Origin of the sequence: Exiguobacterium sp. SH31 (assembly GCF_001816105.1) — a bacterium.
Taxonomy (GTDB): Bacteria; Bacillota; Bacilli; order Exiguobacteriales; family Exiguobacteriaceae; genus Exiguobacterium; species Exiguobacterium aurantiacum_A.
Map to the genome: position 1 here is coordinate 1 of NZ_LYTG01000037.1, position 42,080 is coordinate 42,080.

The window sequence follows — 42,080 nt, forward strand, 5'->3', positions numbered from 1 at the left end:
GTGTCATGAGGTAGAGCGCCATCGTCACATTCACATACGCTGGATCCAGGCCACGTTCCTGAATATAGTGTGAGCGATAGCGCAGCATGCTCGGCTTGGCGTACGTGATGCGCCGCCCGGTCAGAATCGTCAATTGGTTGGCGATGTCGACATAATCGAGCGCCTCGGGTCCGGTGAGCGTATAGGCCGTATTGCGATGTGACTCCGGGTCGGCCAAGACGTACGCGATCGCCTTGCCGATATCCTCGGCGTCGATGAAGCTGACTTGACTGTTACCGGCCGGGATGAAGATCTCGTCGTCTTGACGGATCTCCTCGGCGTGGACGCCGGTCACGTTCTGCATGAAGAAACCCGGCCGGATATGAACGGATGGAACACCTGACTGCTCGATATACTTCTCGATCTTATAGTGGGGCGGGAACGGATTCGTCTCGACGCCCATGAGTGAAAGAAAAGCGACGAGCCGAATCGAACGTTCGGCCATCGCCTCAATGAACGGAACGAACACGTCCGCATCCCCGATCTGTGGCGGACGCATCAAAAAGACGCGATCGACCCCGTCGAGCGCCGCTTCGTACGTGTCCGGGTTTTCAAAATCGAGTTCGACGTGTCGTGCCGCCGTCGGGAAGCGCCGCTGTAGCTCGTCTAACTTACTCCCGGCAACGACGACTGCTTCTCCCCGTTCTTCTAAATACTTCACGACGTATTGTCCGACGTTCCCGGTCGCACCAGTCACTAAAATCGCTTGCTTCATAATAATCCCTCCTCTTTCCATTGTCTTATACGTTCACTTATCTGTGTTTGAACAATTTGTGCCAGTCGTCCCGATTTCTTCTCATTTTTAGGTAGGTCCATGGACTATATAGGGAAATACTGCACAATGTCGTATAATAGAGACAGATCAATCGACATCGTAGAGAGGAGGCCGACGCATGGACCGAAACCGATTTTATCGTTCATCCGCAAGGCACGGCCGAACACGTCCAAAACGAGCCATCCCGAACTATTCAGCACGACGCCTGCCGCACTCCCCCATCGCTTCACTCATTGAGGAAGTGCAGGATGCCGTCTGTTATATCGATTTTACCCGCAATCGCCTGTATACGAACCAACCGCTCCGTGCTTTCTGTCCGTCGCTGACGACACGGCGCTTCAACGATTTCGAGACCTTGAGCCGCTTCTTCCATGACGTGTTCGAACGGAACGGGGCCGACCCGGTCGCCGTGACGTCTTTTTGGGAAGAATTGCTCGACAATCGCTTCGGCTGCTGTCCGAGCATGGAACCCCACTACTTCCAGCTGGGCGACCGGACGCTGCAACTCATTTTGAACTTCACCCACACCCCGCGTGGCGTGTTCATCCTTTGGCGCGACGAGACCGAAGCACGCCGGTTCGAGGAGCAGAAAGACTCGTTTTTGGCCGAGTTGTCGCATGAGTTCCGCTCACCGCTCACCGCCATCAGCGGCTACACCGAACTGCTCATGTACCAACATACCGCTGACGAGAAGACGCACGGCATGCTGACGCTCGTGAAGCAAGAGGCGGAGCGGCTCGAGCGGCTCGTCGATAACTTCCTCGACTATCAACGCGTCAACTACTCCGCGGACTTGCTGACGCTGTCGACGTTCGCACTCAAACCGGTTCTTGAAGGGATTGTCGCCCACTATGAGACGACATCCCCGAATCACCAGGTCGTCTTGTCCACTTGCGACGCGACGATCGAGGCCGACCAGGAGAAGTTGTTGCAGCTGCTTCACAACTTGATCGGCAACGCCATCAAGTATTCACCGAAAGGCGGGACGATCCGGATTACGGGCTCGATGGACGATACGACGCTCGTCTTGTCCGTCCGTGACCCAGGCATCGGTATCCCTCCTGAGTCCATCCCGTACATCTTTGACGAGTACTACCGGGTCGACTCCGACTCCCACCGTCCGATCAAAGGGACCGGGCTCGGCCTGCGCATCTGCAAACGGATCGCCGAGGCGCACGGTTGGGGCATCCACGCCGACTCCGTGTACGGAGAAGGGACGACGTTCTCGATTTACTTATATGACTGATCAACAAAGGGGCCCGGCAATGTATGCCGGGCCCCTGTTTGTTATGCGGCTTTTCGAACCGGTGCGTCGCACTCGAGATCTTGGGCGCGCATCGCTTTGGCGTGCTTGAAGAACAATCCGAACAACGTCACCGTCCCGACCGTCGCGATGACGTACGGAATGATTCCGTCCATCTTGAAGCCGATCGGCGCCGTCAAGATATAGAACCAGACCGCATACAGCATGAACGTCCCCGGGACGAGCGCGATCCAGTAGTTGCGTCCTTTGATGTACAAGTACGTCGCCCCGACGAACAAGGCGATGACCGCCGTCGTCTGGTTGGCCCAGTTGAAATATTGCCAGAGGAGACGGAAGTCGACTTTCGTCAAGATGAACGAGATGACGAACAACGGGAGTGCGATCCAAAGGCGTGATGCGAACTTCTTCTGCGCGACTTTCATGTAGTCGGCGATGATCATCCGGGCGCTACGGAACGCCGTGTCACCTGACGTGATCGGCAAGACGATGACGCCGAGGATAGCGAGCGTGCCGCCGATGCTTCCGAGCATGAGCGTCGCCACTTCTTGGACGACGAGCGCCGGTGTGCCGGCGTTGATCATCGCGAGCAGTTCACCCGGCTCGAAAATGGCCATCGCGGCCGCTGCCCAGATCATGGCGATGACGGCCTCGACGATCATCATGCCATAGAAGATGCTGCGGCCATTGCTCTCTTTCATCGTCGTCCGCGAGATGATCGGTGACTGCGTTGCGTGGAATCCTGAGAGCGCGCCACACGAGATCGTGAAGAACAAGAGCGGCCAGATCGGCAAGCCGTCCGGATGCATGTTCGTGAACGTCATCTCCGGGACCTGATAGCCTTGGGCGAACAGGCTGACGGCGATGCCGACGGCGCTGATCAACAGGAGCGCCCCGAAGAACGGATAGATGCGGCCGATGATCTTATCGACAGGTAAGAGCGTCGCCAAAATATAGTAGCCGAAGATGGCAAAGAGCACCCAGGCGAGCGTCGACGCGTTACCGTCGAACAAGTTGTTGATCATGTTGGCCGGTGACGTGACGAACACCGTCCCGACGAGCAGTAGCAACAAGAGCGCGAACCCGTTGACGACGTGGCGGAGCGAGCGGCCGAGGAACTTCTCGGCGAGCTGTGGCAAGTGTGCCCCGTTGTTGCGGAGCGAGATCATCCCGGTCAAATAGTCGTGTACCGCCCCGGCAAAAATCGAACCGACCACGATCCAAAGAAATGCGACCGGACCGTAAAGCGCCCCCATGATCGGACCGAAGATTGGACCGACGCCGGCGATGTTCAACAGTTGGATCATCGAGTTCCGTTTCGTGCCCATCGGTACATAGTCGACATCGTCCCGTGACGCATAGGCGGGCGTCGTCCGCTCTTCCTTGATGCCAAACGTCTTCTCGACGTAACGACCGTAAACGAGGTACCCGACCAATAATAATCCTAGTGCGATAAAAAATGTAATCATCTTCTCTTCCTCCTATAATATGAACCATGTATGATTTCTGATTGTGAAGTTTATCACAATTAAAATATAACAGGCTTTTCTACGGGTGGATAGATACAATTGCTCACTATTTCACATGAAAATAACAATGTTCATTTTTTAGACAAACGTTGATGTTAAGCCGTTCTTATGAAAACGGTTACTTTTAGAATGAATCATTCCGCTTCCGGGAACAGTCAAGGAGAGACGTAGGGAAAGGATGAATCAAATGAAACGACAACGTGGATATTTAGCACTACCGGTCGCCGTCGCCTTCATCGTCATCTTCGGACTGTTGTTCGATAATTGGTGGCTCGGTCTTGGCATCGGCATCGCGATGTTCTTTGCTTTCCAAGGAACGAAGAAAAAAGCATGAAACGTTTTGACGAACCGCACGTAGAAGATAGGCAAAGGAGGTGGACTCTATGTCCGAATCAAAACATACGACAGGGAGTTACGCTTTCCCGCTTGCACTCGGCGTCGGCGTCACGTTCGCGATTGCTTTCGACAACTATCTTCTCGGGCTTGCGCTCGGGGTCGGTCTGTATTTTGCATTTAGCGATTCACCAAAGAAAACATGACACCGACCGCCTCATCGGGCGGTCGGTGTCATGTAAATTCGCGCTTCGTACGGAAGCAATCCGTCTGTTCCATTCTCCACATTTTGAAGAACGAGCGATTGAGCGTCGATCGAAAATGGAAGAGTCCGTGTTTCGTGCGAATGATTCAAGACAATCACGAAACGGACCTGTCCTAATTTCCGTTCATAAGCGTGAAGTGACTCATCCTCTGGCAATAAATCGGTGAACTCTCCGTATATGAGCGCAGGATTGTTTTTCCGAAGTCGAATCAACTGTTGATAATAGTGAAACACCGAATCCTCTCGCGACAAATCTGTCTCGACATTCAAACGCTCATAATTCGGATTAACTGGCATCCAGGGCTTGCCGTCTGTAAAACCCCCATGCTTCTGTGCGTTCCACTGCATCGGCGTCCGTGAATTGTCCCGGCTAAGCAGTTGTAGACTCGCGAGCACGTCTTTCGGGTCTCGTCCTTTCCCGACTTCCTCAGCGTAGCGATTTTTCATGGCGATGTCTTGATAGTCGTCAATCGAGTCGAACTTAACGCCGGTCATGCCGATCTCTTCCCCTTGATAAATATATGGCATCCCCGGCAGCGTATGCGTGAGTGTCGCGAGTAGCTTGGCAGAGGCGACGCGGTGCTCCCCATCGTTCCCGTAACGGGTCACTTGACGCGTGTGATCGTGGTTGTTCAAAAATTGCGAGTTCCACCCTCGCCCGTTCAATCCTTCATACCAATCCCGTTGAATTTGTTTGAACCGAAGCATGTCCCATGTCGGCATCTCATCGGCGATTTGGAAGTGGAACAGCGTATCGAGCTCTCCACGTGCCTCGTCGACATACAACAGTCCTTCTTCTGGTGCGACGAATGGGATCTCGCCGACCGTCATACAGTCGTAATGCTTGAGCACCTCGTCACGCATCTCTTGCAAATAGTCGTGAATACCCGGATTGTTGGCCAAGTAACTCAAATCGTATGGATTGTCGACGTCCGATAAATCGTTGCGCTTCGCCAGTAAATTGATGACGTCCATCCGGAAGCCATCGATGCCTTTGTCGAGCCAGAAGCGCATCATGTTGTAGATTTCGTGTCGCAGCTCTTCATTCTCCCAATTGAGGTCCGGTTGCTCGACGGCGAACGAATGATAATAATATTGGGCGCTTCTTTCGTCATACTCCCAGCATGACGGCGCGAAGTACGAGCGCCAATTGTTTGGCGCCTCCCCATCGACCGGGTCATGCCAAATGTAATAATCTCGTTTCGGCGACGTTTTGGATGCTTTTGCTTCGCGAAACCACGGGTGCTCATCCGACGTATGGTTGACGACGAGGTCTAAAATAACTTTCAGGCCGAGCTCGTGTGCTTCCTTGAGCAGTCGCTCGAAGTCCTCCATCGTCCCTGCCTTGTCCATGACCCGGTAATAGTCAGCGATGTCATAGCCGTTGTCTTTGTCGGGTGAGACGTAAAACGGATTGAGCCAGACGACGTCGGCACCTAATTCTTTGATGTAGCCTAGTTTTTGACGGACTCCTTCTAAATCTCCGTAGCCATCCCCGTTCGTATCCAAGAAACTGCGCCAATACACTTGATAGACGACTGCTTCTTTCCACCATGTTCGCTTCATTTTATCTCCCCCTATAGAAAGGCCTCGAGCGTTTTCACTCGAGGCAACATTCAAATATGTGTCAATACGTTGTCGAGCGTGAGTCCGGTCGTGTCTGTGAAGACAATATTCGCTTCTGTCAGGACGGCTGGGTCACCGATTCCGACAGCGAACATACCGGCCGCATGAATCGCTTCGACACCGGCCACCGCATCTTCGACTCCAATACACGCCTTCGGTTCGACCCCGAGTGCTTCTGCCGCTTTCAAGAATACTTCAGGATCCGGTTTTGACTGCGCGACCGTCGCCGCGTCAACGATATGGTCAAACGCATCGAGCAGGCCGAGCTGACGCGTCACCATCAATGCGTTTTTTGAGGCCGAGGCCATACCAATCTTATAGCCGGCTTGCTTCAACTCGCTCAAAAATGCCTCAATCCCTGGCAAGACGTCATCAGGCGTGATGTTTTTGATGAGTGACACATAGTGTTCATTCTTCTTCGTGGCCAATTGTTCCTTCTCTTCTGTCGAGAAATCGTTCTCCCGGCCACCGAGACGCAGAATTCGTTCGAGCGACTCCGTCCGGCTGACACCTTTTAGCGTCTCGTTGAACTCACGGTCGAACGGGATCGACAGTTCTTCCCCGAGCGCTCTCCACGCTAAATAGTGATATTCAGCGCTGTCTGTAATGACGCCATCCAAATCAAAAATAAAAGCTTTCATATCCATCTCTCCTTATTTGTCCCCACCGAGTCGTAAACCTTGCATGAAGTACTTGTTCAGCACGATGTACAAAATGATGATTGGGACGATACTGACGACCGAGGCCGCCATGATGTAGTTCCATTGTGTCGCGTTTTGGCTTTGGAACGACTGAAGTCCCAGCGTGAGCGTATACTTCTCTGGCGATGTGATATAGAGAAGCGGCTTCAAGAATTCGTTCCAGAAACCGAGAAAGACGAAGACGGCTTGCGTCGCGACCGAGGCTTTCGCCATCGGGAAGACGATGCGCCAAAACGTCTGGAATCGGTTCAATCCATCGACTTGAGCCGCCTCTTCGACTTCACGTGGGAAGTTGATGAAGAATTGCCGCATCAAGAAGATATAGGCAAAGTTTATCGCACCAGGTACGATCAGCGCCGCATACGTGTCTAAAATGCCGAGCGAGCGCATGATGAGATAGTTCGGGATGAGCAAAATCTGTCCCGGGACCATCATGACCGCTAGAATCAGCAAGAACAAGTAGTTCCGACCTGGGAATCGCAAGCGGGCAAGTGAATAACCGGCCATCGTATTAAAAATGACGTTGATGATTGTCCCCACTGTCGCGATGAAAAATGAGTTTAAGATCCAACGCGGAAACAATGGATCGTTCGTGAAGATGTGTTCATAGTTCGCAAGCGTCGGATTTTCGGGCCAAAGTGTCAGACCACCTGCGACAATCTCGCTATACGGTTTGAACGATGCGAGCACTGCCCATAGGAATGGGTACATCGTGACGAGCGCGTATGAAACGAGAATGACATACATGAGAATCCGTGGCCATTTTCTCTTTTTCATATCCCATTCCTCCTTAGTAGTTGGATTCTTCTTTATTTAACTTCCGAGCAAGCATCGATACGGTAAAGATGATGATCGTCAAAATGATGGCGAGCGCCGAGGCGTAGCCCATCGTCCCGATCGTTTGGAACGCATATTGATAAATGATCAGCGAGAACGTGAGCGTCGCATTGTTCGGTCCACCTGTCCCACCAGATATGATATAGGCTTGATCAAACAGTTGGAAACAACCGATGATCCCCATCAAAATGACGTAGTTCGTGACGGGTGTCAGGTTTGGGACCGTAATTTTCATCAATTTCTGCCATGCGTTCGCTCCATCTAACGATGCCGCCTCATATAAAGAAGTCGGGATATCTTGAAGTCCCGCGAGGTAAATCGTCATAAAAAATGGTACCGTCGACCAAATGTTCATGACCATGATCGTCGCAAGCGCAAAATCGGTCTCGTTGATAAAGTTGATCGGTGCCTCGAGCAAACCAAAGTTGACGAGCGCATTGTTAATCGGCCCGTTCAAACTGAACAGGAACATGAAAATCATCGTCAGCGCCGAGCTCGATGTGAGCGTCGGCAAGAAATAGATTGTCCGGAACGTGTTTTGGAACCGAATTCCAGAGTTGAGGACCGCCGCCATGAGAAGGGCGACCGCCGTCTGGATCGGTACGACGAAGAGTGCGTAACGGAACGTATTATTTAGCGCCGCCCAAACCCGGTCATCGTTCCAGGCGTTGACGTAGTTCGTGAAACCGACCCATTGAAAATCAATTCCGCCAAACAAGTTGACGCGCGTGAACGATAAGAATAACGAATAGAAGATTGGGAGTAACGTAAACGTCACTAAGAGGATAATCGTCGGCAACATGAACGTGACACCTTGCAGGGCTTCCCGACGATTACGCTCGTTCCCTTTCTTTTTTTGAGGACCTGGCGCCTGTGACGCTGTGTCAGCACGACGATTTATCTCGAGTTGAGTGCCCATTTGACCCTTCCTTTCCGAACAAAAGTAGGCTCGCGGTTTCACGCGAGCCCTTCTTCTTACTGCAACTGCGTCTCGATATCTTTATTCGCGGCCTCTTCAGCGCGCTTCATCGCTTCTTCGAGTGTCATATCCCCTGTGAGGGCTGCCGGCAACAAGTTGTTGTATTCACGGGCAACAATCGAGAGTGAATCTCCTTTTTGCCACGGTGTCGCGTAAGCTCCAGCCGCAACGAACGGTGCTTTCAATTCATCGTCTTGCAGGTTCAACTCTTCAGCAATCGACTTGAGCGATGGAAGGACACCTGCCCCTTCAGACCAAACCTTCATACCGTCTTTCGATGTCGCGTAGTTGATGAACTCCCAACCAGCCGCCTTCTCATCCGAATCACTGTTCAGTGAGTAAGACACTGTGAACATCATAGAACCGCTGTCGCCACCAATTGTCGGTACTTCTTTTGTTCCCATCTCAACGTCAGGGAAGTTTTGTTCGATATGTGAGATCGCCCAGTTTCCTTCAATCATAATGGCTGCTTTTTCAGCACCGAACGAGTCACCGGCCCAGCCTTGACCAAGATCTGCTGGACGTTGAACGAGCTTGTCTTGATACGCATCGACAAGCGGTTGAAGCGCTGCAATCTGATCAGGTTGTGATAAGACCGCTTTTCCATCACCGTCGACGACATCCGTACCGCCCGACTGCATGACGAACATATGACGTGCGAGTTCAGATGTTGTAATGGCTGGTGCGACACCCGAAGGTAACTTGTCTTTTAATTCAGCGAGGAAAGCTGGAAGTTCTTCCATTTCGGCCGGAATATCCTCTGCCGTGAAGCCCGCATCCTCAATCATTTGTTTGTTATAGTAAAGACCGAGCGTCGAATAGTCTTTTGGCAATCCGAACAATTTATCATCCGACTTAAACGCGTTGATGGCCGGCTCGTAGAAATCACCAAGGTCTTTTTCAGCTTGTTCAACATACTGATCAATCGGTTCGAGGACACCTTGTTTCGATAACTCGGGTGCTAGAAACGCATCGACGTAGAAGACGTCAGGCGCTGTACCACCGACCAAATCGGTCTGCAACTGGGTTTGATAGTCATTGTAGACTTTTTTCTTCACGGTGATGCCTGTTTCGTCGGTAAAGGCAGCAAGCATTTCGTCGAACGCCTTCACTTCAGCGTCCGTTCCCTTCCAAGTCCCAACTGTGATTTCTTTTCCTTCGAGTTCTGTTGGGTCTGAAGCCACTTGAGCTTCTTCTTCTCCACCGCAAGCTGCCGTGAAGACAAGACCTGATAACATTAAAACTGATAATGGCTTCGAAACTTTCTTATTCATGCGTGATTTCCTCCTCATGGATGATTAATCAATAAACTTTAAGTAACCGCTTTCAACTCACAACTCGATTTTATACCCGAAACGTTTCGGAAAGCAAGCATTTTTTTATATCCGATATCGACCCTTGATAAATAAGGGTTTGCAGCTTTATGTATCAGCGACTAGAATAGATATATAATCATTCTACAGGAAAACATTCATAACGTTTTCGGTGATAAGGAGTCTACTACCTATGGCAACTTTAAAAGACGTCTCGAAAGCTTCAGGTTTTTCGGTCACGACCGTCTCTCGAGCACTCAACGGGTACGATGACGTGAACAAAGAAACACGCGACAAAATACTAAGCATCGCCAAAGAGCTCGGATACAGCCCTAACATTTTGGCACGAAGCCTCGTCAAGAAGCAGTCAAAGACGATCGGCTTTCTCGTCACCGACCTAAAACGCGAGAGCGTCAAAGACAACTTCATGTTTGAGACGTTATGCGGCGTATCGGACGAACTAACAAAACTCGACTATGAATTCGTGTTATTGTCGACAACGACTTCAAAACAAAAAAATAAAACATACGGTCAAATGTGCGCCGAGCGCCAACTCGACGGCGTCGTCATCCAAGGATTAAAACGCGACGACCCTTACTTGCTTGAGGCAATTGAAAGTACGGTCCCTTGTGTCTTAGTCGACATCCCAATCGAGGGCGTAAATACCGGGTATGTGACGTCTAACCAACTAGAGAGTGCTAAACAAGCAGTCCGTTACTTGCTTCGCCTCGGCCACCGCCATGTCGCCTTTATGAACGGTTCCCCGCATGCCTATGTCTCGACCGTACGCTATGACGCCTACCGTCAAGTGCTTCAAGAGAACGGGGTCGATACATTTGACGACTACGTATTGAATGGTGATTTTGAAGAACTCGCCGCTAAAGAAGTCGCCCTACCGTTTTTATTGAACCACCCAGAAGTAACGGCCATCTTTTGTGCTTCTGACGTCATGGCACTCGGCGTTCTTCAAGCAACTCGTGAACTCGGTCTGAATGTGCCCGAGGACTTATCGATTATCGGTTTTGATAACATCTTGTTATCCCAATACGTATCGCCACCACTCACGACAATCGGTCAACAACCGTATGAAATGGGCCGGGCGGCAGCGGAGATGGTCGTTCATATTGTCGAAGGAAAAGACGTCCCCCACGAGGCGTTCGTCAATAACCAACTCGTTTTACGAGAATCAGTCACGAAAAATCGGCGATGATTAGTCATCGCCGATTTTTCGTATCGTCATAAATGCAAAAATTCCAACTGTAGCCCAATACAGCACCGCAAGCATCGGGACGTTGACCGGTAATAGGTCGATGATGGTACGAGCGACGAGCGGAGCTGTAATACCATACGCCGTGATCGTCCACGCTTCCTTATAGCGGATTGGCACGAAGCGTTTGAAGCTGAGACCAGCTAGCGCCAACAAGGAAATCAAGATGAGATGAACAACAAGGTCGAGCAGGATCGATCCATAAATATAGACTGGGTAAAACCAGTTTAAGTCTTCCAATACGCTTTGAACGTCACGCTCGGATAGTTCGCTGCTCCCGGTGAACGACAAGAGTGACGTGTAACCGTTCAATTCCGTCTCCACACCGCTCCGTTTGAAGACCCACCCCTCATCCACTAGCAATAGCGTCTGTTTCGTGTTCGTCGGTATTTCCTCCCCGACCATGACTGTCAAATCAAGTACCGGCACGTCGAAAACGAACGCCTCCTCATACTGCAATCCAGCATCCGTCACCGAAAAAGCCGGCAACTCGACCAGCTGAGTAGATTGATTCACCCACTTCACACCGTAAACAATCGTATTCGAGATCAACAGTGCGATCAAAACGTAAAAGACCGACTTCCAGATCGATTGGTCGCGCCACATTTTCACTTGATCGAATCGAAATCCCAAACTTGCAACTAATTGCTCCATGACAAACCTCTTTCCTAAAACGTTTCTAACCCCATTAAATCACGATTTATCATTCGAATAAACCCAATATATCAAAAATAGTGGTTGAACATCCGAAACGTTTCGGATAAAATGGGGTCGAATCAAGAAAGCGCTTTATCATACAGGAGGTTATACCGTGACAAACACACTGATGAACTATACGACTGGCACAGGTGATTTACAAAATTGGCTCGTCTCAGAGGACGGTTTCCGACCAGAGTGGCTCGGCAAAGGCGAAACGGTGTTTTCACTCGGAAACGGGTATATGGGGCTACGGTCCGTTACAGAAGAACATTATGCGAACGAGACACGAAACTTATTCGTCGCCGGAACGTTCAATAAATTTGCGGCGAACGAAGTGACAGAACTGCCAAATGCGGCGGATGTCTTATGGATGGAATTTAAATTGAACGGGGTTCGCTTCGATTTGACACAAGGAAAGATCCACGCCTATCGTCGCACTCTTAACCTAAAACAAGCGGAACTCATTCGAGAAGTGACGTGGGAAAGTCCAAACGGTGATGTGTTCGAACTCGTCTTCAAGCGGTTCGTCTCGATGGCGAACTTGCATAGTATCGCCCAACGCGTATCTATCACGCCGAAGCAACAGACAGTACTCGCCCTTACGTCAGGCATAAACGGTCAAACGACAAACAGCGGGGTTCAACATTTCCTCGAAGGGGCTAAACGCTTATATGACGGGCGTTTCATGCAACAAATTCAGACGACGACCGAATCGGGCATCGACTTCGCGTTCCATAGCGTGCACCACTTTATGCTCAATGAGACAATCGAGCCAAAATCAATCATCAAGATGGATCGTCGTAAAATCTTCTTTGACTACTCGGACATGATCATCCCCCAAGACGAGACGTTGACGATTGAGAAGTATTCGACCATCTTCACATCACGCGACAAAGAATTGACGGTCGAGACGACCGAAGAACTCGCGAATCACGCGCTCAACGTGACAAAAGAAATCGAGGCGATGGGATACGACCGCTTGCTCGAGGAGCATATCCAGACTTGGAACGAGCTTGTCTGGGAGCACGCCCCGATTGCAATCGAATCGAACGCGATGTTCGACCAGCTCGCAATCCGCTTCGCACAGTACCACTTGGCCGTCATGACACCGAAACATGATAATCGGATGAACGTCGGTGCGAAAGGCTTGTCGGGCGAAGGGTATAAAGGCCATACGTTCTGGGACACGGAAATATTTATTCTCCCGTATTACACGTATACGAACCCAAAAATCGCTCGCAGCCTGCTCGAGTACCGCTACCAATCACTTTCCGGCGCTCATCGCAAAGCGAAAGAGAACGGATACGAGGGTGCCATGTTCCCGTGGGAGTCGGCATGGCTTGATGATGGTGAAGTCACACCGATCTGGGGCGCGGCCGATATCGTCACAGGTGAAGCAACGAAAATTTGGTCGGGCTTCATCGAGCAGCACATCACGTCAGACATCGCCTTCGCCGCTTGGCAGTATTACCATGTCACCGGTGACCAGGACTTTATGGATCGCTACGGGTATGAACTGCTTATCGACACAGCCAAGTTCTGGGCAAGCCGCTTAGAGTGGGATGAAGAAACAAAGCGCTATGAGATCAACGAAGTAGTTGGACCAGACGAGTATAAAGAGCACGTCGATAACAACGCCTTCACGAACTATACGGCGCACTGGAACATTAACAAGGCAATCGAGTATGTCGAGTTGCTCCGTACGGATAAACCTGAACTTTTCGAGCAGTTGAACGACAAACTCGACCTAGAAACGGCGGACGAACGCTTCCGTCACGTGCTCGACTTAATTTACTTGCCACAAGTACGCGAGGACGGGGTGTTGCCACAAGACGACACCTATTTACAAAAAGAGATCATCGACTTGACGAAGTATAAGAATCAAGAGAACGTCGGTTCGCTGTTCCTCGACTATAACCTTGAACAAGTGAACGAGATTCAAGTGTCTAAACAAGCAGACGTTATGATTCTCATGTATTTGTTGGAAGATCTGTTCTCTGCGGACGTGAAACGCGCCAACTGGAACTATTATGAACCGAAAACGTTGCACGATTCGTCACTGTCTTTATCGACACATAGTGTTTTGGCATCTGATCTCGGCGATCAAGAATTGGCATACGATTTGTTCCGCCGCGCCTCTGAAATCGATCTCGGCCCGAACATGAAGACGTCAGACGCCGGTATCCATGCTGCTTCGCTTGGTGGCATTTGGCAAGCAGTCGTCAATGGCTTCGGCGGTGTCCGTATGACAGGCGGCAAGCTTCGAATTTCGCCGATGCTCCCGAAAGCTTGGACCTCACTCACGTTCTCAATCGACTGGCAAGGCGAGACGCTCGACGTGAAGGCGACGCAAGAAAAAGTGACGATCACTCGACGTCAACCAACAGATGATGCCGTCACAATCGAAGTGTATGGCGAAGAACGTTTAATCGTAGACGCTTTCACGAGCGAAGTGCTGTCGGTATGACGTTTCGTCCCCACTATCACTTCGCCCCGCCGTTCGGTTGGATGAACGACCCGAATGGACTGTGCCAGTATAATGGTGTCTATCATCTGTTCTATCAGTACCATCCGTTCGGGGTAGACTGGGACGATATGCACTGGGGACATGCCACGTCGACCGACCTCATTCGTTGGGAGCACAAACCAATCGCCCTTCGTCCCGGTCTAGACTATGACCAGGACGGGGTCTTCTCAGGGAGCGCCCTCGTGAAAGACGGCGTACTTCACTTGTATTATACCGGCAACGTGTGGCTTGATGAGAAACGCGAGGCGCTCAGGCAAGTTCAATGCCTCGCCACGTCAGCAGATGGCAACACGTTCAAAAAGCATTTAGACAATCCAATCATCTCCGGCGAACCCGCACGGGGTAACGCTCACGTCCGCGACCCGAAAGTATGGGAACAAGACGGGCGCTACTACATGGTACTAGGTACGCGTGACGCGACAGACGGAAAAGTCGTCCTCTATGACTCGGACGATGCCATTCATTGGTCTGAGCGCGGCGTTATCGCTGGGGAGACGGGCGAACACGGTTGGATGTGGGAATGTCCCGACCTGTTTCACCTTGACGGTCACGACGTCTTGCTCCTTTCACCCCAAGGGATGGAGCAAGACGGTGATCGGTATCATAACTTACATCAGTGCGGGTACTTCGTCGGTCACCTTGACTTGAACGCCCCGCTCTTCACACACGGCACTTTTACCGAACTCGATTACGGCCACGATTTTTACGCCGCCCAAACGTTCCTTGACGAACGAGGACGACGCATCTTGATCGCCTGGAACGCTATGTGGGAACGCGACTGGCCTGAACAAATCGAGGGATGGACGAACCAAATGACGATCCCGCGAGAATTGTCGCTTCGAAATGGACAGGTATACATGACCCCAATCGAAGAAATGATGTCCCTTCGCCAGACCAGTCATCGTGTGGCTGGACCCAAATTTGAAGGTGATGCGTTTGAACTTACAGTCGAAGCTCAAGGAGACTTTTGTTTCTCCTGTTTCGGGAAGGCCGCTACCTTCTCGAAAACAGGCGACAGACTCGAATTGACACGCGGACGAGAAGTGCGCCGACTGCAAGCGAACGGTCGTACGTTCCGCATCTTCGTCGACGCTTCTTCAATCGAAGTGTTCGTCAATGACGGGGAATTCGTCTTCTCAAGTCGGGTCTACCCGAGCAATCAACGTACCCACGAACTGACTGGGGATGTGACCGCAACGCTTCATCGTTATTAATAAAAAACACGAGCATCACAAATGATAAGAGGCCATCAGGAGCGAATCAGTTGCTCCCGGTGGCCTCTTTCCTATGAATCTACAGTGCTGTCCCCGCTTCTTACTTCTCGTTCATCGCCTGATTTCGAGCGTCTCGAACAGCTTCGACGGACGCGCCTCGAGACAGTTTCCGTTCTCGTCGAACAACGTCATATGACGGGGCGCGACGTAACATGCCACTTTTTCACCGATTGCGAGCGGCCATTGACCGGCCCATTTGGCAATCCACTCGGCATCCCCTAAATGAAACGTGAGCATGGTTTCCGCACCGAGTACTTCAATCCTTTTCAACTCGGCATAAAAGGTCACATCTGCTCCCGCCGGCAGGATGTGCTCGGGTCGGACTCCAAGTATCGCCTGTTCTATTTCCGTGACCAATAAGGGACGGAACAGACGACCGTCGTTGACAGACCATCCCTTGTCACTTCGTGTCACAGGCGTCAAGTTCATCGGGTGTGTACCGAGGAACGATGCGACGAACGTATTCGCCGGCTTGTTGTACAAGTCGAGCGGTTTACCGATTTGCTGAGCGCGACCGTTATTCATGATCATCATTCGGTCCGCCATCAACATCGCCTCGCTCTGGTCTTGGGTCACGTACAGAAACGTCAGACCAAAATGTTGTTGCCATTGCCTAAGCTTCGCGCGAAGTTCCGTTCGAAGTTTGACATCAAGGTTCGAGAACGGTTCATCGAGCAAGTAGATCTGCGATTCCGTGCTGAGCGCTTGAGCCAAAGCAATCCGTTGTCGTTCCCCCCCTGAGAGTTCGTATGCTTTTCGTTTCATCAGGTCGGACAGTTCAAACAGATTGACCATCTGACGACATCGGTCTTGTCGCACGGAACGTGTCAAGCCTCTTCCACGCAATGCCCATGCCATGTTTTGCTCAACGGTCAAAAAGCGATAGAGCGTGTCCTGCTGGGACAAAAGCGCCACCTCTCGTTCCTTCGGTTTCAACCGATTCGTCGCGACACCGTCAATGCGGATCGTCCCGCTCGTCGGCGACTCCATACCAGCAATCATGCGAAGGAGCAAACTTTTTCCGCAGCCTGATGGGCCGACAATCGCAAAACATTCGCCCGCCTCGACCATCATATCAAGCTCGCTTATGACTTCACGGTCCCCATACTTTTTTCTAACATGTTGTAGCTGGAGCGATTTCATATTGAACTCTGCTTGTCGCTCTTCTGAAGTGTCACGTCCAATCGAACGGCAGACGCATCAAACTGTCCATGGTAGACGGTAATGGGGCGGCACACCACGTTGTATGTCACGATCGGAAGAGAGATGGAAGGGATAGCATCCCACGTTTGAGAGTTAGGTTGACTCGAACAAGGATCACCTTGTTTTGTTTCAAGTTCTACTGCGTGCATATCGCTATTCATCTGAATCATTCCTTTCTAAAAAAGGACCAACAGAAACATGACGTCACGGACGTGTGGGCTTCTGCTGGTCTCTCGAATGTTCTACCGAATGCTATTCACTTGGCATGAGGGGCCTCACAAGCCTTATCGTACCGGACAAATGTAAAGCCCCTATGAACGGTTTGCAAAAGTTTATGAAGACGACGTAAAAAAACCGATTCACGGGGAATCGGTCAATGTCTGTCGCGCCTTCGCCAAGATGTCGGCTTTGACGTCGTCGTCACGCCCTTGCCAGTTGCGGACCATCATCTTCATACGTTGGTTGTTCGAGAAGCGTTCCTCGTGCTTGTCGATGAAGTTCCAGTACAGGGCGTTGAACGGACAGGCGTCAGCCTCGGTCGTCTGTTTCGGGTTATACTTACAGCCTTTGCAATAGTCGCTCATCCGGTCGATGTATTTGCCTGAGGCGATGTACGGCTTCGTCGCAAGACGTCCCCCATCAGCGTGGAGCGCCATCCCGAGCACGTTCGGCAACACGACCCAGTCGTAGGCATCGATGTACATCTCGTTGAACCAGTCGCTCGTCTGTTGTGGTGAGATCTCGAACAGCGTCGCATAGTTACCGAGCACCATCAGCCGCTGGATGTGATGATTGTGCGCCCGCTCGACGACCGGCTTCAGACTCTCGTGCATACAGTTCAGGTCCGTTTCCGCGTCCCAAAACAAACCCGGTAAGTCACGCTCGTGGTTGAACGTGTTCACGTCTCGATAATCGGGCATCAACGCCACATAGACGGCGCGCATGTATTCCCGCCAACCGAGGATTTGGCGGACGAACCCTTCGACTGAAGCGAGGGGTGCGTCGGTCGCGCATGCCGCTTCGACGACCTCATGCGGTGTCAGCAGTCCGACATTGATCGCCGCCGACAACAGACTGTGCGACATCTCCGGGTTTTCGGTCAACATCGCATCCTGATACGGACCGAACGTCTCGAGCCGCTCGTCGACGAAACGCTTGAGTGCTCGCCTTGCCTCGTCCCGCGTCACCGGCCAAGCGAACGGTTCGATTTGTCCAGGGTGGTCGGAAAACGTCGTCTCGACTTTTCGGATCACATCTGTCGTGATGGCGTCAGGTCGGAAGTGGATGGCCGGTGGGAACGTGAGCCCGGATTTTGGCGGCTGGCGATTATCCGCGTCGAACGACCACTTGCCGCCTTTTGCCTTCCCGTCTTCGAGCAACACGTCAAACCGTTTGCGCATATGACGGTAGAACCGGTCCATCCGCCACGGCTCGCTGCCGAGCGTGTCGACGGCCTCTTGCTTCGTTAAATAGAAGAGCGGCACGTCCGTATGTTCGATGAGCTCGTGCTGGTCTCCGAACTGCTTCAGCTTCCGCTCCATCGGCTCATCGGTGACGGCCGTGTAGTGAATCGCATCGGGATTAAAGCGGCTGAAGTGGTCGTCCCACGCGTCTTGGAACGAGTCGGCCTCGTGGTAGTCGACGGTGAAGCCGCGCTCGCGTAGCTCCTCGGCGAAATGCCGCATCGCCGAGAAGATGAGGACGAGCTTTTGTTTATGATACTTCCGCCACATCGCCCGTGACGTCGCCTCGATCATGACGATGACGTCATCGGCTTTGACATGTTCGAGCATCTCGAGGTCGTGTGATAACTGATTGCCGAAGATCCAAAATGAGCGCACGGATTCATCCCCTCTCTGTTTTTTTGATTGTGTTACACTCAATTTACATCTGCTTCATTTAGAAAGGAATGGTTCGATGCGCCCGAAACGTCTGCAAACATGGGTCGACAGCCAATACGAGAACCCGCGCGGTATCGTCGGGACGTACATCGGCGAGAAGATGGTTCGCCAACACCGGGTCGAAGTCGACTGGACGATTGAACAGTTGGCGGTTCAGCCGGGCGACCGCATCCTCGACCTCGGTTGTGGAGCCGGTGACGCGATCGCGCAAATGCTTCGTAGCTTTGATGAGGTGCACGTGACCGGGCTCGACCGTTCCCCGACCATCGTCCGCTCAGCCTCAAAACGAAATCGAGCGGCCTTGCAAGCAGGGCGAGCCGAGGTCGTCGAAGGCGACCTCGAGACACTCCCGTTTCCGGAAGGGAGTTTCAATCACGTCTTCAGCATCCATACGCTCTACTTCTGGAAAGACTTGACGAAGACGCTCTCCGAGATTGAACGTGTCCTCAAACCAGGCGGCTCGTTCGTCATCACGTACTGTGACGGGAAAGGCGACGTGACCTGGGACGGGATCACGACGCTCGTCCGGGAACAGCTCATCCCTTCCGCCAAGACGCTCGGTATGACAGACGTCTCTGACCAGCGCGGACCTGATTCTCGCGATTATCGTACGGTCGCGGTGAGTGGACGCAAAACGCAATCCTAATTGAGCAACCCCTCTCACAACAACAGCCCCTTTCTTTATTCGTTATAAAGAAAGGGGCTGTTCGTATATAGATGTAATCGGTCAATAGACAACATCCGCAGAAGCGATGTCGTACCGGATCCGCGTCCCTTCCGTTTCCGCAATCGCCCCTTTTAACGAAGCGACGTCTGTGATCACCGCTTCTCGATTCGAATCAGCTTCAACAAACTGGAGGGCCGCCTCTACTTTAGGCAACATACTACCGGCCATAAAATGATTCTCCTCAATCAACTGTTCAAGACGAGACGTCGAGACGGTCTCCAATTTCTCTTGGTTCGGTTGATTGAAGTGGATGTAGACGTTAGATACTCCCGTGATGATCATCAAATGCGTTGCTTCAATCGACCGGGCCAGCTGCGCGGCGGCAAAGTCCTTGTCGATAACAGCTTCCACGCCTCGAAGCGTGTATTGCTCACGGACGACAGGGACGCCGCCCCCACCTGCAGCGATGACGAGATGGCCTGCATCAAGCAAGTCTTGAATGACCGGTGCCTCAACGATACGGATCGGCTTCGGACTGGCGACGACTTTTCGATATCCGCGTCCCGCATCCTCGACCATCACATCGCCTTTCATACGCATCTCGACCGCTTCCTTCTCAGTATAAAACGGGCCAATCGGCTTTGTCGGATGATCGAATGCAGGGTCTGATAAGGCGACTTCCGATTGCGTGATCATCGCGACGACTTGTCGCTCCATGCCTCGACGGGCGAGTTCGTTCTTCAATAGCTGTTGGAACCAATACCCGATCATGCCTTGCGACATCGCTCCGCACGTCCCTAAATCCATCGCCGGTGTCTTCTCCGAATTCGCCATTTGTTGTTGAATCAAAATCGCACCGATTTGGGGGCCGTTCCCATGACTGAGCACGACTTCATGTCCTGCCTCGACCAAGTCGGCGATGTGACGCGCCGTTTCCATGATGGCGTGTCGTTGTGCTTCTGCCGTCCCATCGTCCGTTAAAATCGCATTCCCTCCGAGAGCAATGACAATTCGTTTTTTCATCTGTCTAATTCCTCCATTTCTTGTTTCAATGCCAAATATATTCCGAGCGCAGTATCCTGTCCTGATGAACTCCCAAACGTGATGAGACGTTCCCATTCAACCTCACAATTTGAGAACGATTCGGTCAACAGCACTGTAATCAGCCTTTTTAATTCGCTCGTATATTCTCCCCGCAGTGCCGCCTCATAAAAAGCGACAGAACTTCGTGTCGTTCGATATTTAGCTGTCATCACGTAATCGTTCTGCCATTTCATCGGCCGTCCCAATACCTCACATACGGCCATATAGCCAATTAAGACGTCATCGCCGCTCGGCGTCAGTCCTTTGCCGTAGCCGATCAGACGTTTCCCTTCTGCTTGACCGATGTTCGTCAAATATTCGTACAGCGGTTCTCGTCTCTCTTCATAGGCGTAACTCCAGTCGTGACCGAGTTCGCGCAATCGTGCCTCCATCTGCCTGAGGTTTAAGGCCAGTTCATAGCGCTTTGGCTCGATACGTTCCATGTTCATTTTCAACACCTGGTCTGGATAGATCGTTATCCCGCTCGGCACGTGGTGAATTGTCGCACCGATGCCCGCCAATAGACAATCTCCTACTCTCCACTCCAATCGATCGACCGTCTTCACATGAATTCCAAAAGGCGTATGTCCGTTCTTCGTCGTACCGATGTAAATCAAGTGTCCCCCCATTCGCAGGTTATAACCGTTTCGAAAGACGGCCTCGACTTGTAACGCTTGGGGGAATTCTTGAAGGAGAGAGGCAGCATACGTACTGTACGCCGCCCCGATTTGTCTCATGCGTGTTGCACCAGTCCTAATTTTTCAGCGTATGCTTCGAGCGCCTTCTCGAAGCAGGCCAGTGGAGCACGAACCGTTCCCGCACCGACTTGGCCGATACCTGGCTCCCGGTGTGCGATTCCTGTATTGATGATTGGTGTGATCCCGGTCTCGACGACTTTCCGGATATCAATACCGACGCAGGCACCTTGGAAATCCCATGATGGAATACTCAAGTTCGGGTTATGTCGATCGCAAATTTCGTTCATCTCTTCACTGATTGCGAGCGCTTCGCTCGATCCTGCCCGGCCGAGGAACCGCGTAACACCTGGCGCAGCGACCATCGCCATCCCACCGACCCCATACGTTTCCGCAATCGCACTGTCACCGATGTCCGGGTTCGCATCGTCTTGGCTGTAGCCTGTGAAGAACAAGCCTTCCGGCATGTTGACGGGTGCCGTGAACCATTCGTCCCCCATACCGCTGATTCGAATTCCAAAATCTTTCCCGTTTCGGGTCATAGCCGTCACGATCGTGCCCGCTTCGTGCCGTCGAGCCTCGTCTAGGATTGCTTTTCCGGTCGCCATCATGACGTTTAAAAAGAACTGATCGGTATCGGCCAAGAACTGCAAGACGTCACGTCGTTCCGTTTCATCGATGTCCGCCAACATAAGGTAAGGTGCCAATTCTTTTAGCAACAACACCGAGGCCGCGATATTTCGTTGGTGGAACTCATCCCCCATCGTGATGGCTTTCGAGATGATGACGTTCAAGTTGATCCCGTCGCCTGCTTGTTTCAACGTTTGTGAGAGGACCGGCCCCAGGACGTCTTTCATCCAGTGGAGGCGTGCGATGACTTCTGCATCGTTGGCACCAAACCGCATCACTTTTCCGATTCCTTCGTTCATCGTGCAGTACGCTTTCGCACTTCCGTTTCGGTTTTCGACAACGAGGACCGGCATATGTCCAGACGTGATCCCGCCCATCGGTCCGACCGCTTTCACATGATGACACGGGATGAACGTCACGTCTCCGCGCTCGAGCATCGCTTCCGCCTCTTCATAATCGTCGGTCCACTGCTCAAAGATGATCGCCCCTATGGCCGCTCCTTTCATCGGCCCCGTCATGTCTTGGTACGCAATCGGTGGGCCAGCATGGAGAAGTACTTTTTCTTTCAATTCTGGAATGACCGTGTGGGCTGGGACGACGTCCGTCAAAAACGGTTGTCCTCCGATAATCGTTTGAATCACCTTGTCATTTGCTTCTTGAATCATCGCTCCGATACTCATTTTATTTCCTCCTCAAGACATGAGCGCTAACAAGCGCTGAAGATGTGGTTTTCCGCCGGCTGTCGGTTGCCAGTTGTACTGAACGCTGTGACCGCCTTCACTAATTACGGCATCTGCGAAAGAACGAAGTCCTAAGTTGACGACTTTAGGTGCGCGCAGCAACTGCTGGATTGCTTCTGACGACTCAATTTTATGTGTGCTCGGTTCTACAGATGGAACTGTTTTCTGTTTGAACTGTGGAACTTCTTTCCCAATCATTCGAAGTGCATATTCGACAGCTGCCACGTTACTCTCGGCGACGAGGATACCAGCTGCTTCAAAGAGTTGCTTTTGGGCACTGTAACGCTGTGGATCCTGCTCGGTACCACAAACGTTGACAATCACCTCTACGTTCGGACGAGTTGCCTGTAATTTTGTTAACGTCGGGAGCAGTGCACCGGCCATGTTCTCATGCGAACCATATCCGAGGACGTTATCCAACAGGAGCACGATTGACTCATCTGTATCACAATAGCGATTGATGAAGTCGATTCGTGTCGACGGATCAATCATTGGGTGTGGCTTCCCTTGCGTGTAGACGTCATCCCCTAAATCGATGACGACGTTCCCGTCATAGTCAAACGAGAAGCCGTCCCGATGCTCACGATCTGCCTCCACACCGAATGAGAGGCCCATCAAATCAGCCGTCTCCGCGGCCAACGTTCCCCCTGAGAACAGGCCGATGATTCGTGACGCCCCATTCGAGGTGACTTCGGTCCGATTCCGTTCCTGCGTCGATTTTCCAAGCGCAAGCAATGCCGCTTCTTCCGATGTGTCTGCATAGACGACGTGGTTGACAGGCGCGAGTCCGTGGTCCCCGACGAAGAAGGCCACGACCGGTTTGTTGACTTGTTGAAGCAGCTGCTCAATCTCTTCGCGCACTTCTTTCGCAGGTGGTTTTGAGATAACAACGATCGTGTCCGTTGTCACGTCCTCCGCAAGTGCCCGAATGCCGGCTTTCATCGAGATTCCGCCGATTTCGGTCGACAAGTCACGTCCGCCCGTTCCGATTGCATGGGAGACCCCGCCACCGAGACGATCAATCAACGTTGCCACTTCTTGAATTCCTGTCCCTGAGGCTCCGACGATTCCGACACGCCCCTCCCGGACCACGTTGGTGAAGGCGAGCGGAATACCTGCGAGTGATGCGGTACCGCAGTCAGGACCCATGACTAGCAGTCCTTTGTCATCGGCGAGCTGTTTCAGTTCACGTTCCACTTCGACAGGGACATTGTCACTAAAGATATGAACGTTCAAGCCTTGGTTCAGTGCTTTTCGTGTCTCGTATTCGACGTATTGTCCAGGAATCGACAACAGCGCCAAGTTCGCTCCCGGCAGTTCTTCGAGCGCCGCTTTCCACGACCGGACTTCTGTCTTATCCGCACCTGCTTGTTTCGTTTGGTTGTTCAGGAAATCATGGATTGCTTTCAAAAGTGGTTCGGTCTGATCGGTTTCCGCATCGACGACGATACACATGTCTTGTGGCGTCGCCGCCTCTAACTCTTCTGTATAGAATCCTGTACTTTTAAAGATGTCGAGGTTGGCCGGTGTCCCCATCATGATTGAGACTTTATTGATGCCTTCGAGACTCGAGACGTGGTTCGATAACACCATCAACGTGACGGAGTCTTGATACGTGTTTGCTTGAATGATTGTTGTCAACATACGTTTCTCTCCTTATGCTTCCGCCGGTTTGACGGTTTCTTTTGTGAATAACATGGCGATCATTCCGATGACGAGTAAGACGGCCGCCAAGTAAAAGCCGGTTTGCATCGATCCCGATTGATCGACTAAATATCCAGTAAGATAAGGTGCCAGAATCGACGACGTCATCCCGACAAAGTTATAGACACCGAAGACGGTTCCGTACACTTTTTTCGGAGCGTTGTTCGCCACGAATGAGAGCAGGACCGGGTCAAGCGCTAACTTTCCAGTCAATCCATACAGGATGAGCGCCGCGAAGAGCAGTGGCGTGCTCTCAACGAAGACGACCGCCAAGATGGAGGCGATGGACAATGGGACGAGAACGAATACGAGTGGTTTTTTCTTGCCCATCTTGTCTGACAGATAACCGATCAATAGTGCCCCCGGAATAGACGCCCATGGGACGAGTGACGAGATGAAGCCGACATCACTGCCTTGGAAGCCACGCTCTACTTGTAAGTATTGCGGGAGCCAAGTGAGAATCATGAAGAATCCATAAAGTGAGCAGAACACCATGACAAATGTCGCGAGCAAGTTACGATTTTTGAACAGGCTCATGATTGAGAAATCTGATTTTCCGACCGTGTTCGCGACACGTTCTGGTCGCTTCTCTTTGACGACGTACCAAATCAAAATCCCTGTTAAAATCGTCGGGATCGTCATGAAGTAAAATGGCGTTCGCCAACTCATGCCGAGCTCGAGCGTCAAATAACTCGATGAGATATAGCCGAGTGAGATACCGAGTGCCATACCACTGTTGATGATGGCAGTCCCAATCGTTAGAAACTGCTTCGGAATCGCCTCAGACGACAACGCGTATTGAGGACCGTAATACGTTCCTTCTCCGAGTCCTGTGATCGCTCGGGCGATCATGAATAAGAGAAATGTCGAAGCTAATCCGGTGATCCCGGTGAATAGTCCGAACAAAATAAATCCAGGAACTAAAATTCGTTTGCGTCCAAACTTATCACCAAGTGAGCCCGAAGGAATTTGGGCGATGGCATAAGTGAGGAAGAATACACTGTTGACCAATCCGAGCTGGGCGTTGTTCAACCCGAACTCTTGGGCCAGGTTCGGCATGACCGGGTTCAAAATTGTTCGGTCGGCGTACATAAACATCCAACCTAAGAAAAATACCGCGATGACTTTCCACCAATACGGGATTCGTTCCTTCTTCGCTTCAAACGAAGGTTGAGACACTGGGGATGTACTCATGGGGTTACTTCCTTTCTGTATTTTGGTATCGCTTACAACCCCACTTTACGTGTCAGCCCATAAGAAACGCATAAACAGAACAGGTCTTGCCGTAACAATTCCATAAAAAAAGCACCCTAAGGCGCTTAAGAGAGTAACGCGTATCCGATACCGGGATACGTTTTTAGTTGATCGGCAGCCTCTAGAGCCCCGGCTGCTTTAAATTTCTTTCGGATGCGTCCAATCGTGACACGCAAATACTCGACTTCCCCGCCATATTCCGGTCCCCAAACAGCTTGAAGTAGCTCACGATGTTGGACTACCTGATCTAAATGCTTTACGAGTTCTGACAGGAGCGAGAACTCATTTTGGGTCAATTTGACTTCTTGCCCTTGATGAAACACTCGGTTGCGCAGACGATCGATTTCCAAACCTTTTATCTCGACCGTATTCTCTAGCGCCTCACTCACCTTCGTCCGTCTCAATACGGCTTTCACCCGGGCGAACAGCTCGTCAAGCGCAAATGGTTTTGTTAAATAATCATCCGCTCCTAAATTTAGTCCATCTACCTTATCTTTTGCCTGACTCCGAGCAGTCAACAAAATGACCGGAACGTCCGAGACTGTCCGGAGACGGCGTAACACTTCAAATCCGTCCATATTAGGCATCATAATATCGAGCAGTACTAAATCGACCTGACGGCGATCGACATCCTCCAAAAAAGAGGAACCGTCTGGATAGTCATAGACCGAGTACCCGAGCGACGATAAATTGGCCGCCACGAATCGAGCAATTTTCTTCTCATCCTCTACAATCGCAATCGTCTGCATGCTTCAATCTTCTCCTTTCGGTAGTTCAAGAAAGAATCGAGTCCCCCGCCCGAGTTCACTCTCAGCCCAAATCTTTCCGCCATGGGCTTCAATGATGCCTTGGCATATCGCCAATCCGAGCCCGGTTCCTCCTTTTCGCCGTGTCGACTTCATTTCGACTTGATAAAACCGGTCGAAAATCCGTTCCAAATGATCATGGCGAATGCCAATCCCTTGATCTTCAATGACGAGCGTCCAATCCGTATCTGATTCATAAGATTGGATGTGAATGGTTGGTGGGCCGTCACTATAACGAACCGAATTGGTCAACAAGTTGACGAGCACTTGACGGAATCGATGAAAATCGACTTCGACGACGGGCGGACCTTGCCAGTCATAAGTCGTATGCGCATCAATTTGTAGCTCATGAATGATTCTTTCCACGTAAGGCTTCAAGAGAACCGCCTCAATCTCGACCGGAAAGTTGCCCGATTCAAGCTTCGTGATGTCGAGCCAATCATCGATCAGCTGACGAATCCGTTGAGAATCTTCTTGAATCCCTTGCAGCAATTCATGACGGAAAGGCGCTTCCCACGTCACGTCTTTTCGCATCAGTGTCTCGACACTGCCACGGATGTTTGTGAGCGGTGTTTTAAACTCGTGTGAGGCGAGCGAAATCAGATTGTCTTTTAACTGGTCAATCTCGACTTCACGCGTCACATTTCGGACGATATACCCTTGTCCGATCGAGTTAGCTGCATCGACTACAGAGAACGGCTGAATTTGAAAGATCTGCTCGTCCACTAATAACCGCAGGGGTTCTCTCTCCATCCTGTACTCGTCCATGAGCTTCTCCCAGTCTTCAGCCCGGCTCGATGAGTGGAAGTCGAAATAGACTTCCATAAAACGATTCACATATTCAATCTCACCGTCTTCATTCAATACGATGACACCTTCTGACATGCTGCTTAACGTCGCATGCCACAACGCATTTTGTTTCGTCGTTTCATCCACGAGGAGCTTATTATCCAACAACATGGAGAAAGCATCCGCTAGCGTATGCAGAAAAATATCCTCCCGTTTCGAAATCGTCTGATTCATCGTTAATCCAACGAGTAACATCCCGCTGGCTTGCCCGCCATAGTAGAGCGCATTGACTTGGAAGCGATAGGCGTCTTGTTGCGTTTCGATGAATTCATATAAGCTTTCTTGAGATAAAATCGCGTCTTTTGATATGACCTGGTTCGGTAACGATACAAATAACGGATAAGGCAAGATTGCTGATACCTCGTGCAACGTACTCTGCACGAGCGCAATCGTGTCTGGCGCATGACGAAACGATGTCATAAATTGATTGAGTGCCTGTAACTCAAGATTGTTTTGTTCGAGTTCATGCGTCCGCAACTTAACTTTTTCTTCAAGCGCGTCGTTCAACTGCCTCAAGTTTTCTTGTCCGGACCGAACATCATCCGCCATCACGGCAAACTGTCTGGCCAATCCAATGATTTCTTTTGGGGCATGAATTGATTTTAAATGAGCCACTACATCCGGCGCCTCGGCACGCTCGACCATCAATTCAGTCTGATTGACAAAATCGGCGAGGGATTGATTCAGTTTTCGGGATAGAACCAATCCGAGCACGAGCATGATTGCCGCGACGATTAAAAACAGGATCGTATTTGGTAGTAACGTGTTGACTGTTGCAGCTAAAATACTGCCGACCGGACGCGCGATCCAAACCGTCCACTCATACTTCGGTACTTCCGCATAAGTAGCGAGCTGTGATTCTTTCTTTCCTTCATCATAAACACGCCATACGTTTCCCCACAGTAATGTCCCCGTCTCATTCGGATTCGTTGAAATCGTTTTCACTTTAGTCAACGGATATTCGTCCGGATGAAACACGATTTGATTCCGATCATCGACGACGACCGGATATTGCTGTTCGTTAAAATTGTTAGCAATGAGCGTTTCGCCAATCCCGTCCAAATTGAGTGCACCTAGCACATAACCTTCCATGTCCTCTCGTTCATTGAAAATCGGTGTCGCAATGACAATGAGCGGTTTTCGACTTCCGCCTCTTCCTTGAAACACATGTGACACGTAAGTCGTTTTACTCGATTGAATGCGTTCAAAGTAAAAGCGACTGCTAAAATCCAATCCAATATTCGAGACACCGTCCTCATTGTTCATCGGCGAAAATGAGGTCGTCTCCCCTTCCGAATCAGCAATATAGAGATTTTCGAAGCGTGGATTGTGTCGTTTAATATTGTCGAGCATCGCTTGCTCCCATTCTCCCGATCGAGCAGTCGCACGAGATAAACGGATATTGACCGCAGCCGTTTGAATGACTTGACGGCTTTGTTCGATATAATCGAACACAATCGATTGCATCTGTTTCGTCGCAACTTCTTGTTGAGTAAATTCATCTTTCACGTTTCGGACCGTGTCCGCCAAATAAATCACAAGTGAGAATAGGCCCGAAACGAGTATAAGTAATATGAAATCAAACAAAAGTCTTCCTCGAAATGTCTCTCGCATCACCCGAATCCGGTGTAGCATTTCCTATCACCACCTATAAAAAAAGAGTAGCACGGTTTATGCTTTTTTTAGATATTCCATCGGGTTTTTTATGTTTTTGTTATGGCGATGTCGTGACAAAAAGGTTGACCATAAATGGCCAACCCGTTTGTTTTATCCCCGGCTCCTCCGTGTCACAGCGACCCCACCGAAACCGCTGATGATGGCGATATAGAATCCTAAATCATAAAACCAGCCGGTGTTGTTCACTTCATAGACGCGATACGTGTCATTGAACAACCCTAAAATCAGTGACACCGGTGCGATCCAGCCGTGCCAGACGCCCCAAAAGAAGCCGGCCGGGTCCGTCGTGTAGGAGCCGTCACCCGGCACGCAGCCGCCGAGGACGACAACCAACCCGAGCATGATGGCCAATAATCCGATTCGTTTCATATAAATCCCTCCTCGTATTCCTATTCCCCGTTTCCATAAAAAAAGCACTGACCGAAGTCAGCGCCAAAGTTGGACCGTGTTCGCGAACTCGATATCGGTCGCGATCTCACCGTCGAGGGCGTGCAAGTTGAAATCCTCCCCGTCGAGCCACGTCTGAAAATCAAAGATGACCGGGTCGCGGTCGCCACCGAGGGCGAACCACGTCTCGAGCGTCTCCGGGAAATAGGCGGCCGTATGGATCGTCCCGGCCCAACTTTTATACAGCTCGGAGAAGACACCTTTATCCGAGTCGTTCATGAGCCGGAACGCGCTCTCGGCGTCTTGGACGATGTGTTGATACATTTTGATCTCCATCATCCGTCGCGTCGAGTCGTCGAGATGGTAACGATTCTCGTGCTGCAACAGCTCGAAGTGGTTCGTGCAAATGTTCGACTCGCGGACGCGGATATCGCGCGGGGTCGCTTCGATGACACGTGTCTTTGACGATTTATCGTGGACGACGTACGTGAACGAGCCACGGTGCGGGATGTCTTTCAACAGATCGACCGCTTCTTCGACCGTCGCGCACGTCTCGAGGATCATCCGTCCGATCATCTGACAGACGAAGCCGTCGCCGGGGCGGCGCCGGTTGATGAAGTTGTAGCCCATGGCAAGCCCGCGCTCGTTCATCCCGTCCATCCTCCCGGTGACGCGCGAGACGGGTCCGATGACGGCGTAGCCCTCGTCCGGTTGGAACACGTTGTAACGCCCGTCATACGTCATCGGATGATAGTCGTAGTTGCGGACGAGGAAGTTGTCCCCTGTCAAAATCGAGCAACCGCTGATCGGATTATTGACCCGGAAATGACCGAAGTGAAGGAGCGTATCGCCGAGCGTCAGTTCGAGCTCGTCCTGCAGGCCGAGCAGTTCTTCCCAAATCCGTGGGGCGAACCGGTCGAACGCTTGTTTCGCCTCGCGGTCGTCGATCTCAAACCGGGGGACGCGCAGCTTCCACTGATCGGTCCGGTTCTCGAGCAGCTTACTTCGCTTGATATATTCACCTTGAAAGCGGCCAAAGTCATAATGACTGCCGCGGAATTGTGTAAGTTCGCTTGAGACACGTTGCATGAAAAAACCTCCCTTGCGCCCATTATAGCGGACGCGCGGGAGGGATGTCTGACTTGAAACTGTTCATAGCTTGAACTGACGGCTCATTTGTTGCATGTCTTCCGCGGTGAGCGACAAGTCTTTGACGAGACGGTTCATCGTCTCGCTCGTCGCCGACATCTGTTCGGTCGAGGCGGCCACTTCCTCGTTACCGGCCGTGCTCTCTTCCGAGATTGACGCAATGTCTGAAAGACCTCGCTTGATGTCTTCTTGGTTCATCTTGACGCGACCGAGCTGTCCTTGCATCGACCCGGTCAACCGCTGCATCTCGCGGACACTCATCTCAATCTCATTGAACGCCTGCTTCGTCGCCTCGAGCGTCCGTCTGCCGTCTTCGGCGGCGTGCATACTGTCAGTGAACGTCTCGCCGAGCGCGATCGAGTTCCGTTTGACGCTGCCGACGATCTCTGAGATCTCGCTGACCGACTGGGCGACGCTATTCGACAGACCGCGAATTTCGGAGGCGACGACGGCGAACCCTTTCCCGTGCTCCCCGGCACGGGCCGCCTCGATGGCCGCGTTCAAGGCGAGCAAGTTCGTCTGTTGCGAAATCTGTCGGATGATCGTGACGAGCTCCGTCACTTCGTCCGCCTGTTGCTCAAAGTCTTTCACTTGGCCTTGCGATTCATTCACTTGCGTATGGATGTTCGTCATCTTCCCGACAGCGTCTTCCATGAGCTGCAGCCCTTCGGCCGTCGCCCGACTGACGACTTCCGCTTGAGTGCTCACGCCGTGCCCGTCCGTCGCCGTCTGTTCGACAAGTCCTGAGAACTCGTTCATATGTCCGTACAGCTTCATCGTGAGCACGCTCTGATTCTCGACCCCCCCAGCGATTTCTTCCATTGTGAACGCAATCTGTCGCGAGGCGTCGTTCACTTCCTCTGAGATGCTCGCGACGTTGCCACTCTCATCCCGGACCGTCTGTGCTGACGTCTGTAGGTTTGAGATCAACCCTTTCAACATCTTCGTCATTTGGTCCATCGAGGCAGTGAGGCGCTTGATTTCATCATTCGCACGCAGTTGAATGTTGTTTATCTCAACCGACGCCGTCGCCAAGTCGCCGCCGGCGATATGCGTCGCGACGCGTTCAAGGTCACGGAGCGGACGCAATTTCCAACCGAGGTAACGCCAGATGATGACCGAGGCGAGACCGAGCAAGATGACGAGCCCGATGAGTACCGGAAGCAGACTTTCACGTAATACGTCAGTCGTGACCGCCGCAACATCGTCCGCGCTTTTGTCGATGCCGATGACACCGATGACTTCATTCCCCTGCTTGATCGGGACGAGTACCGTCATATAGTTCCCAAACTCTGGGTCTTCGATGATCGGTGTCGTGCCGGTTCCACCTTCAAACGCCGGCTGTGCGTCTTCGAGCGAAGTTGCAGTCACCGGTGTCCCAATCTCGACCGCGTCCGTAGCACTCATTCCATCTACGATGATTTGTAGCTCCTCACCGTCCAATGCGAGCGTGTAGACGTACATCGCCCCGATTTGTGTGCGATACGTATCGAGCTGTTCCCGAAACTGCTCGAATCGCTCATTCTTCTCCGGATTTTGTAAAAACGCCGCATACGCGTCCTCATCTATCGCCTCGCTGATCCGAGCAGCGTCTTCTAGCAAGACGGCCTGCATCGAACTAAGCACTGTATGTTTCGTACTCACGTATTGAGTGACCCCGAATATGACGATGAGTAGCGTCACAAAAGCGAGCATCGCCACAAGAATCCGGTTTTGCAGTGACTGTGGTTTGGTTTGTCTCATAAGTTCCCCTCCTAGTTCCTTACTGTGTATATCGGAGGAAACTAAAAAAGAGTAAACAAAAAACGGACGATTTTCGACAAAATCATCCGTTTTTTATTCATTTGTCGAATTCACAGCTTCGAGCGGCATCGAGACTTCCGCCTCACCTTCTTCTCCGATATGGAACAACGGGAGCGTCTCCGGCACGAACAATTCAGGGTTCATGTCGGCTTGATAGACGTACGTCCGCACGTCACCTTCACGCTCGGCGACGAGTTCACCGAATGGGATCGGTACGCGCGTGCCATCGACTTCGTAGCTGATCACCGTCGTCGGGTCGAGCCGACGGTCTTCGAGCATTCGGATCGTGAACAGCATCGTCGAGCTGTTCGTCCGCTCGAGCGACACGGCAATCGATTCAGACTGTCCGGCCCGCTTGTCGATCATCGCATCGCCCGCCGTCTGTTCGAAGACGACGTTCTCTTCTGTCGCTTCTTCTGTCTTCATCTGTTGGCATCCGACAATTGTCGCTAATCCAAGCATCAAGGCAATCACTAATACACGCATCTCGTTTCCCCTCACTTCAAGGCGAAAGTCAGTTCTGCAACACACGCCACTTCTCCGTCGACCGTCGCTACGGCACGTCCTTTACCAATCGGACCACGCACCTTCAAGATCTCGACCTCGAGGCGCAACTGGTCGCCCGGGACGACTTGACGTTTGAAGCGACAGTTGTCGATGCCTGCGAAGAACGCGAGCTTACCTCGGTTCGACTCTTGTTTGAGCATCGCGAACGCACCGACTTGGGCTAGTGCTTCGACGATCAAAACGCCCGGCATGACGTTATAGTCTGGGAAATGTCCGTTGAAGAATTCTTCGTTCGCCGTCACATTTTTTAAACCGACGGCCCGTTCGCCTTCTTCGACCTCAAGAATCCGGTCGATGAGCAAGAACGGGTACCGATGCGGGATCACTTCTTTAATCTGTTCAATCGTGTACATGGTTCCACCACCCTTATGATGTTAGCCAGAAATCGGTGATATGGCGCCACGTGTCGATGTTGAACACGTCTCTCCACTCGCCTCCGCCAATCACGCTGTACCCGATAATGGCACCGATCGCGAGCATCGCGGCGGCCAAGATCAAGACAACGATGATGCGTAACAAAATCGGGAAACGGCGGTTGTTCGACAAGCGCTTTCGCTCCGTCCGCTCTTTAGGCTCTTTTTCTTCCGAGCCCTTCTGTTCTTCGTTCGTCACGTCCATTCATCCTTTCAGCTGATCTGATTATAACATATTAGTACCAGGTATTAAAATTGTTTCATAAGTTCTTTATAAGTGTAACGTATCTAGAAATGTCGAACAAGCGCCCCGTCCTCTGGCAGTCGAGCGTCCGTGCGAAAAAAGATACGGCTTGCCCTAAATAATATGCTAACGTGAGGGTATTCATTGTAAAAGGAGGATTCATTTCATGTGGAAAGAATTCAAAGACTTTGCAATCAAAGGTAATATGATCAACCTCGCTGTCGCCTTCATCCTCGGGGCCGCCTTCACGGCGATCGTCACGTCGCTCGTCAACGATATCTTCATGCCGTTACTCGGCATCCTGATCGGCGGCATCGATTTCTCGACGCTCGCAGTCACCGTGCTCGGCGTCAGCGTCACATACGGCAACTTTCTGCAAGAGATCGTCAAGTTTTTCCTGATCGCTTTCGCCTTGTTCATGATGGTCAAAGGGATCAATCGCCTGAAGCGCGAGCAAGCGATCGAAGAGACGCCAGAGCCAGAGTTGTCGCGCGAAGAACAGTTGCTCTCAGAGATTCGCGATCTACTTAAAAACCGTCCACTATGAGTCATTCGTCTGAACCGTCACGGTTTAGACGTTTTTTCAATTAATCGAAACGCCCGGCTGACCGCGTTCGTCAAGAGCGGTGCCACTTCCATCATCGCCGTCTCAAGCGACATGACCCGGGAAATGATCGGGAAAATGGCTTCAATCCCGACTTCCGGGAGTGCCGTCATGTCGGTCTGGCCGGTGAATACGAGCGTCGGGACATGATGTGTTCGTGCGAGGCGGGCCAGACCGTATGGCGCTTTCCCGTGCAGTGTCTGTTCATCGAACTTACCTTCCCCCGTGATCAACCAATCGGCCCCATGCAGCTGCGCGTCAAACGATGACCAACGCATCGCTTCCTCGATGCCATTCACGTACGTCGCCCCGAGTTGGTACATCGCAAAACCGATGCCCCCAGCTGCTCCCGCCCCGGCGATCGCCGTATCGGCGTGATCGAAACAAGCAGCGTAAGCGCTCATCAAGTCGTCATAGTGGCCGACGTCACTTGGTGCTAGACCTTTTTGTGGACCGAATACGGTCGCCGCGCCCACGTGTCCGAGGAGCGGGTTCGTCACGTCCGAGGCGATTCGCCACGTGACGTGCTTCGCCTCCGGCATCAGACCGGACCAGTCAACGTGCTTCACGCGCTCGAGTCCGTTCGGGAACGGTTCGAGCACTCGTCCGGACTCATCGAGGAAACGGACGCCTAGCGCTTCGAGCACGCCCTTGCCACCATCGACGGTCGCACTGCCGCCGAGACCGATCGTGATGCGTCTCGCTCCGCGTTCGATCGCTTGTCTGAGTTGCATCCCCGTCCCGTAAGAACTGTACCGCCACGGGTCGAACCGATCGACGAGCATCAATCCGGACGCTTCCGCCACTTCGACGACCGCTTCTCGTGTTGCTTCATGCCATCCGTAGCGCGCCTGACGGACCCGTCCGTCGAGCGCAGTCACTTCCTGTTCGACCGCATTCGCTTCCGGATGTGTCGCTAGCCAGGCGTCGAGAAACCCTTCGCCCCCGTCCGATACGGGGATCTCGACGACGTCATGTCCCACAAGCGCCCGTCGCACCGCCCGATTCGCTTCCTGACTCGTCAACGATCCTTTGAACGAATCCATCGCCACAATAATTCTCATACCGTTCCCTCCTTCATCTCAATTATAAAAGAAAAACCGCTCCTCAGAAGAGAAGCGGTCAATGTTATGGGCGAAGTGACGTCACGAGCCCCATCATCTGGTCGCTCATTGACAGCGCCCGGGAGTTCATCTGGTAAGCACGCTGTGTGATCGTCATATCGGTCATCTCTTTCATCAAGTCGACGTTCGATGATTCGAGCGTCCCCTCTAATAAGAGATTCCCGACTGGACGGTCGACTTCGATATCAAGATCAGCCGAATAGACGTTGTTCCCAAGCGGACGAAGTTCCGACGTGTTGCGTACCTCGACGATGTCGAGGCGACCGAACTCTTCTTCGACGCCGTTCACGCTGGCGACGAGGACCCCGTCTTGACGGACGCGATGATTCGTCGCTTCGTTCGGCGTGACGATGCGGTTGCCATCTGCACCGAGAAGTGCGTTGCCGTTCACGTCAGAAAGTGTCGTCCCGTCATTGCCGACCGAGAGCTGCATGTTACCGCTCCGGGTCACACCGATCCCGTCTTCCGTCTCGACGACGAAAAACTGGCGGCTTGCCTGCAAGAAGACGTCAAGACCTCGGTCCGTCTTCTTGATTTGACCGATGTTGAACTGTTGGGAGATGTCACCGACGTGACCGCCGACACCGATGCGGATCCCGTTCGGTGTATCGCGGCCGACTTCAAGTTCGGCCCGAGGCTGATTGTCATACGCTTGCGAAAGGAGCGAGGCGAAGTGACCTTGCTGGCGTTTAAAGCCGACCGTGTCGACGTTCGCGATGTTGTGGCCGGTCACATCGAGCTGGCGTTGAAGCTGGGCTAGTGACGAGACCGAGTTATAAATGGACTGCATGGGTTTCCTCCTTATCGAATCCGAGCGATTTCGATGGCCCGCTCGGCACTCTTGTCATACGCCTGGACGACTTTTTGGTTTGCCTCGAACTGACGGTACGTCACCATGAGGTCAGCCATCGTCCGGTCAAGGTCAACGTTTGCTTCTTCGATATAGCCTTGTTGGAACTGGACGTTCGCAGCGGGATTTGCTCCCCCGTTGACGCGATAGTCGTTCCCGACTTGTTCGAGCGTGGCCAAATCATCGATTTGAACCGCCCCGAGCGTCGCAACGTCTTGACCGAGCGACGTGATTTGACCGTCGCCTGACAATTCGAAGTCACTAGACGGCAACTGGATACGTTCACCCGTATCAGACAAGATGTACCCACCGTCCGCCGAGCGGAGGAACCGCTCATCGTCGACCGAGAAGCGGCCATTCGTCGTATAGAGCGCCTCCCCGTTCTGTTCGACCGCGAACATGGCGGCGCCTGTAAAGTCAGCCGGAACTTTCAAATATACGTCGGTCGGGCTATCCGTCGCCGTGACGCTTCCAGCAGAGAAGCGTGGCATCGTTTCCTGCAAATACACGCCGGTCGAGAGCGTGCCGACCTCGCCTTGGACACGCGAACGGTCGTTACCAGGATGGCTCACCTCGGCGAGCAATAGTTCAGGGAACGACCGGACGACACCGTTTGATGCCTTGAATCCCGGAGTCCGAACGTTTCCAAGGTTGTTGCTTAATATCTCTTGTTGCCGCTGAAGCGCGTTCATCGCGCCCGCCGCCGTATAAAGTCCACGTAACATGTTCGTCTTCCCTTCATCCTTAAAGTTTCTACTTCTTATATCGTACCAAAGGAAGGAATCATTCACCCTTTTTCAAAAAAAAGACAAAAAATAATGAACAATGCTGCTCATCATTCAATGTAGTAAATAATATTTATTATGTTATGATTAAAATACAATTATACGCATTTCTAAAGGAGGAAGAATGTGATGTCTCGTCGTCATACGAAAGAACGATCCGAAGTCGTAGTTAGAAGAGTAGGAGGTTCGAAAGGTGTGACACTGCCAAAAGCTATGTCTACCGATATTGGGGACAAGTATTATATTCAGCAGCATCACGACGGCACCATCATCCTTACCCCATTCGAAAAACCAAGAATACTGAAAAATGTATTTGCCGATATCGATGAGGACACATATGCGGACATGAACGAAGTCATTCTTGGAGAAGTCGGTCAAGAAGCAGAATAACAATCCTATTTACTTTTGAAGGGAACCCATTAACATGTCGTCACCATCAGTCAAACATGATCGTCCACTCGTCGGTCAAATTGGTTATCTTGATTTCGATCCTAGCGCCGGCTCAGAAATTCAAAAACGGAGGCCTGCTTTAGTCATCAGTCAAAATGACTTCAATCAAACGGGATTTTGTATCGTCTGTCCAATCACCCATACCGAAAAGCCATTATTTGTCCGCATACCAGACGACTTGCCAGTCAGCGGTTATATCAATGTAGTCCAAGCAAAATCGATTGACTGGAAGGCAAGACGGTGGAAAGCAGCGACCGACTGTCCACCAGAAGTCGTTGAGCAAGTTCAAGAAATCGTAGCCGTTGCCATATTAGGAGAGTGTTCAATTACTCGAGTATGAGTTCAATGTACACAAAAAAGCGAGTCCGCTTCAACCACGAAGCAGGCTCGCTTTTTATCATTCAACAATCGGCAGTTCGACGATGATCGTCGTCCCTTGCTCTGGTTTAGAACGGACTGAAATCGTCCCGCCGTGGGATTCGATGATCTCTTTACAGATGGCGAGCCCAAGGCCGGTGCCTCCAATGTTGCGGCTCTGTTCATTCTGTACACGGTAAAACTTTTCAAATAGTCGCTCGGCGTCTTCTGCTGTCACCCCGATGCCCTCGTCTTCGATGGCGACTCGGATGACGTCCCCTTCACATGATACGTTGACGGCAATATTCCCGCCGTCGGGTGAATACTTGATGGCGTTGTTCAAGATGTTCGAGAACACTTGGCGTAGTTGGGCCGGGTCCCCCGAGACACGTATCTCCTCGTCACACTCGAAATGGAACGCGTGCAGCTCGGTCGATCCCGCATGAACCTCAAGGACGTCCGAGAGGAGATTGAACAAACTTTCGACTTTAAAGGCTTGCTGGATTTTTCCCGCTTCCATCTTTTGAACGTCAAGCAGGTCGCTGACGAGCCGTTCGAGCCGTCTCGTCTCGCTGCTGATCATTCCTAGGTAACGCTTGCGTTTCAGTTCATCGACGTGACGGTGCTCGAGGAGCTCCGTGAAGCCGAGGATGGATGTCAAAGGCGTCCGCAGCTCGTGAGATACGGTCGCGACCAATTCGGTTTTCAAGCGATCGACCTCGATCTCTTTCGTCACGTCGCGCAACACAAAGATCACACCAACACGTTCGTCCTGCAGTTCGATCGGTTCGGCGTACATCCGTATGATACGTATTCCACCTTGCATCGAGTACGTAAACGTCTCATCGAATATTCCTTCATGCTTCGCTCGATTTGTGAACCGGTTGAGACCTTCCTGATCGTCGATTTGATCCATGAACGGCCGGTAAAACGCTTCGATCGGATAAAGACTTTGGCGGTCATCAAACGGGATCGGTTGTTCGTACAGATCAAATAACGCCGCATTGGCGAACCGCTGCTCGGTTCCCGTCTCGACGAACACGATCGCGTCCCGCATCGTGTGCACGATGCGAGCCGTCTTCTCTCGTTCCCGCTCCAATTCATCGTGCTGTTGGATGAGCGAGTTCGACATCACGTTGAACGACCTTGAAAGCTGACCCACTTCATTTTGAATCGGGTCGACCGGGACGAGCCGCGCATGCGGATCGACCGCCAAACGTTCGCTGTTCGTGATGAGCGCCTGAAGCTGTTTCGTCAACCGGACAACGTACGTTTGAAGCCCGATAAAGAGTGCAAACAGCGCACCGAGTAAGATGATGAGCCAACTCCATTGGGCTTTGGCGAGCTGTTCAGATAACGATTCGCGCAGTCCGGTCTCTTGAAAGTCAAGTTCAGACCGATAATCGGTGAACACCGTTTCCATGTCGACGATGCTCGCGCTCATATCGGCCGCGTTAGTCGGCTTCAATTTGAATCGTGTCTGGTCCGAACTCGCGTTTTGCGGCATGAGTTGGCCGACGGTCGCCATCTGCAAGAATGGCTCATCGACCTCCCCGCTCGCCTTGGCAATCACGTAACGCTCGAGTCCCGGCATGACCCGGGACGTATAGATTGCGAACAGGAGACGGGCGTCAGTCGCGAACGTCACTTCCTCTGCGCTCGCGGCGCTTTGTTCGAACCACGTCGTCTGTTCGTCGATCCGGACTTGTGCCGCTCGTGCTTCGTCTAACAGTGACGCCTCGCCGAGCAGGACGTGCCCGCGCATCTCATACTGCATCGATTGCCACGTCTCGAACAAGTCAGTCGCGCGCGCACGTTGTTCACTGATTCGTTCGAGTTCAACCGTCGTTTCACCGATTGCCTGTTGCGTATAAAAGTAAGTCCCGAGCGAGGTGACGATAATTAAAGCGATGAGAACGTAGAACACCGTGAGGACTTGCCGGCTAATCCGTTGTGCGATCCAGCGTTTCATATATGGCCTTCTTTCTGTATCAGTTATATTTTATTTATTTATGTTCGCTATTCACATAAGCTAGATTCGTGTATTATAATTAGATGTTAGTCACTATTTTTCTAAAAAATGTAGTTTTTTTCCTGACCTAGTAACAGTATAGCGATAACTTCTCACAAGAAACTCACAAATAGCGAAGGGAACATGCTGATGACCCCTAAATATATCGGGCTGACGCTGTTGATCCTCCTCCTGGCATTGACAGGTGGACTCACGTTCACACGTGGGCAATCGATTGACAGTACAGCTACCGTCACCCAAGGAACTGCCGATTTGAGCGCTTCCGAAGTGACCGACACGATCATACGTCTTGACGGGACGTGGCGTTTTCAATCAAGCTTGCTCGACCAAGTCGACCGTCAGACGTATCGCAACGTCCCACACGTGACCCCACATCAAGTGGCAACGTACGAAGTCGACGTCTCTCTCCCGCCTGGCCAGTACGCGTTACGCGTCCCGAGAAACCACCCGCACATCCGTCTCGCAATCGATAGTGAAGCGGTGTCTCCCGTCTATTCGTCGACACCCGATTCACGGAACGCCTATCTCGTCTTACTCGATACGCATACGCCCGATTTTCGCTTGACGATGCAAGTGACTGGATCGGACGAACACCCGACCGGCATCCAAGACAGTCTGCTCATCGGTCCGACGAGCAGTATCATGGCCCTCCAAAATAAATTTTTCACCTACGATTTTATTATTATTTTGATTTCACTTTTAATCTTTTCATTCTATGCGATCGTTTTTATGTTCCACCGAAAAGAGTCGCTCTATCTGTACGGTGCCGCCTTCTTTTTCTTGATCGGCTTGTCGCTGTTGACACGTGATCAAATGATCGTATTCGAATTCATCCCGGCCATGACTTATGTCGTCGCCCATAAGTTCAGTATGATCACAGGACTCCTTAGCCTGACCATGCTGATCGGATTCGCACTCCGGCTCGAGCAAGTCCCGTTCAGCCGTTTCCTCTCCATCGCATCTTACCCACTTTACGCGTTCAGCTTGATCGCACTCATCATTCCGTATAGTGTACACACGACGTTTGATTATGTTGCCTGGATTTATGTACTCGTAATCGCCTTTTTCTGGACAGGACTCAATATCAATTGGCTGTTCGAACGAAAAGACGATGGGTATCCGTTTGAATTTCTAATCTTTACGCTCGCGTTGGTCATCGGCTATATCGGCCAGCTCATTAACGTGTTCATCACGCATCCGAACCAAGTGTTGTATTCGAGCGTCCTGTCGCTCATCTACTTTTTACTCATGTTCATGTTGCTGCCGGTTCATTTATCGACCGACAAAAAGCAAAAGCGAGAAGTGCAAACGTTGGCCACACAAAGCGAGATCTCATTCTTCAACTCTCAAATCAAGCCGCATTTTTTGTATAACACGTTCGGGAACGTGATCGCACTCTGCTACACGGCACCGACCGAAGCCGCACGACTCCTTGGCCATTTGAGCACATACGTCCGCTTCATCTTCGAGAACGGACGCACGGAAACAGATATCTCACTCCGCCAAGAACTCGCGGTGATCGATTCTTATTTGATGATCGAGCAGACGCGGTTCGATGGCGCTTTCACCATCATCAAAGAGATTGACGAGACCGTTCTCGACGCCCTCATCCCTCCACTCTTGATCCAACCGCTCGTTGAGAACGCGGTCCAACATGGGTTGATGAAACAAGACGGCGTCAAACGGCTCATGTTATCCGTCCAAGACGCCGGTGATATGATCGACATCCGTATCGCAGATAACGGGGTCGGTTTTGACCCGAAGGCAGTGCTTCACGAAGTGAGCGGTATCGGTATCCCGAACGTCAAGAGCCGAATCGGTTACCTTCCTGACGCCACGTTTAAATTGAATTCTGAACACGGGGTCGGCACGAACGTGCATATTCGGCTTCCAAAACGAGAGAGGATGACAGTAACACATGCGGACGATCCTGATTGAAGACGAGCCCCATATTTTGAGGATGATGGAACGATTCATCCAAGCAGAACCGAATTTGAAATGGCTAGGCTCGTTCAACGACCCCGTCCAGGCACTCGAATTTTTAACGACGCAAGAAGTCGATCTCGTCTTTCTTGACATCGAAATGCCAAAGATGAACGGACTCGACCTCGCTAAGCGCCTTCCTGAGACGACACAAGTCGTTTTCACGACGGCACACAGCCAATACGCGGTCGAGGCGTTCGGGTTACAGGCGACCCACTATCTGCTAAAACCGATTACCGAAGAAATGATTCACGACCTCGTCCCGCGCGTCTCGAAACGGTATACAGAAACGCTTCAGCCCAAGCATCATCGGACGTGTACGATCCAATGTTTCAACAATTTTTCCGTCAAGACGCACGAAGGTGACCTCGTCAAATGGCCGACCCAAAAGACCGAAGAGCTGTTCGCCTACTTGATTTACCATCGCGACAAGGTCGTCAATAAATGGCTCATCGCCGAGACGCTCTATCCCGATATCGATGATCCGCAGCGGGCACTCCATAACGTCTATAACCTCATCTATCGCTTAAAGAAGACGCTTGCAGATTTCGACTTGAACATCACGGTCCAAACGATCAACAATGGCTATTCGCTTCATTTAGAGGACGTTTGTTCGTGTGATTACCACGACTGGTTGAATACCGGTCAGACGGAAGCAAATACTCGCCTGTTCGTCGACAAAGATTACAAGTGGCACT

39 protein-coding genes are annotated in these 42,080 nt (G+C 51.7%); 12 read left to right on the forward strand and 27 right to left on the reverse strand.

The genetic code is table 11. The annotated features are described in order from the left end of the window. On the reverse strand, positions 1-754 hold a 754-nt coding region (locus tag A6395_RS05945; protein ID WP_252100519.1), incomplete at its 3' end, for an NmrA family NAD(P)-binding protein. Positions 755-932: 178 nt separating this feature from the next. On the opposite strand from A6395_RS05945, the gene A6395_RS05950 reads away from it, so the two are divergent. Then, positions 933-2,060, forward strand: a complete 1,128-nt coding sequence (locus A6395_RS05950; protein WP_252100520.1) for a sensor histidine kinase — start codon at positions 933-935, stop codon at positions 2,058-2,060. A gap of 41 nt (positions 2,061-2,101) precedes the next feature. On the opposite strand, the gene A6395_RS05955 is transcribed toward A6395_RS05950, so the two are convergent. Then, positions 2,102-3,544 carry a carbon starvation CstA family protein gene (locus tag A6395_RS05955; RefSeq protein ID WP_071398314.1) on the reverse strand — a complete coding sequence of 481 codons (1,443 nt, stop codon included), beginning with the start codon at positions 3,542-3,544 and terminating at the stop codon, positions 2,102-2,104. A 247-nt stretch (positions 3,545-3,791) separates the two neighbouring features. Here A6395_RS05955 and A6395_RS16075 point away from each other — a divergent pair, with 247 nt between their 5' ends. After that, a complete protein-coding gene (locus A6395_RS16075; protein WP_173647376.1) occupies positions 3,792-3,938 on the forward strand; it encodes a hypothetical protein in 147 nt (48 codons plus the stop codon). Between the two features lie 49 nt (positions 3,939-3,987). Further along, positions 3,988-4,143 carry a hypothetical protein gene (locus A6395_RS15970; RefSeq protein WP_158625507.1) on the forward strand — a complete coding sequence of 52 codons (156 nt, stop codon included), beginning with the start codon at positions 3,988-3,990 and terminating at the stop codon, positions 4,141-4,143. Positions 4,144-4,154: 11 nt separating this feature from the next. Here the strand turns inward: A6395_RS15970 and A6395_RS05960 are convergent, their stop codons facing one another. The 5 genes from A6395_RS05960 to A6395_RS05980 are packed head-to-tail and all read right to left on the reverse strand — an operon-like array spanning position 4,155 to position 9,619. Beyond that, positions 4,155-5,768 carry an alpha,alpha-phosphotrehalase gene (locus tag A6395_RS05960; RefSeq protein ID WP_071398315.1) on the reverse strand — a complete coding sequence of 538 codons (1,614 nt, stop codon included), beginning with the start codon at positions 5,766-5,768 and terminating at the stop codon, positions 4,155-4,157. Between the two features lie 50 nt (positions 5,769-5,818). Continuing rightward, positions 5,819-6,469: a beta-phosphoglucomutase gene (gene pgmB / locus A6395_RS05965; RefSeq protein WP_071398316.1), complete on the reverse strand. Its 651-nt coding sequence runs from the start codon at positions 6,467-6,469 to the stop codon at positions 5,819-5,821. A gap of 12 nt (positions 6,470-6,481) precedes the next feature. After that, positions 6,482-7,306: a carbohydrate ABC transporter permease gene (locus A6395_RS05970; protein ID WP_071398317.1), complete on the reverse strand. Its 825-nt coding sequence runs from the start codon at positions 7,304-7,306 to the stop codon at positions 6,482-6,484. A 13-nt stretch (positions 7,307-7,319) separates the two neighbouring features. Continuing rightward, positions 7,320-8,285 carry a carbohydrate ABC transporter permease gene (locus A6395_RS05975; protein WP_071398318.1) on the reverse strand — a complete coding sequence of 322 codons (966 nt, stop codon included), beginning with the start codon at positions 8,283-8,285 and terminating at the stop codon, positions 7,320-7,322. Between the two features lie 56 nt (positions 8,286-8,341). Further along, a complete protein-coding gene (locus A6395_RS05980; RefSeq protein ID WP_071398319.1) occupies positions 8,342-9,619 on the reverse strand; it encodes an ABC transporter substrate-binding protein in 1,278 nt (425 codons plus the stop codon). 232 nt (positions 9,620-9,851) lie between these two features. On the opposite strand from A6395_RS05980, the gene A6395_RS05985 reads away from it, so the two are divergent. Further along, entirely contained in the window at positions 9,852-10,868 is a 1,017-nt protein-coding gene (locus A6395_RS05985; protein ID WP_071398320.1) for a LacI family DNA-binding transcriptional regulator, read from the forward strand. On the opposite strand, the gene A6395_RS05990 is transcribed toward A6395_RS05985, so the two are convergent. After that, the gene (locus tag A6395_RS05990; RefSeq protein ID WP_071398321.1) at positions 10,869-11,579 is read right to left on the reverse strand and encodes a DUF1189 family protein; all 711 of its coding nucleotides are present in this window, start codon (positions 11,577-11,579) and stop codon (positions 10,869-10,871) included. Positions 11,580-11,751: 172 nt separating this feature from the next. Here A6395_RS05990 and A6395_RS05995 point away from each other — a divergent pair, with 172 nt between their 5' ends. Together A6395_RS05995 and A6395_RS06000 are read left to right on the forward strand one after the other, a co-directional pair. Then, the gene (locus tag A6395_RS05995; protein ID WP_084812973.1) at positions 11,752-14,091 is read left to right on the forward strand and encodes a glycoside hydrolase family 65 protein; all 2,340 of its coding nucleotides are present in this window, start codon (positions 11,752-11,754) and stop codon (positions 14,089-14,091) included. Next, a complete protein-coding gene (locus tag A6395_RS06000) occupies positions 14,088-15,365 on the forward strand; it encodes a glycoside hydrolase family 32 protein (protein WP_071398322.1) in 1,278 nt (425 codons plus the stop codon). The genes A6395_RS05995 and A6395_RS06000 overlap by 4 nt, the downstream gene beginning before the upstream one ends. Positions 15,366-15,476: 111 nt before the next feature. Here A6395_RS06000 and A6395_RS06005 read toward each other — a convergent pair whose 3' ends face one another. Continuing rightward, positions 15,477-16,568 (reverse strand): ABC transporter ATP-binding protein, encoded by a 1,092-nt coding sequence (locus tag A6395_RS06005; RefSeq protein WP_071398323.1) that lies wholly within the window; start codon positions 16,566-16,568, stop codon positions 15,477-15,479. 419 nt (positions 16,569-16,987) lie between these two features. Beyond that, entirely contained in the window at positions 16,988-18,469 is a 1,482-nt protein-coding gene (locus A6395_RS06015; protein ID WP_071398325.1) for a cryptochrome/photolyase family protein, read from the reverse strand. Positions 18,470-18,545: 76 nt separating this feature from the next. On the opposite strand from A6395_RS06015, the gene A6395_RS06020 reads away from it, so the two are divergent. Next, positions 18,546-19,175: a class I SAM-dependent methyltransferase gene (locus A6395_RS06020; protein WP_071398326.1), complete on the forward strand. Its 630-nt coding sequence runs from the start codon at positions 18,546-18,548 to the stop codon at positions 19,173-19,175. Positions 19,176-19,256: 81 nt separating this feature from the next. Here the strand turns inward: A6395_RS06020 and arcC are convergent, their stop codons facing one another. From arcC to A6395_RS06085, 13 genes are all read right to left on the reverse strand, one after another. Next, positions 19,257-20,219 carry a carbamate kinase gene (arcC, locus tag A6395_RS06025; protein WP_071398327.1) on the reverse strand — a complete coding sequence of 321 codons (963 nt, stop codon included), beginning with the start codon at positions 20,217-20,219 and terminating at the stop codon, positions 19,257-19,259. Next, complete coding sequence (locus tag A6395_RS06030; RefSeq protein ID WP_071398328.1) at positions 20,216-21,016, reverse strand: oxamate carbamoyltransferase subunit AllH family protein; 801 nt, start codon at positions 21,014-21,016, stop codon at positions 20,216-20,218. Before A6395_RS06030 ends, arcC begins: the two co-directional genes overlap by 4 nt. After that, entirely contained in the window at positions 21,013-22,284 is a 1,272-nt protein-coding gene (locus A6395_RS16135) for a YlbE family protein (RefSeq protein ID WP_071398329.1), read from the reverse strand. The genes A6395_RS06030 and A6395_RS16135 overlap by 4 nt, the downstream gene beginning before the upstream one ends. Before the next feature lie 12 nt (positions 22,285-22,296). Then, a complete protein-coding gene (fdrA, locus tag A6395_RS16140) occupies positions 22,297-23,988 on the reverse strand; it encodes an acyl-CoA synthetase FdrA (protein WP_071398330.1) in 1,692 nt (563 codons plus the stop codon). 12 nt (positions 23,989-24,000) lie between these two features. Then, positions 24,001-25,242, reverse strand: coding sequence for an MFS transporter (locus tag A6395_RS06045; RefSeq protein WP_071398331.1), 1,242 nt, complete (start codon positions 25,240-25,242; stop codon positions 24,001-24,003). A 125-nt stretch (positions 25,243-25,367) separates the two neighbouring features. Further along, the gene (locus tag A6395_RS06050; protein ID WP_071398332.1) at positions 25,368-26,051 is read right to left on the reverse strand and encodes a response regulator transcription factor; all 684 of its coding nucleotides are present in this window, start codon (positions 26,049-26,051) and stop codon (positions 25,368-25,370) included. Between the two features lie 3 nt (positions 26,052-26,054). Further along, positions 26,055-28,544, reverse strand: coding sequence for a sensor histidine kinase (locus A6395_RS06055; RefSeq protein WP_158625506.1), 2,490 nt, complete (start codon positions 28,542-28,544; stop codon positions 26,055-26,057). A gap of 180 nt (positions 28,545-28,724) precedes the next feature. After that, positions 28,725-29,003, reverse strand: a complete 279-nt coding sequence (locus A6395_RS06060) for a membrane protein (RefSeq protein ID WP_016507806.1) — start codon at positions 29,001-29,003, stop codon at positions 28,725-28,727. Between the two features lie 57 nt (positions 29,004-29,060). Further along, positions 29,061-30,110: a C45 family autoproteolytic acyltransferase/hydrolase gene (locus A6395_RS06065; RefSeq protein ID WP_071398334.1), complete on the reverse strand. Its 1,050-nt coding sequence runs from the start codon at positions 30,108-30,110 to the stop codon at positions 29,061-29,063. Positions 30,111-30,173: 63 nt separating this feature from the next. After that, positions 30,174-31,913, reverse strand: a complete 1,740-nt coding sequence (locus A6395_RS06070; protein ID WP_071398335.1) for a methyl-accepting chemotaxis protein — start codon at positions 31,911-31,913, stop codon at positions 30,174-30,176. A gap of 93 nt (positions 31,914-32,006) precedes the next feature. Beyond that, positions 32,007-32,459, reverse strand: coding sequence for a hypothetical protein (locus tag A6395_RS06075; RefSeq protein WP_071398336.1), 453 nt, complete (start codon positions 32,457-32,459; stop codon positions 32,007-32,009). 11 nt (positions 32,460-32,470) lie between these two features. Beyond that, a complete protein-coding gene (fabZ, locus tag A6395_RS06080; protein ID WP_070328162.1) occupies positions 32,471-32,893 on the reverse strand; it encodes a 3-hydroxyacyl-ACP dehydratase FabZ in 423 nt (140 codons plus the stop codon). Positions 32,894-32,906: 13 nt separating this feature from the next. Continuing rightward, the gene (locus A6395_RS06085) at positions 32,907-33,158 is read right to left on the reverse strand and encodes a DNA-directed RNA polymerase subunit beta (protein WP_070328163.1); all 252 of its coding nucleotides are present in this window, start codon (positions 33,156-33,158) and stop codon (positions 32,907-32,909) included. A gap of 205 nt (positions 33,159-33,363) precedes the next feature. On the opposite strand from A6395_RS06085, the gene mscL reads away from it, so the two are divergent. Then, positions 33,364-33,744, forward strand: coding sequence for a large-conductance mechanosensitive channel protein MscL (gene mscL, locus A6395_RS06090; RefSeq protein ID WP_071398337.1), 381 nt, complete (start codon positions 33,364-33,366; stop codon positions 33,742-33,744). A 17-nt stretch (positions 33,745-33,761) separates the two neighbouring features. On the opposite strand, the gene A6395_RS06095 is transcribed toward mscL, so the two are convergent. The 3 genes from A6395_RS06095 to A6395_RS06105 form a co-directional block, all read right to left on the reverse strand. Further along, a complete protein-coding gene (locus A6395_RS06095) occupies positions 33,762-34,865 on the reverse strand; it encodes a glycerate kinase family protein (RefSeq protein WP_071398338.1) in 1,104 nt (367 codons plus the stop codon). 64 nt (positions 34,866-34,929) lie between these two features. Further along, complete coding sequence (locus A6395_RS06100; protein WP_070328166.1) at positions 34,930-35,715, reverse strand: flagellar hook-basal body protein; 786 nt, start codon at positions 35,713-35,715, stop codon at positions 34,930-34,932. An 11-nt stretch (positions 35,716-35,726) separates the two neighbouring features. Then, entirely contained in the window at positions 35,727-36,500 is a 774-nt protein-coding gene (locus A6395_RS06105) for a flagellar hook-basal body protein (RefSeq protein ID WP_070328167.1), read from the reverse strand. 189 nt (positions 36,501-36,689) lie between these two features. Here A6395_RS06105 and A6395_RS06110 point away from each other — a divergent pair, with 189 nt between their 5' ends. Beyond that, positions 36,690-36,950 (forward strand): AbrB/MazE/SpoVT family DNA-binding domain-containing protein, encoded by a 261-nt coding sequence (locus A6395_RS06110; protein WP_071398339.1) that lies wholly within the window; start codon positions 36,690-36,692, stop codon positions 36,948-36,950. 34 nt (positions 36,951-36,984) lie between these two features. Beyond that, complete coding sequence (locus tag A6395_RS15705; protein WP_084812972.1) at positions 36,985-37,350, forward strand: type II toxin-antitoxin system PemK/MazF family toxin; 366 nt, start codon at positions 36,985-36,987, stop codon at positions 37,348-37,350. Positions 37,351-37,407: 57 nt separating this feature from the next. On the opposite strand, the gene A6395_RS06115 is transcribed toward A6395_RS15705, so the two are convergent. Beyond that, positions 37,408-39,339: a sensor histidine kinase gene (locus A6395_RS06115; protein ID WP_071398340.1), complete on the reverse strand. Its 1,932-nt coding sequence runs from the start codon at positions 39,337-39,339 to the stop codon at positions 37,408-37,410. Positions 39,340-39,528: 189 nt separating this feature from the next. Between A6395_RS06115 and A6395_RS06120 the strand changes: the two genes are divergently transcribed. Then, positions 39,529-41,337: a sensor histidine kinase gene (locus tag A6395_RS06120; RefSeq protein WP_071398341.1), complete on the forward strand. Its 1,809-nt coding sequence runs from the start codon at positions 39,529-39,531 to the stop codon at positions 41,335-41,337. Beyond that, the coding region (locus A6395_RS06125) for a response regulator (RefSeq protein WP_071398342.1) at positions 41,318-42,080 on the forward strand (763 nt) is incomplete at its 3' end. The genes A6395_RS06120 and A6395_RS06125, both read left to right, overlap by 20 nt.

Bases quoted from the DNA above. Each gene is read 5' to 3' on its own strand.
- A6395_RS05950 (WP_252100520.1), top strand. From the start codon at position 933: ATGGACCGAAACCGATTTTATCGTTCATCCGCAAGGCACGGCCGAACA.
- A6395_RS05955 (WP_071398314.1), bottom strand. From the start codon at position 3,544: ATGATTACATTTTTTATCGCACTAGGATTATTATTGGTCGGGTACCTC.
- A6395_RS16075 (WP_173647376.1), top strand. From the start codon at position 3,792: ATGAAACGACAACGTGGATATTTAGCACTACCGGTCGCCGTCGCCTTC.
- A6395_RS15970 (WP_158625507.1), top strand. From the start codon at position 3,988: ATGTCCGAATCAAAACATACGACAGGGAGTTACGCTTTCCCGCTTGCA.
- A6395_RS05960 (WP_071398315.1), bottom strand. From the start codon at position 5,768: ATGAAGCGAACATGGTGGAAAGAAGCAGTCGTCTATCAAGTGTATTGG.
- pgmB (WP_071398316.1), bottom strand. From the start codon at position 6,469: ATGAAAGCTTTTATTTTTGATTTGGATGGCGTCATTACAGACAGCGCT.
- A6395_RS05970 (WP_071398317.1), bottom strand. From the start codon at position 7,306: ATGAAAAAGAGAAAATGGCCACGGATTCTCATGTATGTCATTCTCGTT.
- A6395_RS05975 (WP_071398318.1), bottom strand. From the start codon at position 8,285: ATGGGCACTCAACTCGAGATAAATCGTCGTGCTGACACAGCGTCACAG.
- A6395_RS05980 (WP_071398319.1), bottom strand. From the start codon at position 9,619: ATGAATAAGAAAGTTTCGAAGCCATTATCAGTTTTAATGTTATCAGGT.
- A6395_RS05985 (WP_071398320.1), top strand. From the start codon at position 9,852: ATGGCAACTTTAAAAGACGTCTCGAAAGCTTCAGGTTTTTCGGTCACG.
- A6395_RS05990 (WP_071398321.1), bottom strand. From the start codon at position 11,579: ATGGAGCAATTAGTTGCAAGTTTGGGATTTCGATTCGATCAAGTGAAA.
- A6395_RS05995 (WP_084812973.1), top strand. From the start codon at position 11,752: ATGAACTATACGACTGGCACAGGTGATTTACAAAATTGGCTCGTCTCA.
- A6395_RS06000 (WP_071398322.1), top strand. From the start codon at position 14,088: ATGACGTTTCGTCCCCACTATCACTTCGCCCCGCCGTTCGGTTGGATG.
- A6395_RS06005 (WP_071398323.1), bottom strand. From the start codon at position 16,568: ATGAAATCGCTCCAGCTACAACATGTTAGAAAAAAGTATGGGGACCGT.
- A6395_RS06020 (WP_071398326.1), top strand. From the start codon at position 18,546: ATGCGCCCGAAACGTCTGCAAACATGGGTCGACAGCCAATACGAGAAC.
- arcC (WP_071398327.1), bottom strand. From the start codon at position 20,219: ATGAAAAAACGAATTGTCATTGCTCTCGGAGGGAATGCGATTTTAACG.
- A6395_RS06030 (WP_071398328.1), bottom strand. From the start codon at position 21,016: ATGAGACAAATCGGGGCGGCGTACAGTACGTATGCTGCCTCTCTCCTT.
- A6395_RS16135 (WP_071398329.1), bottom strand. From the start codon at position 22,284: ATGAGTATCGGAGCGATGATTCAAGAAGCAAATGACAAGGTGATTCAA.
- fdrA (WP_071398330.1), bottom strand. From the start codon at position 23,988: ATGTTGACAACAATCATTCAAGCAAACACGTATCAAGACTCCGTCACG.
- A6395_RS06045 (WP_071398331.1), bottom strand. From the start codon at position 25,242: ATGAGTACATCCCCAGTGTCTCAACCTTCGTTTGAAGCGAAGAAGGAA.
- A6395_RS06050 (WP_071398332.1), bottom strand. From the start codon at position 26,051: ATGCAGACGATTGCGATTGTAGAGGATGAGAAGAAAATTGCTCGATTC.
- A6395_RS06060 (WP_016507806.1), bottom strand. From the start codon at position 29,003: ATGAAACGAATCGGATTATTGGCCATCATGCTCGGGTTGGTTGTCGTC.
- A6395_RS06065 (WP_071398334.1), bottom strand. From the start codon at position 30,110: ATGCAACGTGTCTCAAGCGAACTTACACAATTCCGCGGCAGTCATTAT.
- A6395_RS06070 (WP_071398335.1), bottom strand. From the start codon at position 31,913: ATGAGACAAACCAAACCACAGTCACTGCAAAACCGGATTCTTGTGGCG.
- A6395_RS06075 (WP_071398336.1), bottom strand. From the start codon at position 32,459: ATGCGTGTATTAGTGATTGCCTTGATGCTTGGATTAGCGACAATTGTC.
- fabZ (WP_070328162.1), bottom strand. From the start codon at position 32,893: ATGTACACGATTGAACAGATTAAAGAAGTGATCCCGCATCGGTACCCG.
- A6395_RS06085 (WP_070328163.1), bottom strand. From the start codon at position 33,158: ATGGACGTGACGAACGAAGAACAGAAGGGCTCGGAAGAAAAAGAGCCT.
- mscL (WP_071398337.1), top strand. From the start codon at position 33,364: ATGTGGAAAGAATTCAAAGACTTTGCAATCAAAGGTAATATGATCAAC.
- A6395_RS06095 (WP_071398338.1), bottom strand. From the start codon at position 34,865: ATGAGAATTATTGTGGCGATGGATTCGTTCAAAGGATCGTTGACGAGT.
- A6395_RS06100 (WP_070328166.1), bottom strand. From the start codon at position 35,715: ATGCAGTCCATTTATAACTCGGTCTCGTCACTAGCCCAGCTTCAACGC.
- A6395_RS06105 (WP_070328167.1), bottom strand. From the start codon at position 36,500: ATGTTACGTGGACTTTATACGGCGGCGGGCGCGATGAACGCGCTTCAG.
- A6395_RS06110 (WP_071398339.1), top strand. From the start codon at position 36,690: ATGTCTCGTCGTCATACGAAAGAACGATCCGAAGTCGTAGTTAGAAGA.
- A6395_RS15705 (WP_084812972.1), top strand. From the start codon at position 36,985: ATGTCGTCACCATCAGTCAAACATGATCGTCCACTCGTCGGTCAAATT.
- A6395_RS06115 (WP_071398340.1), bottom strand. From the start codon at position 39,339: ATGAAACGCTGGATCGCACAACGGATTAGCCGGCAAGTCCTCACGGTG.
- A6395_RS06120 (WP_071398341.1), top strand. From the start codon at position 39,529: ATGACCCCTAAATATATCGGGCTGACGCTGTTGATCCTCCTCCTGGCA.